Source organism: Chlorogloeopsis sp. ULAP01 (assembly GCF_030381805.1).
In the GTDB taxonomy this organism is placed as follows: Bacteria; Cyanobacteriota; Cyanobacteriia; order Cyanobacteriales; family Nostocaceae; genus Chlorogloeopsis.
This window is the reverse complement of record NZ_JAUDRH010000016.1, coordinates 57,672-115,342: the sequence shown is the minus strand read 5'-3', so window position 1 is coordinate 115,342 and position 57,671 is coordinate 57,672. Positions and strand designations below refer to the sequence as shown.

Below are 57,671 nucleotides of genomic sequence, written 5' to 3'. Positions count from 1 at the left end.
GATGCTGTTTTTACAGTAGCTTTGTTTTTAGTATTAATACCTACCCTTCTCTTCAAGTTTCTCTGGTAGTGACAAATTTCAGCAACTAGCCGCAATATTTAAAACTTTTTTGTTAAGAAATCTTTACACATTACCCTATATGTACCAAATTTATATACAACTTCAATAGGTTGTTATATATGCCTTTTGGCAAAAGTTAAAAAAATCTAAACAAAGAAACATTGCGCTTCATTTCGATTATTTACAAAGTTTTGTTACGCAAAACAACTGCTTATTCTCAGTTACAGCCCTTGTATGTAAAGCTTTTGAGGCTTTTCTTATTGGTCTATCTCATTTATTCATAATTTGTAACAGATAATGCCCCTATAGCATTGTATAAACATAAGCTGGAGGGGTTAAACAGCAGGCAAAAGTTAAAGATGGCAATCAATTCGTAAAGTTTGCCAGTTTCTCATAAAAACACTCCAGTTTCTCATTTTTCTCGTTTAACTTGAAAAATGGGAAATGACTCAGAAGAAAAAGAGAAACACTCTCATTCATGGTCTGTGATTAACCAATCCACACTGATAAAACATTGCCAGTTTTAATCAAGACAGCACTCAACTAAGGAATTAGGAGAATATTCCATGTTAGACGCATTTGCCAAGGTGGTTTCTCAAGCCGACTCCAGAGGTGAGTTCCTGAGCAACGATCAACTAGATGCTCTAAGCAATCTGGTTAAAGACGGTAACAAGCGCTTGGATGCCGTTAACCGCATCACCAGCAATGCTTCCACCATCGTAACCAACGCTGCTCGTGCTTTGTTTGAAGAGCAGCCCCAGCTGATTGCTCCTGGTGGTAATGCTTACACAAACCGTCGCATGGCTGCTTGCCTCCGCGACATGGAAATCATCTTGCGCTATGTCACCTACGCTGCATTGGCTGGTGACGCTAGTGTATTGGATGACCGTTGCTTGAACGGCTTGCGCGAAACCTACCAAGCTTTGGGTACTCCCGGTTCTTCCGTAGCAGCTGGTGTTCAAAAGATGAAAGAAGCTGCAATCAACATTGCTAACGACCCGAACGGTATCACCAAAGGTGATTGCAATTCTTTGATGTCTGAATTGGCTAGCTACTTTGATCGCGCTGCTGCTGCAGTTGCCTAATTAACATCACAACAAAAAAGCCCAGAAACCCAAAGTATAGGTATCTCGGCTATAAGTTACAAAACTTTAAGGAGATTCTAGATCATGAAGACACCAATTACCGAAGCAATTGCAGCTGCTGATACCCAAGGACGTTTTTTGAGCAACACTGAATTACAAGCTGTTAACGGTCGTTTTCAGCGTGCTACTGCCAGCATGGAAGCTGCTCGCGCTTTGACTTCCAACGCACAACGCTTGATTGATGGTGCTGCTCAAGCTGTATATCAAAAGTTTCCTTACACCACCCAAATGAGCGGCCCTCAGTTCGCTGCTGATTCTCGTGGTAAGTCCAAGTGTGCTCGTGATATCGGTCACTACCTGCGGATCATCACCTATTCCTTGGTTGCTGGTGGCACCGGCCCTCTGGACGAGTTCTTGATTGCTGGTTTGGCTGAAATCAACAGCGCTTTCGATTTGTCTCCCAGCTGGTACGTAGAAGCTTTGAAATACATCAAAGGTAACCACGGTTTATCTGGTCAAGCTGCTAACGAAGCCAACACCTACATTGATTACGCAATCAACGCTCTCAGCTAGATAGCAACCCGGCCCGGAGAGGGATGCAGCTGTTTGGAATTACCTGGCAGTTGGATCAAGCTCCGGGCATAGTTGTATCTGGGGATTGATAAAAAATATTTATCAAACACGCAAAGAGTGTCAGCGTGGAAATAAATAAGGGGACAGAGAAATATGGCAATTACAGCAGCAGCATCTAGGCTGGGAACAGAGGCATTTAGCGACACGGCTAAAGTTGAGCTGCGTCCCTACGCAAGCAGAGAAGATGTGGAAACAGTTATCCGTGCCGTATATCGGCAAGTTTTGGGTAATGACTACATCATGGCATCCGAACGCCTTGTAAGTGCAGAATCACTCCTGCGGGATGGCAATCTGACAGTGCGGGAGTTTGTGCGTAGTGTTGCCAAGTCAGAACTCTACAAAAAGAAATTCTTCTACAACAATTTCCAAACTCGGTTTATCGAACTCAACTACAAGCATTTGTTGGGTCGTGCTCCCTACGATGAGTCTGAGGTGATTTATCACTTAGACTTATATCACAGCGAAGGATTTGATGCCGAAATAGACTCCTACATTGATTCAGTCGAATATCTGAACAACTTCGGCGACAATGTTGTCCCATATTATCGCGGTTTTGAGACCCAACCCGGACAAAAAACCGTTGGCTTTAACCGGATGTTCCGCTTATACCGAGGTTATGCCAATAGCGATCGCGCTCAAGTAGAAGGCAGCAAAACTCGTCTGGCAAGGGAATTAGGAACTAACAGCGCATCCTCAATTGTTGGGCCTTCTGGCAGCAATTCTAACTGGGGTTACCGTGCGAGTACGGATGTAACACCTAGAAAGAATATGGGAAATGCTGTCGGAGAAGGCGATCGCGTTTATCGCATCGAAGTCACCGGACAGCGCAATCCTGGTTTTCCCAGCGTGCGTCGTAGCAGCTACGCAATTGTCGTACCCTACGAGCGGCTTTCGGACAAAATTCAGCAAATTGTACGCCAAGGTGGCAAAATCGTCAGCGTTACACCAGCGTAATAAAGTCGAGAGTTAGGAGTAGGTGTTATGAGTTAAGAGTTATGAGTCATGAGTTATGAGTTATGAGTTGAAGAAAATATAAATTCTAAACTCCTAATTCTTAACTCCTAACTCTTAACTTCTAGCTCCTAACTCCTAGCAATTGCCTAAAAGCTAATTTTACAGGAGAGGTAAACAAGGATGTTCGGTCAAACCACAGTTGGTGCTAATGGCATTTCTAGTGCAAACAGCCGGATGTTTCGTTATGAAGTCGTAGGCTTGCGCCAAAACGAAGAAAATGACAAAAATAGCTACGACATCCGTCGTAGTGGCAGCGTATTTATGACCGTGCCATACAACCGCATGAACGAAGAAATGCAGCGGATTACCCGCATGGGCGGTAGAATTATCAAAATTGAACCTTTGACCTCAGAAACAGACAACTAAGTTCTGGTAATGATAGAACCAATGGCGGAAGAATATTCCGCAGAAAATGCGCCGCCACTGACAAAAGAGCAAGCGATCGCCAATCTATCATCACCAGATTTAAGTCTCCGCTATTATGCTGCTTGGTGGTTGGGTAAATTTCGCGTTAGTGAGCCAATTGCTGTAGATGCTCTAATTGTGGCGTTAGAAGATGAAGCCGACAGAACCGAAATGGGAGGCTATCCTTTACGACGCAATGCGGCTAGAGCACTCGGTAAAATAGGCGATTTAAGAGCTTTACCAGGACTAATTAAGTGTTTGGAATGCTCTGACTTTTATGTGCGCGAGGCAGCAGCTCAATCTCTAGAAATGCTAGAAAATATTGCTGCTGCACCAGCACTGATGCGGCTGCTAGACGGGGGTGTAGCAGCCGCTATTCAAGTACCAGGACGTCCTCACCTCACCCAACCTTACGAAGCAGTATTAGAAGCCTTAGGAGCTATTGGTGCGACTGAGGCTGTTCCTCTCATTGAACCCTTCTTTGAGCATCCTGTACCGCGAGTGCAATGTGCAGCAGCAAGAGCAATGTACCAACTAACACAAGATGTCTCCTATGGAGAATATCTGGTAAAAATGTTGGACAATAGCAATTTGCAATTACGCCGCGTAGCCTTGGGTGATTTGGGTGCGATTGGATATCTACCAGCATTAGATGCGATCGCCAATGCCAAGGTAGAAAATAGTTTTAAACTCATAGCCCTCAAAAGCTTGTTAGAGCATCAACTTCAACAGGAGTCAGATGCTTCCTCTCTTGGAGTGGATGCCATTCGAGTCATGAACTTGATGGATTCACTTTTATAGTCATTTGTTGTTAGTCCTTTGTCCTTTATTCAAAGCTAATGACAAATGACAAATGACTAGTGACTAATGACAAATGACTGATACCCAACAATTAATTCGCGCCGTAGCAGAAGCAGACTCACCAGCGCGGATGATAGCAGCAGTACAGAAATTGGCAGCTGCAAAAGATGAAGCGGCAATTCCTACTTTAATTGCCGTGTTTGGCTATAACAACCCAGCAGCAGCAGTCGCAGCAGTTACTGGACTGACAGAGTTAGGAGAAGTATCAGTGCCGCAATTGCTAGCACAAATAGATGATTATAACTATGGCGCACGAGCTTATTCAATCAGAGCTTTAGCGGCGATCGCCGATCCACGTGCCTTAAATGTATTGCTAGCATCAGCAGCCACCGATTTTGCCCCTAGTGTCCGTCGTGCTGCAGCCAAAGGATTGGGAAATTTGCGCTTTGCAAAGCTACCAGTCTCAGAACGCCAAACAGCACAAACTAAAGCACTGGAAACTCTGCTGTTCATCTCTCAAGATGCAGATTGGTCAATTCGTTATGCTGCTGTTGTTGGTTTAGAAGCCCTAGCAAAAAACCCTGATTTACAACAGCCAATTCAAGCAAGACTTGCGGAAATTTTGGCAAATGATACAGAGAAAGCTATCCGCGCTCGCGTGCAGCTAGCTCAAAAATAGGGACTAGGGATTAGGTATCGGGGATTGGGAAAAAGACACGGAGAATCGTAAATCACGTTCTATTCCCTGTCCCCAGTCCCCTATCCCCAGTCCCCTATCCCTCATCCCCATCAAACAAGGTAAAAGTAGAGATGCCAATACCATTACTTTCTGTTACTCCTTCCACACAAAATCAGCGTGTCGAAGGCTACGAAGTACCCAGCGAAGACACGCCAACAATTTATCGATTAACAGACGCGATTTCAGATTCAGATATTGATGCCATCATCTGGGCAGCCTATCGGCAAATCTTTAGCGAACACCTAATTTTAGAAAATTATCGCCAATCTTTCCTAGAATCGCAGTTGCGCAATCGGGCAATTAACATTCGCGATTTTATCCGAGGATTAGGTAAATCTGAAGTATACCGCGAAGAAGTAGCAAAAACCAACTCTAACTACCGTTTAGTAGACATTAGCTTCAAACGGTTTTTAGGACGTGCTACCTATAACAAAGATGAGCAAATAGCTTGGTCGATTGTAATTGCCACTAAAGGTTTGCACGGTTTTATCGATGCCTTAGTAGATAGTGAAGAATACCGTCAAAACTTTGGCGACGATATTGTACCTTTCCAACGCCGTCGTTTTAAAGACCGCCCCTTTAATTTGGTCAATCCTCGTTACGCCGATTACTGGCGTAATCAAGAGATTACACGTTCTTTAGAAGGTCAAACTTTCTATCAAGTTGTACGTACAGGAGAATCAGTACAACGCGGCGTTCGTCAAGCAATTCCTTTTACCTTCCTGTCAATGGCTGCGAGTATCGCACCAGGTGGGATGAATTACCAGCGTACAGCCGATAGAGCTAGAAATTTTGCTTCTGTCGCTCAGATTCCCGACACAACTCGTGAATCTGCCACTCCTCCTCCAACTGTAAAACCCACAAAAGTTGCTCTACCTTATCGTTACATTCCTGGTAACAAAACAACTTAAATAGTCATTAGTCATTAGTCATTGGTCATTGGTTTTTCAGACAAAAACAAAACAAATGACAAAGGGAAAATGACAAATAACAAAGGACAAATATTTACAATGTCAATACCTTTACTAGAATACAAACCCAGTTCCCAAAATCAGCGTGTTGCTGGTTACGAAGTACCTAACGAAGATTCTCCAAGAATATATCGTTTAGAAGACTCTCCGACTGAAAGCGAAATCAAAGAATTAATTTGGGCTGGATATCGACAAATATTCAGTGAACACGAAAATCTCAAATTTTATCGCCAAACAAATTTAGAATCTCAGTTGAAAAACCGAGCCATTACTGTGCGTGACTTCATCCGAGGTTTGGCAAAATCAGAAGGTTTTCGTCGCTTAGTGGTAGAGACAAACTCTAATTACCGAATTGTAGAAATCTGCCTCAAACGTATTTTGGGTCGTGCATCTTACAACAAAGACGAAGAAATCGCTTGGTCAATTAAAATTGCTACTCAAGGCTTTGGCGGCTTTATTGATGCTTTGGTAGACAGTGAAGAATATCAAACTAACTTTGGTGATAATACAGTTCCTTACCAACGTCGCCGCTTTAAAGATAGACCCTTTAATTTGGTTACACCTCGCTATGGTAACTACTGGCGAGACAAATTGGAAAATGAGCGTTATAAGTCGGGTGATATTAAGAACTTCTTGGATCTAGCCAAGTCAATTGAGATTAGGACAGTTAATTACAATCCTGTTAGTACTGCCAACATCAAAATTCCTGATACCACCCGGAATACTCAGCCACAAGGTATTCCAGTCTCCGTTAGTCCAAGCGCCAGTTTCCCGTTAAGCTAAACTGAAATGGATAGTGGTTAGTAGGTAGAGATGCGATGAACCGAAGCGTCTGTACATTAAGTTGTTAGTAGAAAATTCAACTAATAACCAAAAACTAACAAACAATCCAAAAGTGGGTCTGGGTAAATCCAAAATTAGTTCACACAATTTTTAGAAGGTTGGTAGGTTTACTTAAAGAATTACTAAGGTGTGAATCGCACAACCTTCTAAAGTGCCAAATCATGCAATGAGGTGAATAAAAATATGGCAGTACCTGTACTCGAATATAAACCCACTACTCAAAATCAGAGAGTTACTAGCTTTGGAACGACAGATATTAATGAAGATACTCCTTATATCTATCGTCTTGAAGAGATTAACTCTAGTGGCGAAATTGAAGAATTAATTTGGGCAGCCTATCGTCAAGTTTTTAATGAACAAGAAATTCTTCAATTTAACCGTCAAATAGCTCTGGAAACTCAACTAAAAAACAAATCGCTCACGGTACGCGATTTTATCCGTGGATTGGCAAAATCAGATCGATTTTATCAGTTGGTAGTTGCAGCTAATAATAACTATCGGCTAGTAGAAATTTGTCTGAAGCGTTTGTTAGGTCGTGCTCCATACAATCGAGAAGAAGAAATTGCTTGGTCTATTCAAATCGCCACTCGCGGTTGGGCAAGATTTGTAGATGCATTGATTGACTCTCAAGAGTATGAGCAAGCCTTTGGTGACAATACGGTACCCTATCAGCGCAAGCGGATGTCAATAGACAGACCGTTTAGCTTTACCCCGCGCTATGGTGCAGACTATCGCGACAAAGCAGGCATTGTTAAAACCAGTTGGGTACATGACACCGAATGGTATAAGTTTTTGACTGTGTCAGCCTATCCTCAAAAAGTCGATTGGAGAATGTTATCAGCTGTACTAGTTGGATGTTCTGCGATCGCCACTTTCTTGCTCGTACTAAATTGGTTTGTAAACAGTTCTATCTTCTAAACAGAATGCGGGAAAATAGTTAATGAAAGAAGATTGCAATCATGCAAGCCTTCTTCTATTTTCCCAAAAGCTCTGTTTAACTTTGTTGATAATTTAAGAGGGAAATTGCCAATGGCACTGCCATTACTTGAATATAAACCCAGCAGTCAAAATCATCGGGTTACAAGCTTTGGCCCGTCCGATCTAGATGAAGATACACCCTATATCTATCGCTTAGAAGATATCAGCTCTTACAGCGACCGGCAAGATATCATTTGGGCAGCTTATCGCCAAGTTTTCAGTGAGCATGAAATTCTGAAGTTCAATCGTCAGCAGCATTTGGAATCTCAGCTGAAAAATGGCTCTTTAACAGTACGCGATTTTATTCGTGGTTTAGCCAAGTCTGAAGCTTTCTATCGCTTGGTTGTCTCGGTTAATAACAACTATCGTCTTGTAGATATTTGCCTCAAGCGCTTTTTAGGTCGTTCATCTTATAACAAAGAAGAAGAAATTGCTTGGTCAATTGTGATTGGCACCAAAGGATTTGGCGGCTTCGTTGATGCTCTAATTGACAGTGACGAATACACCGAAGCATTTGGTGAAAATACCGTTCCCTACCAACGCAAGCGTTTGGTGGATCGTCCCCACAACTTGGTAACTCCTCGCTACGGCGAAGACTTCCAAGAAAGTGCTGGCACCGTCAAAACCGACTGGCGCTTTACATTGCAGAACTTCTACAGCCGTAAGTCTCAAGAACGCCGACTGGCAGAAGGCGATCCTCGCAAATACGCCGACATGGCATCTGCGATCGCTCCCCAAGGCAACTATGCTCAAAATATTCGCGCCGCCGAACTTGATTACATGAGCTTAGTGCCTTCCCGTAGTGGTAGCAGACGCTAACCTCGCCAGCTAAAATCGCAACTCTAATTACTTAATTAGATTGCTAATAATTTGATACTGGGTCTGATTTCCGCACTGATGTGATGATAGCCTTACAGTTTTTCTGTTAGCTAGGCATTGTGTTAGTGGAGATTAGACCCAGTAGTTTTTATTATTAAATAAATATTAGTGAATAGTGGTAAAAACTACTACCTACTAACCATGCATCTTAGTGAACTGCGTTCTCCAGGATATATGAAAATACCTCTTCACCTGTTTCCTGTTCCCTATTCCCTTTGTTCTATATATCCTCCAGCATAAATAATTACACACATCGCTCTATATCGAGTGTGACTTCCGTAGGCAACTCCTGTGACTTTAAAAGCAGAGTTAAAGATATTTTTACGATGACCGCAATCGCTAACTCCATCATCAACAATTAATTGCATGATAATATCCTGAGCGGTATTTGACCCATAGCTAATATTTTCGCCAGCAGTAACTTGCCATTTTCTGTAGCGATTGATGCGAGTAGAGGAATTGCTGCCATAGCCACCATAATGGCAATGGCCTGTTGTACCTTTGGAACCTTGGTCTTTGACAAGGTGTTAATTGTGCTACAGAAGAATTAGTTTTCAATAGTGATAAATAACAGCTAAACAATAGAATCATAGGGGCAATTTGTCTAAATTCTATACGATGCATTCTTAACCTCACGATTTTTGCTCCAGGTAACTTTAAAGAGATAAAATACACCGTCTTTAGTATCAGCTTGTTTGTAAGTTTGTTAATAGATAATTGCTAAAGCTGACTGTTAGGATAAATTATTTGTAATCTTGAACGCAAAAATTCGTAAACAGCAAGTTTACTTATTTAGTAATTAGAGCGCCCTGTAAAATCCCCGACTTCTCTGAGAAGTCGGGGATTTGTGTTTTTCGTTTGTTTATATTGACTTAGCTACTTGACAAGCATAAATTTATAAACAGGTAGTGGTTATTGCATTCTTAATTACTTAGCACTTGTCAGTATTTCCTCTATCTTAGATAGCTGAACTACACCAGAAACAGTATCACTATTCATGATAAAAAATGGTGTTCCAGAAAGACCCAAATTATCTGCTAATTGTATATCTTTCTGAATAACATTATTAGCAATCTGCCTATCTTTCTCAAACTTCTCCAAATCTAAGTTCAGCTTTTTAGCGATATCTACATATAAAGAATCGCCAATTTTCTTTTGATTATTAAATAGTGAATCATGATATTCCCAAAACTTGCCTTGTTGTTGGGCAGCCCAAGCGGCTTCTGCGGCTGGCATAGCTTCTGCGTGAATTGAGATTAACGGGAAATTTTTGTACACTAATTTGACCTTATCCTGGTGCTTCGCTATTAAATTTTTGAGAGTTTTATGAGCCTCAGCACAATAAGGACATTGAAAGTCAGAAAACTCTACCAACAAAATTTTTGGTGTATTTGCTCCAGTGGTAGGAGAGTCTCCTATTACTTTTTGGGGGTTAAATTTTAAATCCTGTAAAAATGCCTGCCGTGTTTGCTGTAATTCCTGCTGCTGTTCCTGTTGATACACTTGGACTGATTCCAGAATTGCTTCCGGATGATTGCGGATAATTTGTAAAACTTGTTCTTCTAGTTGCGGATTAATACGGCTAGCTGCTTGTACTGGAAATGACCACACCAAAACTAAACACACCGACGCTATTACTGTCAGAGTAAGTAATCGTTGCAAAAGTTGCCCAACCAAAGAAAATAATATACGCATAATCATCATGAGCGATAAAATTTCATTCTCCTAGTATTCCCTGAGAAGAGCAAAGAAGAATGCACTATATGTATGTTTTACTAGGTAGTATGGAAAATAGCACTTAGGGTACACCACCAATTCTTGTAGAGTGAGTATTGCTTAACTTTTCTTAAACCTTTATTTTTACGTTCTAGAAAATGCCTACTCTAGGTTATTAAAAAGATGAAAGATTTCAGTTTATTAAAGGCGGCAGGCACATTCTACAGGCACATTCTAGAAGAAAAAACTGCTCTCAGTACGGAGAATACGGAGAAATAGGAGTTAGAGAGATTTTACGTAAGTTCCGTAGTTAAAAATATATGCTGATTATTCTTGACTCTCCAGTTAGCTGGAGAGTTTAAGATTGAATCAAGTAGGCAAGTTTGTAATTTGCACTTTGATAGGAGGACAAATGGGATTTTACTCGCAAAGAATCCTTCCCTATCTGCTTGATTGGTCATTATCTGATTCTAGCCTCGCTAAATATCGCCAAGAGGTTTTAGCGGAAGTTAAAGGAGAAATTCTGGAAATTGGTTTTGGAACAGGATTGAATCTTTCTTATTATCCTAAACACATTCATAAAATTATCACAGTCGATGCAAACCCTGGAATTCATGGGCTAGCTCAAAAGCGGATTCAAGCATCCTCAATTACTGTAGACCATAGAGTGTTAAATGGTGAAAACCTACCAATGGCAGATAATACATTTGATAGCGTGGTGAGTACTTGGACGCTATGTAGTATTGAGAATGTTGAACAAGCTCTCAGAGAAATTTACCGCGTTTTGAAACCAGCAGGAAGATTCTTCTTTGTGGAACATGGGCTAAGTCATGAGCCTGAGGTTCAAGTTTGGCAAAACCGATTAACCCCATTGCAAAAAAGAATTGCGGGTGGTTGTCACTTTAATCGCAATATTCGACAACTTATAGAGAGTGAATTTGATATTGTTAGCCTAGAAGAGTTTTACGCTGAAAAAACTCCAAAAATTTCGGGATATTTGTATAAAGGTATTGCAACCAAGATTAACTAACTTGATTATGTTTTTTCGCTGTATGGGATGTAGGACTCATCTTTTATTTGTTAAAGATGCGTAGTGAACTGACATGACTAAAATGATGCAATAAATTGTTTTGTGGTGTAGATAGGAAACATTTTAGTAGGGTATGTTAGTAAAGCGTAACGCACCTTCAAAAGACTTATTGTTTTTCAACATCAAATCGGATTGTAGGAGCTAAATATGTTAGTTCAAGAAGAACAAAAACTTATTGGTTTAGTTGCTAAAGAAAGTGGCGTGCCAATTAAAACTATTCGCTACTATGAAGAGCTAGGTTTACTCAAAACATCAGGGAGAACTGAGGGTGGATTTAGATTATTTCGCTCTGATGTTTTAGCTCGCTTGAACTTTATCAAACGCGCCCAAAGTTTGGGATTAAGTTTATCAGAAATTAAGGAATTTTTGAATGTTCACGATGAAGGTGAATTACCGTGTGACCATATAAAAATTAAGCTGCAAGAAAAGCTAGTAGATATTGATAGACAAATTCAGCAGTTACTCATCCTAAAACAAGAGTTGGAAGGACTGCTTTCAGGTTGGGAAAGCATTCCTGAAAATCCTGAGCAAACCATTTGTCCTATTATTGAAAAAACTTAGACAATTATGCGCAAGTCAGGGATTCCCTACTTAATATTTACTTTACAAATGACCTCTTAGCTAGTATTCAATCCTTTGTCTAGCTGAGTAAGTAATTATTCACTACCATCTCATACTTACTTGTGCTACATATAGTAAGAAGTAGTAATACATTTGCCAAGCTATAGTTTGGGTTCCTTATGCCCGACTGGTGCGCCAACCTCTGGATTGAGCGTATATCGCACAGCAATGCGTCACTACTCCATTGTTTGATTAGCTCAGTGGCAGAGCATCCGAAGTCATCGGCTGGACGTAGGTTCAATTCCTACATCAAACTCCCCGAAAGTTAGCTCACTGGTAGAGCGATCGACTGTTAATCGATTGGTTGTAGGTTCGATTCCTATACTTTCTCCAACCCTATCCGGGTTAAAAGACAAATTTGCGGAATAGAGCAGTTGGGTAGCTCGTTGGGTGTATACCCAAAGGTCAGTGGTTCAAATCCATTTTCTGCGACCAAAAACCCCGTCAAAAGACACTATCCTGTCAAGGGTAGCCGAATTCAAATTTAATTAAAACTCTGCGATGTAGGTGCTTACTACTGCACATCATCCGTGATGTCGGTAGTAACAGTAAAGGAGCTAGTGCAATTGTTTTCTCCATAACTTGAGTATGTCCCTTCGTTTTCTAAATCCAATTTTCAGGATCTGGCAAACTGAACGGCGTATTTGAGCGCTGTTTTCTTTTTCTAGATTGCCCTTGGGTTAATTGAGGGAAAGTAGCAGCAATCCTAATCCAGTTTTGGAGATGCAATTGCCCGCAACTGAGCTGCAAACACCTGCATTTGCAGAGTTTAAAAATATAATGTAGTATATGTATTACATAAATTAATTCCTTCTCAGGACTTACGCAAAATACCTCTCTAACTCTTATTCCTCCGTGCCTGGAGTGGTTTTATTCTTCCGTGACTGGTGCGTAAGTTCTACTTCTCTGACTTTGGCAGGAAAGGCAACGCCGGAGTCTCTTATACACGATGCCCAGCCCTTTCCAAAAACACAGGGACAAATTCTTCACGCCAAATATATAAATGTCTTTATCAAACCTTCTGCGTCGCCTACAACTGCCTAAGTTATCTATGCAAATTTCTATGTGGAAAACTTTCTATATCAAACCTAACGAAATTGGTATTCTATATCACCGTAGTGATTTTAAAAAAATTTTGCAACCTGGGACTTACACTTATTTTGGTTGCTATTGGCAAGTCAAAACCTACGATCTCAACCAACCAGAAGCGAAAATAGAGAACTTGGAACTGTTGCTGCGAAATCACAGTTTGGAGTTACAGCAATATCTCTTGGTAGTAAGGACTGCATTCAATCAAGCCGCTTTATTGCGCCTCGGACAAAATTGGATCAGTATTGCACCAAATCAACTGCGAGCTTTTTGGCGTGGTTTTATTGAGGTAGAATCTCATCTTTTCAATTTGAATGAAAGCTTGGAATTACCTACGGAGTTTGTACAGCAACTACGTGGAATTGCCTTGAGTGGAATCAAAAAGTTTCAAATCTCGGAGTATGAGATTGGTTTGCTGTACGTGCAGAATGACTTTGTACGACCGCTAGAATCAGGTGAGTATGCTTTCTGGGTGGTTAATAGAGATGTTTCCGTCCGAACTCTCAGTCGTATTGTACCCAATCCAGACTTTCCCTTGGAGGATGTGTTAATTGAGCGGCACCCTGAGTTTGTCGTGGCTTACTGCGAGATAGTTCAATTACAGAATCAGCAAGTAGCGATCGCCCGCTATCAAGGTAAAGCGATCGCCATTCTACCGCCATGCAGTCGCAAGCTATTTTGGCAAGGTGTGGAAGTAGAGGTGATTGACATTAGCACTGATGCTAAGTTGCCCTCTCGCTTGATTGCTGAGTTAGTTACGGGTTTGCCAGAGGCTCTTGCTTTGAGCCGCTATTGTTTGCATATTTGCGAAGTACCCGCGCAGCATATTGGATTGCTGTACGTTAATCAAGAGTTTCAAACTCAACTCCAGCCAGGAAAGCACGCCTGGTGGGTGTTTAGGCGTTCTTTACAAACCGAAGTATTTGACCTTCGCCAGCAAACTATGGAAGTATCTGGTCAAGATATTCTTTCCAAAGATAAAGTGCCTTTGCGCTTAAACTTAACTGCTGGCTTCCGCATCCTCGATCCACTCACAGCCAAAAACAGTTTATCGGATATTACTAGCTACTTATACAAAGAACTACAGTTTGCTTTGCGTGGTGCTGTTGGTGAAAGAACTTTAGATGCGTTGTTGGAGGATAAAGGCGCGATTGATAGGAGTATTTTTGATTATATTCACCAGAAAACAACAGACTATGGAATTGAAGTAGATTCGGTTGGGGTTAAAGATATTATTCTCCCTGGTGAGATTAGGACAATTTTGAGCAAGGTAGTAGAAGCCGAAAAAGCAGCCCAAGCAAATGTAGTCCGTCGCCGTGAAGAAACTGCTGCTACTCGCAGTATGTTGAATACAGCTAAGGTAATGGAGGATAACCCCGTTGCCTTGCGTTTGAAAGAATTGGAAGTACTAGAGCGAATTGCAGAGAAGATTGAAAAAATTCAAGTGAATGGGAGCTTGGATAGCATTTTGACGGAATTGATTCGGATTAATCGGCAATAAAAGGAACTGTGCCTTATTGCTGATAAACAAGAGCCAGAGGTTCTAATTCTCGTTACCAGGTTGAACCTGGTAACGAGGGTGGTGGGCTGCCGCCTTCAGGCTGTTGCATAGGCGTGCAAGATATTTCAGATGAGGAGGTGAATTTTACCACTCATAGCTTATAAACGTGAAAATAGAATCATCCCCTACAAACATCTCTACGGCAAATCAATTACAGCCATGACGAGCAATCTTGTACAGCAACTAGGCAGTCTAAGTACTGGAGAACAACGCCTCATACTTAATAATGTGAGTTGGGAACAATACGAAACCTTGCGAGCAACCTTAGATGATATCCCAGGGTTGCGGATGACTTATCTTGAGGGAACCCTGGAAATTATGAGTCCATCGCCGGAACATGAGGTAAACAAAAAAGCGATCGCGCGTTTAATCGAAATCTACGCATTAGAAAAAGACATTGACTTAACTGGTTACGGTTCCACTACCTTTCGCAAACAAGCCAAAGCCAGGGGGCTAGAACCGGATGAATGTTATTGTTTTGGCGAACTCAAAGAAGTTCCTGATATTGCGATCGAAGTTGTTCTCTCCAGTGGTGGTATTCATAAATTATCTGTCTACCAGGGTTTAGGAGTACCTGAAGTTTGGTTTTGGCAGAACAATCAGTTTTCTGTTTATAGGTTGCGTCAGGAAGGATATGAACTCATTCCTCGCAGTGAATTTTTACCAGAATTAGATTTATCTATTTTGGCTCAGTATGTTAAATTACCTAGTCAAACCCAGGCAGTAAAAGCCTATAGAGATACTCTCCGGCAAAGTTAAGTTATTCCGGCAATCCCTTGACTTGCATTAAATCCAACTCCCGTGCAAATATTTCATCAATCGGCAACATTTGCCCGTCAGTTGTCATAAATTTGTGGTCTTTAGTAGCTCGAATCATCGAACCATCTTCTAAAGAATATTCAAACACCTCTTGTTCACCGCGATTATGCCACTGAGCTATAGGTTGCGTGTACACATAACCGTTACTATCAACCGTATAAATCGTACACTCAATACTTTTTTCTACAATCTCTCCAATAGTTAAAAAACCATATTCTACCGTCAAAATTGCTGTATCGTAACTCAAGCAATATTCAGCAAATTTCAACATCTGCTCGAATAAATCCTCAGCAATTTGTTGTTTAACACCGTTTTTAGCTGCACCATCGATAAACTTTTCTCGCTGTTTTTGCATCTCCGAAACTTTCTTTTTACCCATTGCTCGGCGTAGCAAATCAGCTTGCCCTAAAGAATATCCAGCCATATCTTGAGCAATTTTCATAATTTGCTCTTGATAGACCATAATTCCATAAGTCTCATCTAGTATTGGTTCTAAAACAGTGTGTTCGTAATCAATATTTTCCCGCCCGTGCTTGCGGTTAATGAATTTTGGAATTAATCCAGCATCTAAAGGCCCAGGTCGATAAAGAGCTAAAATTGAAGAAATATCTTCTATATTAGAAGGTTTTAAATCACGCACTATCTGGCGCATTCCAGAAGATTCTAACTGAAATACACCTTCTAATTCACCTGCTTCTAACAGTTCATAAGTCTTTCTCACATCATGAGGAAGTTTGGCACTTTCCCCACCTTTAGCTAATATTTTTTGAGCTTTTCTTTCTTGAGCGGTAATTACATAGGGGTCAATTTTAAATCCATGATTTTCTTCAATTAATTCAATAGTCTTCTGGATCATTGTCAAGTTCTTTAAACCCAGAAAATCCATCTTTAACAAACCCAGCAATTCTAAGTCTTCCATAAAATACTGGGTAATTACAGAACCATCATTATTTCTTTGTAGCGGTACAATTTGATCCAAAGGTTCAGCAGAAATTACCACACCTGCGGCATGAACACCAAAGGTTTTGTTAGTTCCTTCAATGCGAATTGCCATATCTAGCCAATGGCGAACTTTTGGATCGTTATCGTATTTTGCTTTAAATTCTGGTTCTGGCGTTTCATCAGAAATCATCTTTTTGAGCGGCGCTGGTTTCCCCCGTGACACGGGAATCATCTTCGCCATCTTGTCTGCTTCCCCGTAAGGAATATTTAATACTCTAGCGACATCTTTTAATACCGCCTTGGAAGTCATGCGGTTAAAAGTAATGATTTGGGCTACTCTTTCTGTGCCGTATTTTTCATTCACATAATCAATGACTTGATCCCGTTTTTCAATACAGAAATCTGTATCAATATCAGGCATAGATTTACGTTCTGGATTGAGAAATCTTTCAAAAAGTAAGCCATGATGTACCGGATCAATATTGGTGATTCCCATCGTATAGGCTACCAAAGAGCCAGCAGCCGAACCACGACCAGGCCCCACTGGTATATCATTATCTCTAGCAAATTTGATATAATCCCACACCACTAAAAAGTATGTGGAAAAACCCATTTGCTGAATCATTTTTAATTCGTATTCCAGTCTTTCTTTGTAAACTGAATCGATTTCGTTACGAGATTTACGATTCAGTCTTTCTAAAAGTCCTTGCCAAGCAATTTCTTCGACGTAAGTATCTGCTGTATGTCCTGATGGAATCGGATAATTAGGAATGCGAGGTTCACCCAGAATATTGTAAGGTTCGACTTTATCTGCTACTTCTAAAGTTGTACTTACTGCTTCTTCAATGACTTCATCTGGTAGGTGATCGCGAAATAACTGCTTCATTTCTTCAGCAGATTTCAGATATTCTGTGCCGCTATAACGCATTCGGTTATCTTCAATAATTAATTTACCAGTCTGAATACATAACAAAGCATCGTGTGCTTCTACGTCATAACAAGAAATGTAATGAGAATCATTTGTAGCGACAAATTTAATCCCTAACTCACGTGCAATTTTAATAATTTCTACATTTACAATCCGGTCTTCTGGAGAGCCGTGATCTTGAATTTCTAAATAATAATCTTCACCAAATACATCTTTGTACCACTGTGCTACTCTTCTTGCAATATCTGGTTTGCCAGCAAGAATTGCTTGAGGGACTTCACCACCTAAACAAGCACTAGTAACTATTAATCCTTCACGATATTCTTTGAGTAATTCTTTATTAATACAAGGACGGGAAAAAATACCTTTGCCTTGCACACCTTGGAGGTGAGAAAGCGACGTTAATTTTACTAAATTTTTATAACCTTTTGTATTTTTTGCCAAAACAACTTGATGATAACGCGGACGGCGCTCTTGTTTTGTGATATCGCCGTTAATCACATACATTTCATTGCCGATAATTGGCTTAATATTCTTGCTGCGGCAGATTTTAATTAGTTCGATCGCCCCGTACATCACCCCATGATCCGTTAGGGCGATCGCTTTCATGCCCAACTCGATCGCGCGATCCACTAAATTTGGTAATTGACTCGCACCATCCAGCAGGCTGTAATCACTGTGAATGTGCAAAGGAACAAAGGACATACGTTTTCCCTACATGAGCGAACAACACAAGTGTTTTCCATTAAACTACAGCTGTGCAGCCTCTATGTATGCTAGCAAGCAAATTTTGCTAATAGTAGGTAAGCGATCGCACTTTTATCTCAAAGTTCAAACCACCTCGCTATGACTGCCAGACAGCAGATTGAGGTGGTTGCTCATAAAGTATTGATGATAGAGTCAACAAAGAACAAGCGATAAATTGCTGTTTAGATGTATAACTTTAACATCTGCTTCACCCATTATAGGTTTCAAATTAGTAGTTTAATTATTAACTATTTTCTGATTGTGATTAATAATAATATTTAGAGATATACCTTTAATGTGTGTACTAATATACGACATTAAGGCATAAATAAAAATAACTATACCCAGCATCTCTAAAAACTCTTCAATAGTTGTGATGACAGCATAAATTATATTGTCCTGACCATACAAATTTGCCTGGTAGCCACCCAACATTTCTATCCCAATAGTACCACTTATGTAGATTGTCCCAGCTATTAAAAATAAGCGTTTTATTTTTTTGGGAAGAGCAGTGATAAATTTTAAAAACGCTAATAGGAACATGAGTACGAATATAGCACCAGGTATCACCCAAGCAAAGTAAAGAAAGCCACTAGTATTGAATAACTTTTGCGTTGGCGCAATCAGAAGTTCATGAAAGCTCATAAGTTCATCTATAGACAAACATACAAAAATAATTGTTAATGCTCTCCAGTGAGAGATATGGGCTTCACCAGCTATTTTTTTGGCAGAGGTGATTAAAAACAGAAGAATAGAACAAAATAACAAAGCAATCGCTGAATACAGGCTAGGAAAATTTCTCTCTTGATCGACATTAAATAAATATATTAATAAATCCCTCAAAGGATAGTCAGGTAGGAAGTATAAAGAAAACTGTCCAGCAAAACTAATTGTGCAAAGAAATATTATCAACAAAAGCAGCAATCGCAAGGTGTTTTTAGGAGAGAGACACAATAAAACTTTCTGCAATGTTAAACCACTATTTACTGAATCAACATATCTACTTTTAGTTTGTTCTAAAAAATTGTTATCTTGCCTATTATCTCGATTTTGAGACAACTGTTTTTCCTTGGGTATTAATAGGTTGGTAAATACCAAATTTTCCATAAAAAAATCTATAGTTTGCTGCTCAACCCAGCCACGCATTGTGAGAATTTCTTGTAACTTTCTGCCAGATGAAACTTGTTCACTAAGTGCCGTTTTTAATTGGTCTGGTGTTAACAATCCTGCCTTAACTAAACACTTTCCTAGAAATTTTTGCTTGTCTTGTCTACTCTCTATCTTAGTCATGATTGATATATTATTCTTAAATGTTGTATTTAAGCCGATTGCTAACCATTTTGTTAAAATACATAAAAATTAGGTTAACAGAAGGTTATTAAAAAGTAAATAAAAATGATATAAAGGTTAAATGTAAATTTTTTGTATAAAAACTTTATAAACTACACGTATTATTGCGTAATATTTATAATAAATATGTTAAGACGATTAAAGAAAAAATTTAAAAATTAGTTTAAATCTGCAAAATTTTATACACAGTTTATTGCGTACTCTGTATGAAGCCATGTCTGCATTATTTGTGGCTCAAAACTGGGATTGCATCTCAATCTCACTCAGCAGTTAATCTGATGGGAGATATAACTGTGAGTGCTGTGCTCTACAGCAAAAAACCTCGTTCTCTGGACGAGGTTAAATATATTGATGCCTTTGCCAACGCTACAGGTTTATAAAATTTAAAATTTTTGATTAACGCCCCACAGTTTGTACTAGGGGCATTAATGTTGTGCAACTGAAATCGTCAATTTTAAATTGCGACTATTTAGTTTTAAAAAGGCCCTTTTGCGTCACATTCCTTAGTCCAGCACCTTTTAAGAAGTTCAATCCTGTAAAGATATGCGAAGCGACGAGGATCTAATACTAATTTAGTATCACTACTAAAAAGGGGCTGGTTCAGATACTGCCAGAGAGGAAATCTGATTTTGGTGTGTTTTGGAGTCATAAGAGCATGAAAAACTATAAAACTGTCGTAGCAGTAGACGGCATCTGATATTCAAGGTGCCTGTTACTGATTCCCTAGTTAAACCGTACACAATATATATTCAATTGTCCTTAGGGCAATTGCGGAAAATTGAGCAACTCTCTTGCTCAATATTTTATATTATCTTTTTATCGGTATTTTAAGTAACTATTTAAATGTATAAAACTCGAAAAAAGCATAGAATATAACATACCAAAGAATAGAAAAATTAAATGAACTGACTGATTATTCTTGTTTAGGAAATTTAATCCGGAATTTCAAATAGTTAAATAGGATCAATCTCCAAATTATACGAAAAAGTGCTTATACTTTGTAGAGCGATCGCGATTTTAAGAGCCAGTAAAATTACTATCAAACAAAGTTCGCAAGCTTAGTTACCAAATCAGTAAAATCAACACTTGTTACTACGTAATTCATGATAAAAAAACCCACTTTTGTGGGCTTGAGGGAATATTTAACTTTTTCGATTAAGTAAAATTTTTCTCAGTCTCTACATCATACCAGCAAGGCGACATGACTTAAGGTAATAATTAATAGTGATTACCCGCTTTGCGATGATGGACAGCAGTAATGCCTTCTGGTTTGAGTAATTTTCCATTGTCAACAATCGCATATACAACCCAATGGTCACCACATTCCATACGTTTGTTGACCGAACATTCAAGATATGCTAGAGCATCGGTGAGAATTGTACAGCTGTTATCTGCAACTGCTGTGGGAAAACTTGCAAATCTATTTTCTCCTGGGGCAAAAGATTTACGGAAGTGTTTCATGTAATCTTGATAATTCTCTTCACCCAGGATATTTAGAACAAACTTACCTCCTGGATACATTAGAGACTCAACTGCCCGATCTTTAGCGATCGCAACCGTAATACCTGGAGGATTAAAAGTGGCTTGTGATACCCAAGCACCAAGCATTCCGGTACAGATATCACCAAGCTTGGCAGTGACAACGCAAACTGAACCAACTATCCTGCCGATCGCCTGCTCAACAGGAGTAGCAGCTGGTTGAGGCATTCGCTGTTTTTTAGCTTTTTTGAGTGTTTGGGCAAAGTCTGTACCCATTTCTTCACACTCTTTTAGAGTAACGTCTGTAGGTTTAAACCTTGCCTTTAAGGTTTCAAACCCAAACTTAAAACCAGCATCTTTGAGCTTTCCTTCTATTAAGTCAAATGCTTCTCCACTCCAACCATAGGAACCAAAGACACCAGCTAGTTTAGTGTTATCACCAACGGATAGAACAATACCAAGGGCTGTGTGGATGGGAGTAGGCGCATTACCACCGATCGTGGGAGAACCCATGATAAAGCCATCGCACTTTTCAATGGCAGCGCGAATTTCATCAGGTTCGGCAAATTCGCAGTTGATCGTCTCTAAAGCTACTCCTCCTTTGGTGAGTCCTAAAGCAAAAGCTTGGGCGAGAGTTGCCGTATTGCCGTAAGCTGAAGCATAAAGTAAGGCAACCCTAATCTCACGATCAGTTTGCGATCGGCTCCATATCTCATAGGCTTTAGTAAGCTCTAACAAGCCATAACGAATTAATGGCCCATGAGCAGGAGCATACATTCTCACCGGCACTTCTGATATTTTCTCCAGAGCTGCTTGTACCTGAGTTGCATGAGGAGCCATCAAGCAGTCAAAGTAGTAGCGCTGATCTTCCTTCAACAAATCCCAGTCTTCATCAAAAACTTCATCGCCACACAAATGCGCGCCAAATAATTTATTAGAGTAAAGTATTTGGGTTTGCTCGTCGTAAGTACAAAGTCCTGTCGGCCATCGTGGACTAGGAATAGGAATAAATTTTAAAACATGGCCTTGTCCCAAATCCAGAGTTTCTTTCCCCCGCATCGTGATAATTTTCAACTCACGGTTAGGAAAAGTAGCACGTAAATTGGCAGCGCAGGGAACTGAGCAAACAAAAGTGAGTTTTGGAATTAAATCTAAAAGCCCTTTGAGGGTAGCGACACGGTTAGGATTAAAATGACCTAAGATTACATAATCCAATCCTTCCCAATCATTGAGACATTGTCGCAATGCATCTAGGTAAATTTGAGTAAAAGTTTCCGGCGGCGGGTCGATAATAGCAGTTTTATCAGCTTTGATTAAGTAGCAATTCGAGGTAGTACCTCTAGCAAGTGCGTATTCAATTTCAAAGCGCAGACGTGTCCAACTACGCGCTCTGAGTACAGTCGTATTTGTGGCGATTGGTAAAACCTGCACGTCACGAGGATTGGGATTATTCATAGGCTTTGTGTGAGGAGAGGGCGAAATAGTTATAAAGAAAGACGCGGGGAGGGTAAGACGCGGTGACGCGGAGAAATTATCAAAAATATTCCCCGTGTCCCCGTGTCCCCGCGTCAACCAACACGAATGACTGGAATTAGCTTTAGTAGTAGTTACCTACCTTGCGATGGCGAACAGCTGTCAAGCCGTCGGCTTTGGCAACTCGACCATCAGTGACGTTGCAGTATAAAATCCAGTGGTCACTACATTCCATGCTGCTCTTGACTTCGCATTCCATATAAGCAAGAGCGTCTGTGAGAATTGGAGCACCGTTTTTAGCTGTTTGAGTTTTCACTCCGGCAAAGCGATCGCTTCCAGGAAGTAAACGCTTGAGGAAATGTTTCTTCAGCTCGTGGTAATTTCCTTCTTCTAAAACATTAAGGACAAACTTATCGCCGACTTGTAACAATGAGTCAATCGCACGATCTTTGGCAACGGCGATTGTAAATCCTAAAGGTTGGATGCTGGCTTGTGCTACCCATGAAGCAAGCATCGCTCCTTTGACTTCATTCTTTTTGGCGGTAATAATGTAAAGTCCACTGCTAATCCTGCCTAAGGCTTTTTCCAAATTAACGTCGATGGATTTAATTTGCTTAATGTTGCGCTCGCGGACTAGCAATTGTCCCAAATCAGTACCCGCTTCTTCACACAATTGGTATGTGGCTGGGGTGGGTGTTTCTTTGATGCGAATTGCAGGGAAGGCTTCTTTGACACCGAAGTCAACAAATCTTCTGCGTAGCGGATCGATTGGTTCATCATCGCCGCCATAACATTCAAAAAATCCAATCACTTGCTTTTCTTTGGTAACGCCCAATAGCGCACTGATTGCAGCTTGAGCCGCAACATTTGCCGTTGGAGGCATACCGATCACAATGCCAGATGATCTACTCGCTAGTTCTTGGATTTCTTGAATCTCCCCATTAGTCAAATCCATCATTTCCACACCGATACCAGTTTTCTGGATACCTTGGGAAATGGCTTGGGCGAGGCGATCGCTACATCCATAGTCAGAGACATAAAACAAGCCAACAATCGTTTCTGATTTTGCTTGCTTTTGGCTCCAACTCTGGTAACACTCTTTCAGAACATCAAGATGATGGTAAAGTAAAGGGCCGTGTCCGTTAGCAATGATTTTAATGTTTCCGAGTTCGCCCATTTTCTTCATTGCATTTAGCAACGAACGAGCATTCGGCCCCATTAAGCAATCGTAGTAAAATCTAAAGTCAGGTTCGATTGCCTCTAGGTTGACATCGAAGGTGTCATCGCTGCAATAGTGCATCCCAAAGGCATCACAGGTGAAGAGAGTTTGGGATTGATGGTCGAAACTGAAGATAGTATCCGGCCAGTGTAAATTTGGGGCGCTAACGAATTCGATTTCGTGTCCTTGTCCTAAATCGACGCGATCGCCACTTTTGACAATCCGCTTCGAGAACGGATCGTGTACCAAATTTTCCAGAAACTGGAGTGCAACTTTTGACGCTAAAACAGTAGCTCTGGGTGCTAATTGGAGAACGTCTTCCACCAAGCCGCTATGATCTGGCTCTGTGTGGCTGACAATAATGTAATCAATCGCTTTTGGATTGACCAGTTTTTTCAAAGTTTCTAAATACAAGTCGCGAAACTTCGTATGAGAAGTATCGACCAAGGCAATGCGATCGCCTTTAATTAAATATGAATTGTAGGTTGTACCATTTTGTAGCCCGAATTCTATATCGAAGCGATCGCGATCCCAATCAAGAGAACGGATTGCCGTCGTGTTGGGAGCAATTTCAACAGTTTGTATAGTAAGTCGTTTTTGGACGTTCTCTGTGAGCGCTGCCATTAGGAGTCTCCGAGCACAAATCATCAGTCTGCTTTTCACTTCTTATTTTGCTCATAATTATTTTTGTAAAGTTGTTCAAAACTCTATTTTTTTGAAAAGTCAATATGTAGCCAAAATGTCTATTTTTTGGCATACACTGTTACTGAAAATCTGTAGTTAATGCTCGTTTTTAGAGTTGAAAATTATAGCAAAAATTGGCAGCTAATTCTATAAAAAATTACAACAAAAAAGTCATAGCAATGTTATTGCTGCTAATGATTTTGTAACGAAAAGCATAAATTTTGCAACCGTTGTATATAATTTTTATGCAATCTGATTTAAATACGGAATCAGAGCATAACCTATGCATTCTGCTAAACGAGGTGGTACAGCATTACCGATTTGCCACATAGCTTTTTTCATAGAGCCTTCAAAAATAAATGAATCTGGAAATGACTGTAATCGTGCCATTTCTCGTGCTGAAATTACACGGTTAAGATAGGGATGAATATGAGTGCCACCGTGATTCTCCTTTACAGTCATGCTAGGTTTATTAGGATACTGGCGTTTAAAAGCATCTATATAAGTTTTGTATAATGAACCACCCGGTGGAACTTGAGCAATTCTTTCCATAAATTTAGGTGAATGACTAGTCCATTCATGGTTAATTTCTGGTATTGGAGTCCAAGCAGGAAGATCTGAAATTCCTGACTCAATAGGTTTATATTGCTCAGGTAATAATTGAGGTTGGGGATAAGGATTCAACATCCCAAATCTATTAGCAATAAAAATAGCTCGTGGGCGAATTTGTGGCACCCCATAAGCAGCAGATTCAAGAATCGCGATCGACATATGAGGATAACCGATATCTGCAAATTCTTCACAAATAGCTTGTTTAACTGCTCCTTTTTTGATTGTGAGAATTCCTGGCACATTTTCCATCACAATATACCAGGGACGTATTTCTGAAACTACTCTCACAAACTCATAAAATAAGCGATTTCTAGGGTCGTTAGGATCGCGTTTTCCTGCTACTGAAAATCCCTGACAAGGAGGCCCACCCACAACTAGATGAACTTCAGGTGAACCGATTTGACTGAGCCATTTTATAGAATTAAATTCTTCGATTTTTCCACAAAAATGATGACACTGAGGAAAATTTCTTTTATAAGTTGCTGAGGCGATCGGATGAACTTCAACACTTGCTAAAGGCTTAAAGCCGACCTGCCTAAAACCTTGAGTAACCCCACCCGCACCGCAAAATAAATCAACAAAAGTATAATCAATTATTGGTTTGGACTGTAATTCTACTTCAATAAATATTTTGTGTGGATCTTTGTCATTTATCTCTAACTGTCGTTGGATGCGTTCATAGCGTCCTAATTTTGCTTGCTTTTGTTTTTGAGAATGATTCTGTTTGTCCCATTCAGGAAACAAAGACAGTTGTGTTGCCTTCATTTGATGCTTACTAGTATCTTTTTTTGTTCGGGGAAAAACTTATAATTCAGTGTAGATTGAGTTGAAAGAGTGCAACTCGTCCTACTATTTATAAATCTTACTTCAATTGATTGACGCAATATTTCACTAGCGATTTTGGCTAAATCGGCTCTCTCATTTTGAAGATTTATGTCCCTGTAGTACTGGTGTAATGAATAAAACCAGATAAATCCGGTAAGGTGAAATTTTTATTAGAAGAAATTAGCTTTATTGTCTATAAAGTTTTATCTAAAAAAATTAAGATTTTATGAAGAAACCTTTGTGCAATTTATGCATGAAATGAATATATTTTTATCGTTTTTAAATATGGATATTATGCACTACCTGCATAATCAAAATATACTGTGAGTTTCCTAAGCTTGGCAACCTTTTTGTCGTAGCCACCCATGCTGCTCCTCATATTATAGATTCACAGCTTAAATCGATTTTAAAGATTGGAGCAGTAAGATTATATGAACATATAAGTTCCAGAGTTTTGAAAGAGCGCAGTGAGAAAATTAATAGTCTAATTACTCAACAAGACTTACAACAACGTTTCTTTACTTTTTGGGAAGAAACACCATTACGTTGGAAAAGGTTGAAGGATGAACTTCTAGCTGTTTTGGGAGAAAATCTTCCAAAGACACGTCTATCTCAAAGTGATAAAGACATTTGTAATTTAAAGCATGAAATTCCTCAGCAGATAGCAGAAAAAATTAAAGCCTACGAACAAACAAAATCAGAAATTGAGCAGCGACAAAAAGAACTTCAGCAATTAGAACAAGAAGAATCAAAGCGTGTATTTCAGGTAAAACAGGGAAGAGATAGAGTCCATCAAAAAATTTCTAATTTGCATAGTCAGACTAAAGACTCGTTTCGGCAAACTTACAACAATATGGTTCATCTTGCTGCTGTTGAGACTATGATACGGAATCGCTACAACAATAAGAGAGATGCAAAGGAATATGCAGCAGGTTACTTAGTAGAACAACTTCAAGGTGAGCTAAAAAATACTATTAAACAAAATTCTGAAGATTTGAAGGCAGAAATCGATAAATTCCTGGAAACTTATGAAAAGGTGTTTCTCAAATTACCTAAACTCAACGTTGGTTCTGTCTCTATTCCTTTTGACTCAAAGGGAGCATTTCTTGGTGGTTTAGCAGGTGCTGGTGGAGTTGGTGCGCTTGCTTTGTGGGCAACTTCATTAGGAAATCTTGGTGCTTATATCTTGGTTGCCAAATTTGTTAGTCTTCTTTCTGCTTTAGGAATTAGTATTAGCGGAGGCGTAGCAACTGTCGTATCTTTTGTTGCTGGCATTGGAGGCCCCATAACTTTGGGAATAGGATTAATTGCAGCTGCTACAATGATTGGATTGTCACTTTTTGGAGAATCATGGCAGCGTCGTCTAGCCAGGAAAATTGTTAGTCATTTTGAAGAACAACAAGTACTCAACAAGTTTCTTCAAGGAGTTGATGAGTACTGGCAGGACACTGGTAAAGCCTTTGATAAGGGAGCAGATGCTGTAGAAAAAAGCTTTCAAGACTACATTCAACACCTTCGCGAGCTATGCTCAAATGATGATAAAGCTTCTAGAGAATATGTTGAGTACATTTTATCCGTACTTAGGGAACTGGCAAATTTTTTCACTGCAATCCCTTGGAAGAATCATACATAGCAAGCATAGAAATTTGTAAATAACAACACTTAGACTCACAAACAATAAGTTGTGGGTCGAAAAATTTTGAGATTGCATTGATTTTATTGAATATGAAATCCGAGTATAAACCCCCTTTTGAATAGCCCGTGCAGGTGGGCTTGGTTTGTATCCCGCTCTCGTGTTATCCCGCCCAGAACTGAAGTTCTAGGCTAATAGCCTAAGTTCACTCAAGTGGACTGAAATTTTTGTTGAGTCTACTTCTAGTAGACTTTAGCTATTAGCCAGAGAATTGATTCTCTGGCGGGATAGCAACGAAGCGAGAGATTTAAAAAATGTAGGCAACGACAAGGCTTCTAGCCTATGGGTATAAAGTTTAATTTGAGTTTCCAAAACTACTGAAATTTTTTGTCGCACTTCAATTCTCTGAATACTTCAATTCTCGAAATTATCAATAAAAAACAAAATCCACCTACACATATTAGTGTCAGGTGGACTTAATTATTTTGAAGTGGATCCGAGCAGAGTCGAACTGCTGTCCAAACTGGGTATTGACCCCCCGCTCATTCACAGGTTTAGCCTTTCTTACCCTCAAGGCGGGAAACGTTCATTATCCCGAACGGTAGGATTCTCTGGTGAGGTCTTTGTCAACAAGCCTACCAGAGGAGACTTGCTAACGCATCCGTTGGGGTTTGCCCCTAGCCCTTAACGGAGTCAGACTAGAAGCGCTCGAACCGTTAGAGGTGTTTAGGCAACTGCTACAGCAGCTTCCTTACGAGCAAATTTTACGATGTTGTTCGCATTTACTTTTTTTTTGAGCCTTGGATTTACGAGAGATGACTCACTCTCGACCTGGATCACAGAGTAGCTTTCGCCAGCCTGTCGAAACCGGTGCGGACCCATGAGGTTCTTATATTCTTATTATAGTGTGCAGTTTTAAACTTAGACACTATATTGAGAAAAATTCTCGATTTTTGAGAGGGGATTGGGGATTGGGTATCGGGTATTAGGAGAGGATGCAGGGACACGGAGAATTGATCGGCACGTTCTTGCCCCTTGTCTTTTTGTCTCCCCCTCCCCCCATCCTCTTTCTCCGTGTTCCTCCGTTGTCCTAACTTAACGCTTGGGCGCCACCAACAACCTCAAGAATTTCTTGGGTAATTGAAGCTTGCCGGGCTTTGTTGTAAGACAGGGTAAGGGTGTTAATTAACTCAGCCGCGTTATCGCTGGCATTACTCATGGCTGTCATCCGCGCTGCCAGTTCACTGGCTGCTGATTCTTGCAGTGCTCGCAATAACTGGTTAGTTAAGTAAAGAGGTAGCAAAGAATCCAGAATTTGCACCGGATCTTGCTCGAAGATCATGTCATTGGGAAGAGACCGAACTTGAGCAGTCACTTTCTGTCTTTCTACTTCAAACTGACCGCCACGAGTTGTCAGACGGAAGATTTCGTCGTCTGCGGTTTCTAAACCTTGAGTGTCAAGGGGAAGCAGAGTTTGTACTACCGGACGAGAGCTAACTAGGGATACGAACCGGGTGTAAATTAACTCGATTCTGTCTACGCTTTCTGAAAGAAACAAAGAAAGCAGTTCGTTAGCAATGTTGGAAGCTTCGGCTGCGGTAGGAATTTGTTCTAAGCCGGTGTATACAGCATCAATTGGTTGATCGCGACGTTGAAAGTACTGTGCGGCTTTGCGCCCCACGATCACAAATTTGTAATCTACACCTTCTGCTTTGAGTTCCTTGGCACGATTTTCGGCACGCTTGATGACGTTGGTGTTATAACCACCGCACAAACCCCGATCGCCTGAAATTACCAACAGCCCTACTGACTTAATTTCCCGCTTTCTGAGCAAGGGTAGGTTTGCTTCTTCAAACCGCAAACGGGCTTGCAAACCGTAGAGTACTTGAGCTAGGCGATCGGCAAAGGGGCGAGTGGATAATACCTGCTCTTGGGCGCGACGTACCCTCGCTGCCGCCACCAGCCGCATAGCTTCTGTAATTTTTTTGGTATTTTTAACCGATTGAATGCGATCGCGTATTGCTTTGAGGTTAGCCATAATCTTTGATTAGAGACTAGGGATTAGAGGCTAGGGACTAGAGAGATTAAGAATGAGAGGTTAGGGATTGGAAAGATGAGTATTACCAGAATTTAGGGGATTTAATCTACAACCCTAGCCCCTAGTCCCTAACCCCTATCCCTTAATTACGCCGTTGCCAAGAAGGTCTTCTTGTATTCATTAATTGCTTCTTTCAGGGCAGCTTCTTCGCTATCACCCAGTACTTTCTGTGATTGTACACCTTTAACATACTGAGGTTTGCTAGTCTTTAAGTACTCGCGGAAACCCTTAGAGAAAACAGTAATTTTATCGGCGGGAATGTCGTCCAAATAACCGTTAATACCGGCATAAAGAATTGCCACTTGCTCATACACTGCTAGAGGTGAGTTTTGCGGTTGCTTTAAGAGTTCCCGCAAGCGCTGACCCCGTGCTAACTGATCTTGGGTGGTTTTATCTAAGTCAGAAGCAAATTGCGCGAAGGCTTGCAGTTCATCAAACTGCGCCAACTCCAACTTCAACTTACCGGCAACTTTTTTCATTGCCTTGGTTTGAGCGGCAGAACCTACCCGCGATACGGAAATACCGGGGTTAATTGCAGGACGAATACCAGCGTTAAATAAGTCAGCAGAAAGGAAGATCTGACCGTCGGTAATCGAAATTACGTTGGTGGGAATGTAAGCGGATACGTCACCTGCTTGAGTTTCGATGATTGGCAGGGCAGTCATGCTACCTTTACCTAATTCGTCACTCAGTTTAGCTGCTCGCTCTAACAAGCGAGAGTGGATGTAGAAGACGTCTCCAGGATAAGCTTCCCGTCCGGGAGGACGACGCAGCAGCAAGGACATTTGTCGATAGGCTGCGGCTTGCTTGGAAAGGTCATCGTAAATAATTAGGGTAGCTTTGCCTTTGTACATGAAGTACTCAGCGAGTGTCGCACCTGTATAAGGAGCTAGGTATTGCAGGGTGGCAGGGTCACTGGCGTTGGCAGCAACGACGATGGTGTAGTCCATAGCGCCTCTGTCTTGCAGTGTTTGCACGACGTTTGCCACGGTGGAAGCTTTTTGACCGATCGCTACGTAGACACAAATTACATCTTCTTCTTTTTGGTTGAGGATGGTGTCAATTGCGATCGCTGTCTTACCAGTTTGACGGTCACCAATAATCAACTCTCGTTGACCGCGGCCGATGGGAATCATCGCGTCAATAGCGGTGATTCCGGTTTGCATGGGTTCGTGTACGGAGCGACGCGCTACAATACCAGGTGCTGGAGATTCTATCAAACGGCTTTCATTGGTCTTAAGGTCTCCCTTGCCATCAATGGGACGACCCAAAGCATCAACAACGCGTCCAATAAGGGCTTCTCCTACCGGCACCTGAGCAATTTTGCCAGTAGCGGTGACGGTGCTACCTTCTTGAATTTCATGGCCTTCACCCATCAACACCGCACCGACGTTGTCTTCTTCTAGGTTGAGGGCAAGACCAATGGTGCCATCTTCAAATTCTAATAGCTCACCCGCCATCGCTTTTTCTAAGCCATAAACACGGGCGATACCATCACCTACTTGCAAAACCGTACCAACGTTAGCTACTTTGACTTGTTGGTCGTATTGCTCGATTTGTTGCTGGATAATGCTGCTGATTTCGTCAGGTCTGATGCTAATTGCCATTTGTCTATCTTCTTGCTGTCGAGACGGAAAGATTCAAAAGTTAGGAGTTTAGAGTTAGGAGTTAAGAATTAAATTTTAGTAGTTGAGAGTTACGAGCTTAAGAATCAAATCTGTTACTCATAACCCAGAATTCATAACTCATCACTCATAACTTTCTAGGCACTGGTTAAGCGCAAAGAAAGGCGACGCAATTGACCTCGCAAGCTTGCGTCAACTACCTGAGAACCCACTTTTATAATGACACCACCGATGATGTCACGATCAATTTTGGTGTCTAGTTCTACTTCGCGAGCGTTGGTCATAGCTATGACCTTTTCTTTGACTGCTGAGGACTGCGCTTCGGTCAGAGGAACGGCAGATATTACTTCTGCTAACACTGTTTGTTTGAGTTGCCGCAACAGCGCCAAATACTGCTGGCAAATATCTTCCAGTAAAAGAATGCGCCGTCTATCTACCAGCAGCATCAAAAAGTTACGGAGATAAGTGTTAGCACCTTCACCGAAGATGCGATTGATGACTGCCTTTTTATCCTCTGGTGGAATAAAAGGATTGCCAAAAAAGTTCCGCAGTTGCTCGCTCTGGGACAACAAGTTTAGTAAAGAGCGTACATCCTCACCGAACTCTTCTGTCTGGTTTTTTGATTGCGCTACCGACATTAAAGCCTCTGCGTAAGGCTGGGCTATTTCGGCTGTTGCGATATTAGTTTTCATCCCTTGCCTCCCAGTAGTGCGATGCTGCGATCAATTAATGTTTGTTGGGCATTGTCAGAAATTCCACTTTTTAGTTCTGACTCAGCTTTTTGCAATGCCATCGCAACTACCTGCTGCCGCAGTTGAGCGATCGCTCGCTCTGTTTCTGTACTTAAATCACGGGCAGCTGTTTCTTTCAAACGTTGCACATCTTCTGCTGCTCGTGCCAAAATTGCTTCACGAGTTGCCTGAGCGTTTTCTTCAGCAGATTTACGAATTTGTTGTGCCTCTGCTTGTGCCTTGGTCAACTTCTGCTGTGCGTCAGAAAGCTGTGCAGCCGCTTCCTTTAAGCGCTCTTCTGCTTCCCGAATTGCTGTTTCAATATTTGAGCGCCGCTCGCTCAAAGTGTTGCCTACAACTTTACGCCCAAAGTAAAATAATACGCCAACCAGAATCGCTAAGTTAATGATGTTGGTTTCTAAAATGTCTAGGTTGAGACCGAAACCGCCTTCTGCTGATTCTGCTTCTGCCAATGCTTCTGTGGCTAGTAATAAGACAGTTCCTATGATACCCATCTACAACTGCGCTGCTCCCTTACTAGTAAGTTTAGAACTTTCCCCAAAGGAAAAAAGGGAAAAAAGTGTCAATGCGTGACACTTAATTCAGCGCTTACAGAGACTACGCCCCGCTGCGCGTATGCCTTTTTTGGAACCGATTTTGCGAGCTTGATCAAAATAGCTCTACTTCCCAACTAAACTTGGTTCCAATAGTTTTTCTAGAATTTGCCTACTAAAAGCATCTACTTGTTGTTCTAAAGAACGTAAAGCTTCCTGCTTTTGCTGTTCTATTTCCTGAGCCACCTGTTCTCGTTGAGCTTGAGCTTCTCTTTGTGCTTCGGCGATTTTCTCAGCAGTAATTTTCTGAGCATCTTCCTGAGCTTGAGTCACGACTGCTTGAGCTTGCTTGCGAGCATCAGCAAGTTGCTGCTCATATTCTTTGGTCAATCGCTCAGTTTTAGCCAAGCGTTCGCGAGCTTCCAGGTTATTCGTTCGGATGTAATTATCGCGATCGTCCAATGCCTTGGTCAGTGGCTTATAGAAAATCACATTCAATACAGCTGCCAACAGCAGGAACTGCAATGCCATCAAGGGCAAGGTAGCATCGAAATCAAACATTTCTCTCCTCTTTGGCTGGGACAGCAGTTTTCATGGCAATATTTTCAGTCAACCCTTGATTGTGTGTCTAGAGACCCAATAACTATAAAGGGTCACCCTAGACTACAGACGTGAACTTTCACGTCTGTTAATTACATAAAGAGTTTTAAGTCTTAGGAAAATGGGTTAGCAAACAGCAACACCAGCGCAATCACCAGACCATAAATTGTCAGTGATTCCATGAAAGCTAGAGTTAACAGCAGAGTACCGCGAATTTTTCCTTCTGCTTCTGGCTGACGAGCAATACCTTCTACTGCTTGACCAGCAGCATTTCCTTGACCAATACCAGGGCCAATTGCAGCTAAACCAATTGCCAAAGCGGCAGCAAGAACTGAAGCAGCAGAAATTAATGGATCCATTTTGATTTTCCTTACTTCGACTACAAAACGAACGGTTTTTGGTTTGAGATTTTAGATTTTGAATCAAACTCAAAATTCGAGCTGCCAAAATCTAAAATTACATCAACTGAGGACTTCAACAGTTAACAGTTATTAGTTATCAGTTTTTCTTTACTGTTCACTGTTCACTGTTCACTGTATCTAATGTTCCTCATGCTCTTCACCACCATGTCCCTCCATCGCCTCATGAATATACGCGCCTGCTAGTGTGGCAAAAACCAGGGCTTGAATGGCACTAGTAAATAACCCCAAAGCCATTACCGGCAGAGGTATGAATAGAGGAACTAAAAGAACCAGCACTGCCACCACTAGTTCATCCGCCAAGATGTTACCAAAAAGTCGGAAGCTTAGGGATAGAGGCTTGGTGAAATCTTCTAGAATCGCGATCGGTAGCAGGATCGGTGTCGGCTCGATATACTTTTTAAAGTATCCCAGACCGCGCTTGCTAAAACCGGCGTAAAAGTAAGCCAAAGATGTCAGCAACGCCAGTGCTACTGTCGTATTGATGTCATTGGTCGGAGCCGCTAATTCACCCGAAGGCAGCTTGATGATCTTCCACGGCACCAAAGCACCCGACCAATTTGAGATGAAGATAAACAAAAACAGTGTGCCAATAAATGGCACCCAAGGACGGTACTCTTTCTCACCAAGCTGGTTTTTCGTCAGATCGCGAATAAATTCCAAGGCATATTCCATCAAATTTTGTATGCCACTAGGAATTCTCTGGATGTTCCGAGTCGCGGTAAGTGAAGCCACTACTAGAATGGCAATCACAAACCAAGAGGTGAGAAAAACTTGTCCGTGTATTTTCAGATTGCCCAATTGCCAGTAGAAATGTTGACCGACTTCTAATTCGGCAAGGGGAACAGAATTGAAGAAGTTCAGAAAATTCAGCATTTCCTTCCCATATCAATTATTTCTCCAATCTTAGCTGGAGAACAGGAACAGAGCCTGGTGTGGATTTTTTCCCAAAAACCCCACATTGAGCCATTTTAAGGTTGTCGAGGATTCGGTAAAGCAGAGATAAACGCCTCCCGAATGACGTAGAAGATGAGCGTTGCTTTATAAGTGAGAAAACCCAAAAATATGGGCAATATTTGTAGCTGATTCCACCGAGATGCCACTAGAATTATGATTACTAGTAAAGCAAACCGATTTTTACTCAACTGCCGTTTTTCTTGGCCCAGTCGCTCAACATCTTTTGCCAACATCCTCACATAAACCATGCCAGTAGCTGCCCCAAGAAGATAATTTAGGGCAATGTTTAGGGAATAGAAAATCCACACAGAGATAAAAATAATCCCCGTCAAGACAAGTGTAATTACCAAGAACTCCTGATAGAGTTGATAAAACTCCTGCATGGAGTCTACTGGTTCTGTGTCCTCAAAACCAGATTGAGTATCTTGTCGTTGTGTTGGTGTGGGATCAGTTGATTCATCAGACAAGCTCACGGGACTCGAAACCAGTACAGCTAATTATGTTGACTGCACATTCAGCCAGCTAAATCATATCACGATTGAGTAACAATACTTTAGAAAAAAACAATTCACTTAACTGTTAACCAATGGAAACGGAGTGTGGAGAGTGCAAGATAGCAAGCCCAGATGAGCGAGGAAGAGAACGATTTCTCATCTTGTGCCTCTACTATACTATCTCATGCTTCTTGGGACTGTGCGTTTTTCTGAAAGTCATAGCAGCACCATTTTCGATTGAGAGAGCATTAGTTCTCGTTACCAGGGAACGGGGAAAAGGGGAAAAGGGGACAAGGGGACACGGGGAGGAATAGACTAGCAACCTATTAACTACTAACCACTAACAAATGATTATTGACCACTGACTAATGACCAATGATTATTTAATGATTAAGCAGGTGTTAATAAAATTAGCTGTTGCTTGAGGAATTTTCTGAGTTCATCTAAACCAAGCTGCACATTTGCCAAAATCTCGGCTACTGTTGATTGACTATTACAATTTTGGAGAAACTCCAACTCTGCTGGTGACAAGTTGACTATTTGGTAATCGTAATTAAATATACAATGGCTGGGAAAGCCATCTATACAGGGATTAAGTTCGGGAATAGCTGCCAAAAGGATTTTATCCTCTGACCAGTCAGCTTTAGCTAGGGGAGGGCGACCGAGGAAAAATTCGTAATGGGTAACTTCTGGATCTAGTAATTCTATGAGGCGATAACGTTGGCGATCGCTTAAATTTTGCGCCCGTTCAATCAATTCTGGTGCTTTGCTCAAAAGTCTTTCTAAATCCCAAAAACCAGGATTAGAAAAACCAATAAATTCCAATCCCGATGCATCAATTAATTCAAATAAAGTTTCAATATTGTAGTCTATTTCCTGGGGATGGACGTACATATCGGCAAAGCACTCGTCACGCTGATTTTCCAGTGACCAACGTTCTTTTTCTCTCTTGACAAGTCGATTATGTTCTGGAAGCGAGGTAAATATCTTTCGTCCTACCTGAACACCATCGCGGTAGTCGCCCTGTTTTTCGCCTTGGAGGAGAGCGATCGCTTTTTGCATCAGTTGAATTTCCCAGCGTCCCAACTCTCCATACACAAAGATGTGCATTAAGCCGCCTGGGGCTAACTTCTTTGCTAAGGCTTGCATACCGCGAATCGGATCGGGTAAGTGGTGCAGCACTCCTACACAATTAATAAAGTCAAACTCACCCGGAATTTGTTCCACATCGTACAAGCTGAGGTGATGAAACTCCACGCGGTTTGCTTTTGAACGCTGGCAACGCTCTTTTGCTACTTCTAGAGCACCAACACTGAGGTCAATGCCTACAACACTAGCTTCAGGATTAAGGTGAACTAAGTACTCTGTTCCTACTCCCGTACCACAGCCAGCATCTAAAATGTGGATGTTTTGCTTTTGAGGTTTTCGTCCAGTACAGAAGTTGTAGGCAGCTAGCCAATTCCAACGCCAGTTATAACCTGGGGGCGGTTTATCTAGTAGCGGTTCTGGAGGAAAGGGGTAGGTGTTGTATAAATTGGCAACAGCAGCGCTAATGGTTTGTGAGTCGGACATATCTGGAGCTGTAATCGCAGTATTTTTGAGTTTATCGCTTGTGGTTGCTATTTAGGCGATCGCGTTTGAGTAGAAGGCAGAAGGCAGATGGAAGGACACGGGGACAATGAGACGCGGGGACACGGGGAATATGATTTTTAATCAATCAGAATACGATTTGCGTTGTGAGTGGGGTCAACAAGGAATTGTCCAACTTGCTTCTATCAGTGATGTAGTTGTAATCATTGATGTACTTTCTTTTTCAACCTGTGTGGAACTCGCCACTAATAATGGCGCGATGATTTTTCCGTATCCAATTAAAGACGAATCAGCAGTAGATTATGCTAAGTCGGTACAGGCAGAGTTGGCAAGTCATAGACAGAGTTTGTCTACAAGTGGATATTCTCTCTCCCCAGCATCGCTAACTCAGATTCCGGCGGGAACTCGACTAGTTTTGCCCTCACCTAATGGTTCTACTCTCTCCTTGCTGACTGGGACTACACCCACCTTGGCTGGTTGCTTGCGCAACTGTGAAGTTGTGGCTCAGTTTGCCCAAAGGTATGGCAGTAAAATTGCCGTGATTCCTGCTGGTGAGAGGTGGCAAGAGGATAGTAGCCTGCGATTAGCGTTTGAGGATTTGATTGGTGCAGGGGCAATTCTCAGCTATTTAGATGGCAGTTTATCGCCAGAAGCAGAAATTGCTGTGGCGGCATTTCATGCTTTTAAAAAAGATTTATTGGCGTATTTACAAAAATGTAGTTCTGGCAAAGAATTAATTGCACGTGGGTTTGAGTCAGATGTTGAACTGGCAGCAGCTTTTAATGTGAGCAATTGTGTACCTTTGTTTACTCAAAACGCTTACGTTAAACAAACTGGTGTGGCTTAGGGAACGCATCGCCAAAAAAACTTGAATACATTGGAGCGCATGGATTTTATTGCGATCGGATAAAATCAAGCTAGCTAATACCCTTTTGGCAAACTCTCTGCATGAGGCTTGGTTATCTACAGATACAAATACAAAACTTAGGTTTTTTCTCAGGAAACTGGAGTTGGCATCTTAAATAACCTATACATTAACGCTACAGTTTCTACACACTTCTTAATAAAGCCCCAGATAAATCGCAAAACGTTCTAATCTAAAAGCTGATTGGGTTAATTTTTTTCTGGCAGATTAGAAGGCGACACGGGAGTGCATAAAAATATCCATGTGTCAAGCCTAAAACTGGCTCAGACTTAACACATAAACGCATATGATGGGAGTTTTACAAATCCGATGAGTGTTAAGGCAAGTGGTGGAAGCTCAGTTGCGCGTCCGCAACTATACCAAACCCTAGCAGTATCAACCATTTCTCAGGCAGAGCAGCAAGATCGCTTTCTGGGAACTGGTGAACTGAGTGAACTGGCTAATTATTTTGCATCTGGCGCAAGACGTTTAGAAATTGCCCAGATACTAACGGACAATTCCGAGATAATTGTTTCTCGTGCTGCCAACAGAATTTTTGTTGGCGGTTCACCAATGGCTTTCTTGGAAAAGCCCAGGCAACCAGAAGTGGCGATGGCAGTAGCAGCAGCTGCATCTTCCTCGGATGTCAGAGATGCAATGAAATTGGGAACTGTCACCTATGTGGAAACTCGTGGTGGCTTCCTAGAAAATTTACGTTCCATCTTTAATTCTTCACCGAGCGGCCCGACTCCTCCAGGATTCCGACCAATTAACATCGCCCGTTATGGGCCTGCTAACATGGCGAAGAGCTTGCGGGATTTATCCTGGTTCCTGCGCTATGCTACTTATGCGATCGTTGCTGGCGATCCCAACATCATCGCTGTGAATACGCGCGGTTTACGGGAAATTATTGAAAACGCTTGCTCTGGTGAAGCAACAATTGTGGCTTTGCAGGAAATGAAAGCAGCGGCGCTTTCTTATTTCCGCCAAGATGCTGAGGCAGCAGACATTGTGTCTCAGTACATGGATGTTTTGATTACAGAATTCAAAGCACCTAGCCCTTCTAATAAACTGCGGCAGCGTCCTTCTGGCGACCAACAAGGTTTACAACTGCCTCAAATTTACTTTAATGCAGCTGAGAGGCGTCAAAAGTTTGTGATGAAGCCTGGGCTATCCGCATCAGAAAAAACAGAGGTTGTCAAGGCGGCATATAGGCAAATATTTGAGCGTGACATTACTCGCGCTTACAGCTTGTCTATTTCTTACTTAGAATCTCAGGTCAAGAATGGCGACATCTCGATGAAAGAGTTTGTTCGCCGTCTTGGCAAATCTCCACTTTATCGCAAACAATTTTACGAACCCTTTATTAACAGCCGTGCTCTAGAACTTGCTTTTCGTCATATTTTGGGAAGAGGGCCGAGCAGCCGGGAAGAGGTACAAAAATACTTTGATATTGTTTCCAAAGGTGGTCTAGCAGCATTAATTGATGCTTTGGTGGATTCTGAGGAATACTCTGACTACTTTGGCGAAGAAACAGTACCTTACATTCGCGGCTTGGGTCAAGAAGCTCAAGAATGTCGTAACTGGGGGCCGCAGCAAGATCTGTTTAAATACAGTGCGCCTTTCCGCAAAGTACCTCAGTTTATCACGACCTTTGCTGACTACGAACAACCTCTGCCCGATCAGCATCCCTACGGTTCCGGTAACGATCCGCTAGAAATTCAGTTTGGAGCAATATTCCCGAAAGAAACTCGCAACCCTAGCAGCCGTCCTGCTCCTTTTGGTAAGGATACAAGACGTATCCTCATTCACCAAGGGCCAGCAACTAACAACCAGACTGGCAACCCCAGTGCTCGTGGTGAGTTTCCTGGTACTTTGGGTGCAAAAGTGTTCCGCTTGGATCAAATTCCCAGAACACTGAGTAAAGGAACTGGCAAGGGCGCAAGCGTTAAATACTCCGAAAGCTCTACTCAAGCGGTAATTCGGGCAGCTTACCTGCAAGTTTTCGGTCGCGATGTCTACGAAGGACAACGACTAAAAGTGCAAGAAATTAAGCTAGAAAACGGCGAAATTTCTGTACGTGAGTTTATTCGGGCTTTGGCGAAGTCAGATCTGTTCCGCAAGCTGTACTGGACACCGCTATATGTTTGTAAGGCGATCGAGTACATCCACCGCCGTTTGTTAGGGCGTCCAACCTATGGTCGTCAAGAAAACAACAAGTACTTTGATATTTGCTCCAAGAAGGGCTTTTATGCCTTAGTGGACGCCATTATTGACTCCGAAGAGTACAGTGAGGCTTTTGGTGAAGATACAGTTCCATACGAACGGTATTTGACGCCAGGTGGTGTGGCTTTGCGGAAACTCCGTGTTGGTAGCATCCGTGAAGATGTGGGTGCAAAAGTTGAGAAGGAAGAAACGCCACGCTTTGTAGAACTGGGTACTGTCAAAGAAAGCCGGACAGAACCTGATGTTCAATTCCGCATCAACCAAGGCGTTAGCAAGAAGCGCGAACAAAGGAAAATCTTTAAGTTGGTGGCGGGTACAAACGACAAAGTCGCCGTACAAACCGCAATTAGCGCTGCCTATCGCCAGATTTTCGAGCGGGATATTGCACCTTATGTTGCTTCTTCCAGAGAATTCAAAGTATTGGAAAGTAAGCTTAGTAACGGTGAAATCACTGTTAAGGAATTCATTGAAGGTTTAGGTTGTTCTAGCTTATACTTGAAAGAATTCTATGCGCCTTATCCCAATACTAAGGTAATTGAACTTGGAACCAAGCATTTCTTAGGAAGAGCGCCATCAGATCAGACGGAAATCAGGAAGTATAATCAGATTCTTGCAACTCAGGGTATTCGCGCATTTATTCGAGCAATGCTAAATACTCCAGAATACCTGCAAGCATTTGGTGAAGACACCGTACCTTACAACCGCTTTGCAACTTTACCGGCCGCAAACTTCCCGAATACTCAGAAGCTATATAACCAGCTGACCAAGCAAAGTAAGGATATTGTCATCCCCAGCTTTGAGCCTACTAAGTCGCGGATGAATGTTGCCCAAATGCCTATTATGGCGAAGGCGATCGCAGATATGGCGGCACAAGCAAAGGCGATCGATAAGAGCAAGCCGTTGTTTGTTGAATTGGGTCGTTCCTTTAACGATGGTCGCGGACAGTCGGTAGAAGTGGGTGTAGGTACTACCCGCCGCAAACCCGCACGTATTTACCGCATGACTGTAGGGGCAAACCAAGCAGAAATGCAACAGGTGATGAACGCCATTTACGTTCAGGTAATGGACGTATTTAGCGGTCAAATTCCTCAGTATTTCCGCCGTTCTGATTTAGAAAGTAAACTGCGGAACGGGGAAATTTCTGTACGCGAGTTTGTGCGCGATTTAGCTAGCTCCGAAATTTATCGCAAGCGCTTCTACACCCCCTATCCCAACACCAAGGTGATCGAATTCCTCTTCCGTCACCTGTTGGGACGCGCACCAGCTACTCAGGCAGAAATTCGCCAGTACAACAAACTACTGGCTGATGGTGGCTTGAAAGCAGCTGTAGAGGCGATGGTGAACAGCCCAGAGTATGCCCGTTACTTTGGTGAGGATGTAGTGCCTTACCAGCGCTATCCGTCCCTACCTGCGGGTAACTACCTCGGCAGTGTCAAGGCAGCAGCAGACTTAGTCAAGCAGTCTTGGTCTAGCTTGTCTCCATCTGTATTAACTGGGCGCTATAGCCAAGGTTAAAAACTTTTCATTTTCTTTGGCTATCTTTTGGTAGTTTTACAGCAGAGGAAACCAGGGGAGTTGTACGGTCCCTCGGCTCCTCTAGCTTGTTCTGGCTCTTGTTGCAACTTTTCGTAACATGGCTTTCAGAATAGTGGTGCGACCTTAAACATGAAAAGTAATGTTACAAACTGTTAAAAGCAGTCATAAATGCTCAACATAATGCCCGAAAATAATTCCGGAAGGTAGCTGAATTTATAAAGCTTGTTTACTCGTAATTACTCAAGCAGGCTCGGAATGTAATATTTCCAGCATCTTATATAACTGCTGAGTCTAAAAAAGCGGAGACAAGCAAAATCAGCCACTTAGAAGTCGCACCAGTTTAATCAAATTCTGGTTTTATTCGTATTGGAGGAATCCATTAATGAGTATCGTCACGAAGTCCATCGTGAATGCAGATGCAGAAGCCCGCTATCTCAGCCCTGGCGAACTGGATCGGATTAAGAGCTTTGTTTCTGGTGGTGAAAAGCGCCTACGGATTGCTCAGGTTTTGACAGACAACCGTGAGCGGATTGTTAAGCAAGCTGGCGATCAGCTCTTCCAAAAGCGCCCTGATGTTGTTTCTCCTGGTGGCAACGCTTACGGTCAAGAAATGACCGCTACCTGCTTACGCGACCTAGATTACTACCTCCGCCTTGTTACCTACGGTGTTGTAGCTGGTGATGTTACCCCAATCGAAGAAATTGGTATTGTGGGTGTTCGTGAAATGTACAAGTCTCTCGGTACTCCCATCGATGCCGTTGCTGCTGGTGTAAGCGCAATGAAGAATGTTGCTGCTTCCCTGTTGTCTGCTGATGATGCTTCTGAAGCAGGCGCTTACTTCGATTACGTCGCTGGTGCTTTGGCGTAGGTAAAGCTGTTTCTGTGCTGAAACAGAAGTATTGCAATAAAGTTGGAAATAAGGAAATAACAACATGCAAGACGCAATTACCGCTGTTATTAATTCTTCAGACGTTCAAGGTAAGTACTTGGACACTGCTGCTCTAGAGAAGCTCAAGGGCTACTTCTCGACTGGAGAACTACGTGTACGTGCTGCTACCACCATCGCTGCTAATGCTGCTGCGATCGTGAAAGAAGCTGTGGCTAAGTCCCTCCTGTACTCTGATATCACCCGTCCCGGCGGTAACATGTATACCACTCGCCGCTATGCTGCTTGCATCCGCGACTTGGATTACTACCTCCGCTACGCTACCTATGCTATGTTGGCTGGCGATCCCTCCATTTTGGACGAGCGCGTACTCAATGGCTTGAAGGAAACCTACAACTCCCTGGGTGTACCCATCGGCGCTACCGTACAAGCTATCCAATCAATGAAGGAAGTAACCGCTAGCTTGGTAGGCCCTGACGCTGGTAAAGAAATGGGTGTTTACTTCGACTATATCAGCTCTGGTTTGAGCTAGGAGATAGTTTGCGCTTAAGAGTTTAGGTGCGACTTTAGATTAAGGTCTGGAAATCAGTCGTGAGTGCTAGGGTGTTATGTCGCTTATCAAGCTAAATAAATGAATGATGAGTGATAACTGTCTAGTATTGACGCTTGATTTCCAGCCTTGGAATGAATAAAGGCAAAAAAGACAAGATTTTGAAATAAAAAAGTTTTCACTTTCGCTACAGGAGATTTACGACAATGTCGCGCTTATTTAAAATTACTGCTTGCGTTCCCAGCCAAACTAGAATTCGCACTCAACGGGAATTGCAAAATACTTACTTCACTAAGTTAGTTCCTTATGAAAACTGGTTCCGCGAACAGCAACGTATTCAAAAAATGGGCGGCAAAATCGTTAAAGTAGAATTAGCTACTGGTAAGCAAGGAACAAATACTGGTTTAGCTTAATGTAATTGCTATAGACCAAATTATTGTAGGGAGTTGCAAGAGGTCTGTTTGACCTCTTTTTCGTATTATTATCTCAATGTAAGATCCTCGACTTTTTGTAAAAGTCGGGGATCTGTGTTTTTAGTCTATTTATAGTGTTCTTGTAAAAATCGGCTTGTTTGAAAATCGAACGAGTGCAAAAGGTTTAATCAAACATTTTTAGGAGACGATATCCACGCGTATAGAGTGGAACTGGGCTTCCTACTTTCTGCCTTGCCTTTGTCTGTTCAACAGTTTCATCAAATATAATTAATGTTTCCTTACCTACCTTCAACCACTCTTGGTAAGGTATGCTCATATCTTGTTCTATACCACCAATACTCGGTGGTACCATTGCCCGGTATGCTTCGTTGAATTTTCTGCGAAATCTAAAATCTACTGAAATTCTTAGTCCTTCTGTTTTACGTCTAACTGTTTGGTGCAAACCGCGAGCATCGTTGAAATACATCGTACCGTGTTGTAGTTGTGCTTCTGGGTAGGAGACAACCATCGGAATATCCCTACCTTCATCAAAGTCGGACATTACCCGCATTGCTTGTAGTTCCATTTCGCGGGGCATTTCACCAGCTTCGATAGTTATATTGTCTATGTCACCAAACAACGGCAAAATTACTACTGTTGCATCTGCTGGAACTCCTGCCCAAACATCGCTATGACATTTTGAGCTAGCAAAGGGTAAACGAGATTTTTCTGGCTCGGTTTTGCCGTATACCATGCGGAGATTTACTGGCAAATCTACTGCATCGATTAAGTCATTTGCTCCTAATTGGTAAAAAGCTTCAGCAACACTTTTTTGAAAAAGGTTAAAAGCTAGAGTGTGTTCTCGCTTTGGCATCAAAAGTCCAGTTCCGGTATAGTTAGACAGAGTATTTTTTGCTTCTAGCAATCTCTGAAGCATTTGTGGTTCTGAGAGAATGATAGGGCTATTTAAACAAGCTGAAATGTAAGTTGCCGCTGCAATTTTGATTTGCTGGAAGAGTTCAGGCTTGAGTTTGTGTTCAAAAAGTAGTCGGTACAGTCGTTTGGTAGCAATGCGATCGCTAAGTTCATCAAATAGTTGATCGCCTAGTTGAGAGAATGCGATCGCGCGCTCATATTCTGAATGCTTGTTTAGTTCTGCTTTAGCTAATAATCCTTTCATGATTATCCTTACTTAATTTTAGTGATTGAATAATTTGGGTTTATAAATAGAGGAATATTATTTCTGAATGAAAAATTCTACTAGTTTTCTAGATTACTAATAGAGTGCTTACTAATCAAATCTAATGAAAACCAATAACCTTATATTGAATGAATACAAATGAAGTTAAAAGAGTAGTAACCCGGAAAAACTCTATAAATTAGAAATAAAGACATAAGGAAAAGTATTTATTTTTTTTAAAGTATATTTAATTATGAAGCTTAATCTAAAAAACATGAAATTTTATTGAGGTATTATCTAGCTTTGTATGAATTTTCTAGTAAATAAATAGAAGATAGTGTAAACAATATAGTTTTGGCTTACTTTAGTAACTTCTTAATATCAAAGTCAGAAAAATCAGTAAAATCAACATTATCAACAAAATATACAATTGCTAAAACTATAGGTAGCTGATAAAAACTTATTTTTCTTAGAAAAGGGCAGATTGATTGACCAGAAGTTGAGTTTGAGTCATTTTAATAAGTTTTTCAGGCTTGATGCTCAAAAATGTTCGTTTTAAATACTTTGTATTTGGTGGATTGTATATTGCTAATGACAATTGAATGCTAGTTAGTGAAGTATACAATTTAGTGAAGTATACAATCTAGGAATCAGAATCAGGTAGAAAGGCTGTTTTACTTCTGAAATAGGCTGTAAATATTTTGAAAATAATTTAAAAGTATTTACCAGCTATTTATGCAAACTTCAGGAGTTTAACTAAATAAATTAATTAGAAGACATAAAAAACAGATAAATGACAAGTTCCAATAATCATAATTCCACTAAAAACCTTTATGACAGAACAGCATCACAGTGGGTTAGAGGAGAACCTGCTTCACTGTCTGACTTTACAGCACGCCCCTTTGTGCTAGAACTTTGCGAGCCTGTTAGGGGTTTGCGAGTACTCGATCTTGGTTGTGGCGAAGGTTATTGCAGCCGAGAATTACGTAAAAGAGGTGCGGCACAAGTATTTGGTATGGATATTTCCGAAGGTATGATTGCCGCAGCCAGCTTGCAGGAAGCAGAAGTTTCCTTAGGTATTCACTATCAAGTAGGGTGTGCTACCGAGCTCAAACAATTTGGCGATCGTACATTTGACTTAGTAGTTGCAGTTTTCCTTTTTAATTACTTAACAACTGCTCAAACTCAGCAATGCATAGCTGAAGTCGCACGCATACTTTGCCCTGGGGGTAAATTTGTTTTCAGCGTTCCCCATCCATCCTTTCCTTATATGCGAGAAGCTGCTTATCCCTTCTATTTTGAAGTTAAAGGTAGAGGCTATTTCAGTAAACGAGATTGGCAATTTCCAGGGCGGATATGGAAAAGAGACGGTTCTTGGCTAAATGTGCAATTAGTTCATAAAACCTTAGAAGACTATTTTGATGCTCTCAAAAAAGCTGGCTTCAATACGATGCCAAACCTAAAAGAATTACGAGTTACTCCAGAACATATAGCACTTGATGAATTATTCTTCCGTCCTTTGATTGATTTACCACTTCATCTCGCTATACAGGTATCACGATGAAAAACTTATCTTCTTTTAATAAAGTTCAGGAATCTTTACGTGGAATTACGGCTAATCATCCCCTTTGGAATCATGAATTTTTAAGCCGTTGTCGTGCTAGGCAATTGTCTTTGCAAGAGGTACAAATACTAGCTGTTCAAATGTACAAATTCTCTAAAGAATTTAATCGTATCTTGGCTAGCATTTTATCTTGCTGTAAAGATGAAAGTGCTCAGTTAGTCATCCTAGAAAATCTATTTGACGAAATGGGACAAGGAGATTTAAATCAGTCTCATCCAGAATTATTTCGTCGCTTCACACGTGTACTTGGTATTGATGATGAGATTCTTGCCATACAGGCTCCAACTCTTGAAACTCAAGCCTTAGTTAATACCTACCTACAAATACCACACAAGTATGGTTTTTTAGGTGCTCTTGGTGCAGTGTGTTACGCTTCCGAAGGTATTGTGAGTACACTATATACTCAACTTTATCAAGGCATCATTGGCGCTGCACCTTTACCGAAAGAGTCTTTGATATTTTTTGAAGTACATATTGATGTGGATGATAGTCATGCAGCAAAGTTAGCAGCACTGATTGAACCTCGGCTAACCACAAATGATGAGTTAGACAAGATAAAACTTGCTATTTTAGAGGCAATGAATGCTCGTGTGCAATTCTTTAATGGAGTTCAGCGTCAAATAAATGAGTCTAGCTTGATTACTAATTCATTGATGCTTATGAACGTATAACAAGAAAAAGTAAAAATACTGTTGTAAGTGTGCTGGATTTAGCAACTAAAATAGCATCCAGCCTACTTTATTTTTCTCTTTTCTCCAACTATAGAGTAAAAGCAAAGTTTGGCTATGAAAAAAGCTTTCAAAACAGTGTGTAAAATTTATTCTTGAGTTGGATTCCAAGTAAAAAAATTGAAATTAAATATAAACATTAGGAGGCTGAATGTACGGGTTAGTCAATAAAGCAATTCAAGATATGGTATGTAGTCAGTTTGACGAAAAGATTTGGGAAGAAATTAAGCAAAAAGCAGAGATAGAAGTAGATGTTTTTATCAGAATGGAAGCTTATCCTGATGACATAACTCATAGGCTAGTAAAAGCTGCTAGTGCTGTACTTAATCTGTCACCTCAAGCAATTATGCAAGCTTTCGGAGAATATTGGGTGCAGTATACAGCACAGGAGGGTTACGGTGAACTGATGGATATGAGTGGGGATAACTTAGTTGAATTTCTAGAAAATCTCGATAACCTTCATGCTCGCGTAGGAATTAGTTTTCCTAAACTTCAACCTCCATCTTTTGAGTGTACAGATACAGAAGAAGATACTTTGAGCTTACACTATCGTTCAAATAGAGAAGGACTAGCTCCAATGGTGATTGGTTTAGTTAAGGGATTGGGAACAAGATTTGATACCGAAGTTGATATTACCCAAACCCAAAGTCGGGAAGAAGGGGCTGAACATGATGAATTTTTGGTGAAATATAAACCACAATGAGAACAACATGATTCTTACTCAGTTGAGTCTTTCGTTTGATTCATTTGCAAAAGTATTTCCATTTCATTTTGTAATTAACCGCAAATTGGAAATTATACAAGTTGGTTCTGTTCTAGAACGGATTTGTCCTAAAGAAATAATTGGCAACTATTTTGAACAGTATTTTCAAATTAATCGTCCAAATATTTCAATTAATTTTGATGCCGTTATTAAACAGTCTCGCGCTCTTTTCATCTTAGAATTTCTCCACAATGGAATGCAGCTTAAGGGACAAATGATTTATCAATTAGAGCAGGACTTAGTATTTTTTATTGGTTCTCCCTGGATAACTGATACTAATAGTCTTGCTCCTTTTGGTCTTAAACTCAAGGATTTTGCCATTCACGATCCGATTGTTGATTTTATTTTTTTACTACAAGCTAAGAATATAGCTTTAGCTGATAATGAAAAGTTAACAGCGGAACTAACTCAGCAACAAATGGAATTAAAGAGTGCGCTGCAAATCAAGGAAAACTTAGCTAAAATTGCTAAATCGCAGGCGGAAAGATTAAAAAAATCTTTAGTAGAGTTGCAAGATGCCCAAGCTCAATTAGTTCAAGCGGAAAAAATGTCTAGTCTTGGACAAATGGTGGCAGGTATAGCTCATGAAATTAATAATCCTATTAATTTTATTTATGGCAATATAAATTATGTTGAAGAATACGCACAAGACTTATTAAACTTAGTGAAAATTTATCAAAGGTATAATTGTAATCAAATATCAGAAATTCAAGATTATCTTAAAAAGATTGATTTAGAATACTTAACTGATGATTTACCACAAATCATCAATTCTATAAAAATAGGTGCAGAACGTATTACTGAGATAGTATTATCTCTTCGCAACTTCTCCCGCTTGGATGAAGCCGAGATGAAAAGGGTTGATATTCATGAAGGAATAGATAGTACTTTACTCATTTTGCAACATCGGCTCAAAACTCAATCAAATCGTTCTGGTATAGAAATTATGAAAAAATATGAAAATTTGCCTTTAGTAGAGTGCTACCCTGGTCAACTTAATCAAGTATTTATGAATGTAATTAGTAATGCGATTGATGCGCTAGATGGCCACAAAAGTACAAACTCTATGGCAGACAACCAAGCTCCTCAAAGTAAAATTACAATTGCTACAGAACTATTAGAAAATCACTCTGTTTTAATTAGAATTGCTGATAATGGTTCAGGTATACCTGATGCTATTAAATCACAAATTTTTGATCCGTTTTTCACAACTAAACCTGTTGGAAAAGGCACAGGGCTAGGTTTGTCAATCAGTTATAAAATAGTAGTGGAAAAACACAAGGGACAACTTAGTTGTGTTTCACAACCTGATCAGGGAACTGAGTTCCAGATCACAATACCTTTATCAGTTGATAGCCAAACAGTGAAGAATGTTGAATCACTGAATTATGTGATGCAAGAGAGTTAGTATACTGAGCATACTTAAATTTTGTTTATGTTTTATCTTCCCCCTTCTGTTTGGGAAGCAGTATAAAAAAGCTGCTTCCTTTTTGCTTTTATGAAACGTTTTTTATTTCTTACAGAAAGATTTATACCAGACTTAGGGGGTTAGCCAGTAGTGCGGCGCGATTGGTGACTACACTTAGTCAGTTAAATATCGATGTAGATGTTGTTACTTGGAGTCGTTACCTCCAACCAGGTGAGGTTTTGCCACCTGAACCACAAAATCAATTTCGTGTTTATCGTATTGGTTTATATCGTAACTGGGACATGACGATGCCGCACACACTAAATGTCCTAGACTGGTTGTACTCCTGTTGTGCTTATGATGCTGTTTAGGGACACTATCTGTTTCCAAGTGGTTTTCTCGCTGCTTGGTTTGCTGCACTTAAAGGTATGCCCAGCACTGTTAGTGCTCGTGGTAATGATATTGACAGAGAAATATTCCCACCAGGAGATTTTGCTCGCCTGCAATGGACGCTGCAAAATGCCAGTATGATTACAGCTGTGAGTGCTGATATGGCTGGCAAAGTTAATTTACTGAGTGGGCGCAATGATGTGGTAGTGTTGAAAAATACGGTTAATATAGAAATATTTTGTCCCTCTTTGCTTACAAAAAAGGGAGAAGTTACTAGAGAGTCTTTAGGAGTTGCTCCACAGGAAGTAGTATTGGGGTTCTGTGGAGAATTACGGGAAAAAAAAGGACAGCAGTTTCTACTCAATGCCTTGACAAGAATTCGCACGCAGCGCCCCGCTTGTCTATTAATTATTGGAGAAATCAGGGCAGTTGAAGAATCTGTGTTGCAATCATATAAAACTCAGTATCCAGAAAATGCACTGCGCATAATTATTACTGGGCATTTATCTAACCCAAAGGTGATCGCTCAACATTTACAGTTATGCGATGTTTACCTTCAGCCATCCTTGTGGGAGGGAATGCCGAATGCACTCTTAGAGGCAATGGCTTGTGGGTGTTGCTGCATTGCTAGCGATGCGGGTGGAATTGCGGAGGTGATTTCGCATGGAGAAAATGGCTTTTTGATTTCTCGTTCTCATTTACACAAGTTGGGTGAGGCAGTACTAGATTATTTGGCAATGACACCAGAAGCAAAAAATAGAATTAGCCAAGCAGCACGCGATCGCATCCTCAAACAACATTCCATACTTCAAGAAAAACAGCAACTTCAAACCATTATCGAGCGTTTAATTCCCAATTCTGTATAAGCTGCAATTAAAGCTTTACCAGCAGATTCCCATGTATAAGTTTCCTCTATTCGTTTACGGGCATTTGTTGTTAGTTGTTTTGTCAATTGTGGCTCTTGACGCAATCGCAAAGCAGCATCTTTAATTGCCTTTGCTGAACCTGGCTTAACTAATAGAAAATGTACTCCATCGACTCCCAATTCTCTTACTACTGGCAAATCGCTAGCAATTACTGGTATTCCCGTTGCCATTGCTTCTAAAATTTTGAGGGGACAACAACCTTGAACTAAATTGCGATCGCTAGGTGTAAGTGGCGCCAAAACTAAATTTGAAGCGTGGATGTATTTTACCAATAGGCTTTGCGACATTGGTTCTAGAATAATTAGCTTGTCTGCCACTCCCAGTTTGAAGGCTAATTTTTGTAAAGCTTTAATTTGATAGTTTCTTGCTTGCCCAATCACTGTTAGGTAAGCAGGAAAATTTTGGTTTATTAGTTGTAATGCTTCTATTGCTAGATTTACACCTTGCCAAGGTGAAAGGGTACCAAAGTAAAGCATTTGTAAAGGTGTATTACCAGTATCCCAACCAGGCAAAAACTTATCTTGTAAACTAGACAAGAAGCCCAAACTACAAGATATAGCACCTGAAAAATAGGTAAAAACTTTCAAATCTACACCATTGGGAATTACACGAATTTTTTGGGATGAAATTCCCCTACTTTGCAAATACTGACTAGTGATAGTACTGGGTGTAACTATTAAATCGGCTACTTCCAGACAAATTTGTTCTTGAGAACGTAGTTTATGTAGTAATTCTTTATCATCAGCTATGGCTGGATAGCGATACTTCAGCTCAATTGAAGGCAAACCATTAACTTCAAAAATTAAGCGATCACAATATTGTTTTTTATTGAGTGCGATCGGCAAACCTTCATAAATCGAACGAATCTGCACCACCTCAAACCTCTTTCCTTGAAACCACATTTGTAAGGAACGACGGAAAGATAAAACTCGATGAATTAACGTCTTACCGATAGCAGGCAACATCGTTTGTCTAACCTGTGGGTAAATTTCATTTTCCTTTAATATTTCGACTGTAGGAGAAACCGTTACTAGCTGAACATCACCAAAGGTTGCTGCTAAAGCTTGAGAAAAAGCAGCAATATGAATTGCCGCACCCTTGGAACCGGGAAAATTATCAAAAGAAACGTAAGCTAACCTTGATTTAGACATAAATACTTAAATGTATTTATTGACGCTATTTTTTGGGTTTGTTATACTTGCGGCTGCGATATCTTCATTGATAATTTTTATTTTTTAGAAGTAATTATAAATTCATATTTATAAATAAAAATCAATCTAGTCATTTTCGCAAACTCAAAAATCAATACATATTAACTTATTTTCATAATCAAAAAATGATATGACTATTCAGTCGCATCAATTTCGCGAAAAACTCACCTATGATCAGACAGATAGTGTTACTATTATCTTGACTGATTTACAGAAAATATCCGAAACAATAATAGCAGCTAAGGCAAAACAAGATAATTATAATCAAAAGGGAACTTACTATATATTAGGTTTTATTGTTGCAATTACTTTAGCTATGTTATTACCTAATATGTTTAATATTTCTGCTGTAAATATTATTATTAATTTATTAATTATAAGTAGTATATATTTGTTATGTACTAGTATTTATGTGTTTTTTAAAGCAAATGAATATAAAAAATTATCTAAGAATAACTATAGAATTCAATTAACTCAGCAAGGATTGCAAATGTTTGCTAGAGATATGGATATTATGACTAAAGTAGAGGTGTATTTAAATTTAAAAAATCTTGAAGAAAAAGAAAATAAATTTAGTACTGTTTCCCATCCTTATAAGCCAAATTGGAAAATAGATAATTATCAGTTAAGATGGTTAAAAATTAAAGGAGAATTTTTAGATAAAACTCATTTTGACTTAACAGCAACTCAGTTATCTAAAACTCAATATGGTTGGAAGAGATCGCGTAGTGGCAAGTCTAAATATAAATCAAAGACAAAGCCTTTAGGATTAGATATTGGTGTTACTTTAATTTATCCTCAGTATCGTTATGGCGCAGTTAAAATTTTAAAAGAAGAAATTAACGGTGCGTTAAAATTACCCTATTTTGCTCAATTAAAAGCACTTAAACTGACTGATAAAGCAATACGGCTGGTTGTCAGAGTTTCGCCGGAAATGGTAGATAAACCAGGGGAATTATATAAAACCATTACAATGATTTTTTTAAGTCTTTATCAAGTCTTAAATTTGGCAAAAATATTGTCTAAACCTATTAGTACTTAAAGAAATTATTATGAAAAAAGTCATACTTACTTTCATCTCGTTTGTTTTCATCAGTTCTAGCTTTGGTTGTGATAATGTTGCTAACTCATCTTCTGGTGTGGCTACATCTACTCAACAAGCAACATCCCTGAAGCAGCAATCTTCTAATCCTAATGTTGTTGCTAATACAGAAAAAATTAAATTTAAAACAGAGGGTGGATCAGATTTATTCGCTCTTAAGCAAAAAGAAGATAGTGCAAAGCTAGTTGATGCCAATGATAAAGAGATAGCACGAATTAAGATTGAAGAAAATAATCAGGTGAAGCTAAAAAGTGTTTCAGATAAAACTCTAGGATATATAGTCTCTGAAAAAGAACATTGGAAGCTTGCAAATTCAGAGAATAAGGAACTATATACTCTCCAAAAAATAAATAATAATTATAAATTAAAAGATTGGTCAAATAGAGAAATTTATCAAATTAAAAAGCGTGATTATGGTTTTGATATTGAAAAAGCAAACAACAAGTTAATGTACAAAGTCAAAGTAAAAGAAGGTAAAACTTCTTTGAGAGATAAAGATGATAAAACTATTTTCTCAACTAAATTGGAGTTGACACCAATTGCATTTGCTTGCTTTGGCTTAGATACCCTGACTCGCGAACAACAGGCGGCTTTGGCTTATACTGTAAATTTAACACAAGGAAGATAAACTTTGCATGCTTGAGTTATCTTGGATAGATCCAAATACAGAAGAACGCCGACAACCTAGCTTAGAAACTCCAGTAGCAATAGGAAAAGAATTTACTCAGATGCCACAAGAAAGCAATGGTAAACGGATTTCGCGTATTGTCATCAAAGATGACTTAATAGCAGACTACCATGCTCTGATTAACTGGCAAGATGATGAATTAATTATTACTGATCAGAATACAAAAAACGGGATAAAAATTAATGGTATTCAACTAACTTATGCCAAATTGCAGAATGGCGATCGCATCCAAATAGGTACTTGTGAAATAGTAGTGAATTTTGTAAAGCCAGCTGTAGTAGAATGCGATCGCATGATTGGATTTCTCTTCAAACGTCGTTGCGGACGTACTGACAGAACAGACTGTCTTTATTGCACTCAAGAATATGAAAATAATCACCCTTACTATTACGATTACACTTATTACGATGGATACGGTGTTTATCGCTCTGGCTATTGGGGCAGTGATTATTATTCGGAACTCGATCGCTATTGCTATAGCCCAGAAACAGGCAATGTAGACTTTACAGAAGCTGATTGTGTGAGTTTAGAAGAAGAAAGAGATGGTGATTTTGAAATTAATATGGGTGCAAGTTAGTAAATGGTTAGTGGTTAGTGGTGAGTAGAGAAAACTATTGACTAATGACAAATTGGTTAATTTACGCTTTGGGTGGTGGTTGGGGGCATCTCACTCGCGCTTTGTCTTTGGGAAGAATTGCTGCAACCCAAACAAAAGTGACGATTATTACAAATAGTCCTTATGCAAAAATACTAAGAAATGAAGGTTGCTTATTACATCAGATATCCCACGAGCTTGATTTTAATGCAACTTGCGAACAAGTACGCCAGATTTTACTTAATACTCATTATGACTGCTTGATTGTTGATACTTTTCCTAGAGGCTTGGGAGGAGAATTAGCAGATATTTTGCCGCAATTACATAAAATACCTCGAATTCTCATTCATCGAGATATCAATCCAATTTATGTTACGACAAAAAATTTACACTCTTTTGTTGCCGCCAACTTTGATTTGACGCTCGTACCAGGAGAAGGCAAAAATTTACCCTTCTGTGACTTACCGAACATACAGCATACAGCACCTTGGTTAATTCGCAACCGCTTTGAGTTACCAAACACAACAATAGCGCGATCGCATCTTCTCAAAGTCAATCACTCTGCCAAAATTATCCTCGTGTGTGCAGCAGGCTTGAATTCAGAGTTACCTTTCTATAGCAATCTCGCACTTGAGCTACATGAGATTTTTGATAATTGTGCAGTCAGAATTTTAGCAGCTAGTTGCCCTCCAGAGTGTCCGCAAGATTTATGGATATCTCACCATCCGGGAATTGAATGTTTAGCCGCGGCAGACGTAGTAGTGGGAGGTGGTGGTTACAACACGGTTTACGAATGTGCAGCAGTAGGTGTACCTTTGGTAGCATTCGCTTTTAAACGATTGTACGATCGCCAACATAAAAGGGTTTCTGTGGTATACCCTGCACGGAATATCGCAGATGCTGTTGAGACACTCAGGAAGGTTTTAGACAGGATAAATACTAAGATGATTCTGTCTGTACCTGATTATATTAACGGTGCTGTACAAGCAGTGCGGTTAATAGAAGGAGTTCTGAATGTCGATTAAATTTGAGGAGCGCGATACAGGCGAGAGCGTACTATCATTAAACGTCAATTGAGAACATTACACTTAAATCGTACAGCTTGTGAATCTACGCCGCCTGATTCCATTATTTGATAATACCGTGTCTAGCTGGGCATTAGAGGCACGCCTATTACGCTGGTTAACATTAGTTTGGTTATTCTTTGGCTTAGTGATACTATTTTCGGCATCCTATCCTGTTGCTGATGCTCGTCATGATGATGGGCTGTATTACTTTAAACGCCAACTAATTTGGGTTTTCGTCGCCCTAATATTATTCAACATCACAGTTAACTTACCCCTGCGTAAAATTTTGGGGATATCCCATTGGTTTGTCTTTTTGCTATTGGGGTTTATTTTTCTTACCCTAGTACCAGGGCTAGGTAAAAAAGCTTTTGATGCCTCTCGTTGGATTGCTCTTGGGCCAATTCCAATTCAGCCTTCTGAATTGATTAAACCATTTTTGGTGCTACAAAGCGCACGACTTTTTGGTCAATGGGATAGACTAAGTTGGCGTGTTCGCTTCACTTGGTTGGGTATTTTTTTTCTTGTCATTTTGGGGATTTTGGCACAACCTAACTTGAGTACTACCGCACTTTGCGGTATGACTATTTGGCTAATTGCCTTAGCAGCTGGATTGCCCTACAAATACTTGGGAGGAACAGCAATTGGGGGAGTTGCCTTAGCAGTACTTAGTATCAGCATCAAAGAGTACCAGCGCAAACGGGTAATGTCATTCCTCAATCCTTGGGCTGATGCTACGGGAGATGGCTATCAGCTAGTGCAAAGTTTGCTAGCAGTAGCTTCTGGTGGCACTTGGGGTGCTGGATTTGGGCTTTCTCAACAAAAGCTATTTTACTTACCAATTCAAGACACCGATTTTATTTTTGCGGTGTTTGCTGAAGAATTTGGCTTTGTTGGCAGTATGGTGTTGCTGTTTATTTTAGCGATGTTTGCCACCTTAGGACTAATTGTTGCTCTCAAAACAACTCATCCCATCAATCGACTTGTGGCGATCGGCATAACTATTTTGATTGTAGGACAATCATTACTCCACATTGGTGTTGCTACAGGTGCCTTACCAACTACTGGTTTGCCATTACCGATGTTTAGTTATGGTGGTAATTCTATGATGGCTAGTCTAGTAGCAGCTGGGTTATTGATTCGGGTAGCACGGGAGAGTAGTGAAGCTGAGATATTACCCTTGCGAAGATTACCCAAGAACAGACCAGAACGCCGACAATATAATAAAACAAAACTTTAATTCTATTCTTTAGCAATTTGATCAGACGTGATTGAGTGATAACCTCCTTGGGCTAATGCTAAGGAGGTTATTGATTTTATTTATAAACTGATACCAATTTCCTCTAAAGGTGAAACATATCTTTTTGTAGAGACGTGCCATGAGATGCCTCTACATGATTTATATGTATCGTGATTAACGTGAAATGGTATGAGATGAGCGTGCGATCGCCAATTAAAAAAATCAAGCTTCATTTCTGGAATGCCATCCATCCAGAAACATGGCAGTACCAAATACAGCAAATGCCGTGAATGCTAAAGCACCCCATTTCAGGTATGGATTCATATCCAACCAATCTAGGAAAGTTGGAATTGCAAGATTACTAAAATCTCCCTCAACTCTGTCATAGCCTGAGATGGGAGCAAAAACATTGTCTGGTGCATCCTCTGACTTTGGTTCACTTGTACGCTGCCCGGCAAAACCCACAAGTAGCAACAGTGAATCTACTAAAGAAGGCGAAACTTTTTGTAGCAAATCTAAAATTTTACCCACATCCCCAACAACAAAATCACGTGTGGGATGTTCGGCTGCATAAAGAATGGCGTCAACAACAATATCAGGCTGGTAGTACGGCGGAATTCCTGTAGGTTTAACCCCTAGTTTGGTACGAACCTTATTGTAGTAAGGTGTATTGATGACTGAAGGCAGTATAGAAGTAACGCTGATGGATAATTTTTCATGTTCCAACTCGACGCGTAAAGCTTCTAAAAATCCTTCCAAACCATGCTTGGCGGTGGAATACGGGCTTTGTAATGGCAGACTCCGCCTACCCTCCATAGAAGATATATGAATTAATGCCCCACGTCCCTCACGCTTCAAATAAGGTAACGCAACCATTGCGCCGTATACTTGTCCCATTAAGGTGACATCAACAACTCGTGCAAATTCCTGTGGTGTAATTTTCTCAAAAGGTGCTAGTATACCTGTCGCTGCTGCATGTACCCAAGTATCTAACCGCCCGTATTCTGTCACGGCTTTATTGGCAACTGCTTTTACTTGCTCAAACTCACTTACATCTGCAACTACAGATATCGCCTCACCACCAGAGCTTCTAATCTCGTCTACTAAGGACTTTAATCCAGGTTCGCTGCGAGCCGCAACCACTACTTTTGCTCCGCGCTGGGCAAACTTTAAAGCTGCCAAACGCCCAATACCACTAGAAGCCCCCATGATCGCCACTACCTGTTGATTAATTGGTTTTAATTGCATTGTTTGTTATTTCCACTCTACCCTTCTATGTATTAAGTTTTATTAAGATTAAATCCATCTTTCATAAGACTGGCAAACATAAGATTCTATCCACCTATAGCCTCGTCCTTAAAATAGATGATGTAATAAAATTTCATGTTAATCACAATACATCTAAATCATGTAGAGACGTGCCATGGCACGTCTCTACATTTAATTCCAGGTATTTTTGATGTAGAGAATATTTATTTGTAAAAAATATGACTTGTATAATTGCGAGGTTAAACGTATTAAATAATCAAACACAAGCATGAAGCGGTAAATCAATGTCACAGTGCAATCAGGAAGATAAACACAGCTTTTTCTATCCTCGCAGTCGCTACTACGGTAAAGCTCAACCTGAAAACCTGGCTTTTAATGCCAAACTCCAAGAATTCGCTCATCAAGTCGGCTATATTACTAATTTTGCAACTTCAGGAAAACTCTCGCCTGAAGAAGCTTATACTCAGATGAAAACTCTTTGGAGAGATTTAAAACTAAGCAAAAAAAATCTGGGAATTTGAACACAGTCGATAGAAAAATCCTAAAGATCCTTTTCCCACTGAGATATTACCTGGAAATCATTTGGGGTAAGCGACACCACAATATTTTCGGAATTAACTTGGATCAGCCAGCGATCGCTTGGTTGATTATCTGAGAGTACTTCTCGCCCACAGACTACTCCAACTTTTCCAGCGACATACGCG

53 protein-coding genes, 3 tRNA genes, 1 other RNA gene and 1 pseudogene (1 of these 58 only partly in view) are annotated in these 57,671 nt (G+C 40.5%); 36 read left to right on the top strand and 22 right to left on the bottom strand.

The window, feature by feature from the left end:
* The first annotated feature begins 626 nt into the window (after window positions 1-626).
* The 10 genes from cpcB to cpcG4 all read left to right on the top strand — a co-directional run bounded on the left by cpcB (window position 627) and on the right by cpcG4 (window position 8,348).
* Complete coding sequence (gene cpcB / locus QUB80_RS27595) at window positions 627-1,145, top strand: C-phycocyanin subunit beta (RefSeq protein ID WP_289792665.1); 519 nt, start codon at window positions 627-629, stop codon at window positions 1,143-1,145.
* 81 nt (window positions 1,146-1,226) lie between these two features.
* Window positions 1,227-1,718, top strand: coding sequence for a C-phycocyanin subunit alpha (gene cpcA / locus QUB80_RS27590; RefSeq protein WP_289792780.1), 492 nt, complete (start codon window positions 1,227-1,229; stop codon window positions 1,716-1,718).
* A 153-nt stretch (window positions 1,719-1,871) separates the two neighbouring features.
* Window positions 1,872-2,732 carry a phycobilisome linker polypeptide gene (locus tag QUB80_RS27585; RefSeq protein ID WP_289792664.1) on the top strand — a complete coding sequence of 287 codons (861 nt, stop codon included), beginning with the start codon at window positions 1,872-1,874 and terminating at the stop codon, window positions 2,730-2,732.
* A 180-nt stretch (window positions 2,733-2,912) separates the two neighbouring features.
* Window positions 2,913-3,158, top strand: a complete 246-nt coding sequence (gene cpcD, locus QUB80_RS27580; protein WP_289792663.1) for a rod-capping linker protein CpcD — start codon at window positions 2,913-2,915, stop codon at window positions 3,156-3,158.
* 9 nt (window positions 3,159-3,167) lie between these two features.
* Window positions 3,168-3,998 carry a C-phycocyanin alpha-cysteine-84 phycocyanobilin lyase subunit CpcE gene (cpcE, locus tag QUB80_RS27575; RefSeq protein ID WP_289792662.1) on the top strand — a complete coding sequence of 277 codons (831 nt, stop codon included), beginning with the start codon at window positions 3,168-3,170 and terminating at the stop codon, window positions 3,996-3,998.
* A gap of 73 nt (window positions 3,999-4,071) precedes the next feature.
* A complete protein-coding gene (gene cpcF / locus QUB80_RS27570) occupies window positions 4,072-4,677 on the top strand; it encodes a C-phycocyanin alpha-cysteine-84 phycocyanobilin lyase subunit CpcF (RefSeq protein ID WP_289792661.1) in 606 nt (201 codons plus the stop codon).
* Between the two features lie 131 nt (window positions 4,678-4,808).
* Window positions 4,809-5,648: a phycobilisome rod-core linker protein CpcG1 gene (gene cpcG1, locus QUB80_RS27565; RefSeq protein WP_289792659.1), complete on the top strand. Its 840-nt coding sequence runs from the start codon at window positions 4,809-4,811 to the stop codon at window positions 5,646-5,648.
* Window positions 5,649-5,747: 99 nt separating this feature from the next.
* Window positions 5,748-6,491, top strand: coding sequence for a phycobilisome rod-core linker protein CpcG2 (gene cpcG2 / locus QUB80_RS27560; protein WP_289792779.1), 744 nt, complete (start codon window positions 5,748-5,750; stop codon window positions 6,489-6,491).
* A gap of 243 nt (window positions 6,492-6,734) precedes the next feature.
* Window positions 6,735-7,469, top strand: coding sequence for a phycobilisome rod-core linker protein CpcG3 (gene cpcG3, locus QUB80_RS27555; protein WP_289792658.1), 735 nt, complete (start codon window positions 6,735-6,737; stop codon window positions 7,467-7,469).
* A gap of 111 nt (window positions 7,470-7,580) precedes the next feature.
* A complete protein-coding gene (gene cpcG4, locus QUB80_RS27550) occupies window positions 7,581-8,348 on the top strand; it encodes a phycobilisome rod-core linker protein CpcG4 (protein ID WP_289792657.1) in 768 nt (255 codons plus the stop codon).
* A 266-nt stretch (window positions 8,349-8,614) separates the two neighbouring features.
* Here the strand turns inward: cpcG4 and QUB80_RS27545 are convergent.
* Together QUB80_RS27545 and QUB80_RS27540 are read right to left on the bottom strand one after the other, a co-directional pair.
* A pseudogene (locus QUB80_RS27545) lies at window positions 8,615-8,929 on the bottom strand (CAP domain-containing protein); the annotation flags it as partial.
* Window positions 8,930-9,335: 406 nt separating this feature from the next.
* Complete coding sequence (locus QUB80_RS27540; protein WP_289792656.1) at window positions 9,336-10,103, bottom strand: DsbA family protein; 768 nt, start codon at window positions 10,101-10,103, stop codon at window positions 9,336-9,338.
* A 433-nt stretch (window positions 10,104-10,536) separates the two neighbouring features.
* On the opposite strand from QUB80_RS27540, the gene QUB80_RS27535 reads away from it, so the two are divergent.
* From QUB80_RS27535 to QUB80_RS27505, 7 genes are all read left to right on the top strand, one after another.
* Window positions 10,537-11,154, top strand: a complete 618-nt coding sequence (locus QUB80_RS27535; protein WP_289792655.1) for a class I SAM-dependent methyltransferase — start codon at window positions 10,537-10,539, stop codon at window positions 11,152-11,154.
* A gap of 207 nt (window positions 11,155-11,361) precedes the next feature.
* A complete protein-coding gene (locus tag QUB80_RS27530; RefSeq protein ID WP_289792654.1) occupies window positions 11,362-11,775 on the top strand; it encodes a heavy metal-responsive transcriptional regulator in 414 nt (137 codons plus the stop codon).
* A 246-nt stretch (window positions 11,776-12,021) separates the two neighbouring features.
* Window positions 12,022-12,091 (top strand) — tRNA-Asp (locus tag QUB80_RS27525).
* A 3-nt stretch (window positions 12,092-12,094) separates the two neighbouring features.
* Window positions 12,095-12,166: transfer RNA gene (locus QUB80_RS27520), tRNA-Asn, on the top strand.
* 28 nt (window positions 12,167-12,194) lie between these two features.
* Window positions 12,195-12,270: transfer RNA gene (locus QUB80_RS27515), tRNA-OTHER, on the top strand.
* Window positions 12,271-12,898: 628 nt separating this feature from the next.
* Window positions 12,899-14,425 carry a slipin family protein gene (locus tag QUB80_RS27510; protein ID WP_289792778.1) on the top strand — a complete coding sequence of 509 codons (1,527 nt, stop codon included), beginning with the start codon at window positions 12,899-12,901 and terminating at the stop codon, window positions 14,423-14,425.
* 219 nt (window positions 14,426-14,644) lie between these two features.
* Window positions 14,645-15,244, top strand: coding sequence for a Uma2 family endonuclease (locus tag QUB80_RS27505; protein WP_289792653.1), 600 nt, complete (start codon window positions 14,645-14,647; stop codon window positions 15,242-15,244).
* A gap of 1 nt (window position 15,245) precedes the next feature.
* Here the strand turns inward: QUB80_RS27505 and QUB80_RS27500 are convergent, their stop codons facing one another.
* The gene (locus tag QUB80_RS27500; protein WP_289792652.1) at window positions 15,246-17,879 is read right to left on the bottom strand and encodes a DNA polymerase III subunit alpha; all 2,634 of its coding nucleotides are present in this window, start codon (window positions 17,877-17,879) and stop codon (window positions 15,246-15,248) included.
* A 279-nt stretch (window positions 17,880-18,158) separates the two neighbouring features.
* Window positions 18,159-19,211, bottom strand: coding sequence for a DUF8692 domain-containing protein (locus QUB80_RS27495; RefSeq protein ID WP_289792651.1), 1,053 nt, complete (start codon window positions 19,209-19,211; stop codon window positions 18,159-18,161).
* A 266-nt stretch (window positions 19,212-19,477) separates the two neighbouring features.
* Here QUB80_RS27495 and QUB80_RS27490 point away from each other — a divergent pair, with 266 nt between their 5' ends.
* Window positions 19,478-19,651 (top strand): hypothetical protein, encoded by a 174-nt coding sequence (locus tag QUB80_RS27490; RefSeq protein WP_289792650.1) that lies wholly within the window; start codon window positions 19,478-19,480, stop codon window positions 19,649-19,651.
* Window positions 19,652-20,489: 838 nt separating this feature from the next.
* Here the strand turns inward: QUB80_RS27490 and QUB80_RS27485 are convergent.
* The 3 genes from QUB80_RS27485 to QUB80_RS27475 form a co-directional block, all read right to left on the bottom strand.
* Window positions 20,490-22,205, bottom strand: a complete 1,716-nt coding sequence (locus tag QUB80_RS27485; RefSeq protein ID WP_289792649.1) for a diflavin flavoprotein — start codon at window positions 22,203-22,205, stop codon at window positions 20,490-20,492.
* Window positions 22,206-22,347: 142 nt separating this feature from the next.
* Window positions 22,348-24,066: a diflavin flavoprotein gene (locus tag QUB80_RS27480; RefSeq protein WP_289792648.1), complete on the bottom strand. Its 1,719-nt coding sequence runs from the start codon at window positions 24,064-24,066 to the stop codon at window positions 22,348-22,350.
* 303 nt (window positions 24,067-24,369) lie between these two features.
* Entirely contained in the window at window positions 24,370-25,503 is a 1,134-nt protein-coding gene (locus QUB80_RS27475; RefSeq protein WP_289792647.1) for a DNA cytosine methyltransferase, read from the bottom strand.
* A 514-nt stretch (window positions 25,504-26,017) separates the two neighbouring features.
* On the opposite strand from QUB80_RS27475, the gene QUB80_RS27470 reads away from it, so the two are divergent.
* The gene (locus QUB80_RS27470; RefSeq protein ID WP_289792646.1) at window positions 26,018-27,196 is read left to right on the top strand and encodes a TrbL/VirB6 family protein; all 1,179 of its coding nucleotides are present in this window, start codon (window positions 26,018-26,020) and stop codon (window positions 27,194-27,196) included.
* 488 nt (window positions 27,197-27,684) lie between these two features.
* Here the strand turns inward: QUB80_RS27470 and ssrA are convergent.
* The 10 genes from ssrA to QUB80_RS27420 form a co-directional block, all read right to left on the bottom strand.
* Window positions 27,685-28,076: a transfer-messenger RNA gene (gene ssrA, locus QUB80_RS27465) on the bottom strand.
* A gap of 210 nt (window positions 28,077-28,286) precedes the next feature.
* Window positions 28,287-29,234, bottom strand: coding sequence for a F0F1 ATP synthase subunit gamma (locus QUB80_RS27460; RefSeq protein WP_289792645.1), 948 nt, complete (start codon window positions 29,232-29,234; stop codon window positions 28,287-28,289).
* Window positions 29,235-29,380: 146 nt separating this feature from the next.
* Window positions 29,381-30,901 (bottom strand): F0F1 ATP synthase subunit alpha, encoded by a 1,521-nt coding sequence (gene atpA, locus QUB80_RS27455; RefSeq protein WP_289792644.1) that lies wholly within the window; start codon window positions 30,899-30,901, stop codon window positions 29,381-29,383.
* A gap of 155 nt (window positions 30,902-31,056) precedes the next feature.
* Entirely contained in the window at window positions 31,057-31,611 is a 555-nt protein-coding gene (gene atpH / locus QUB80_RS27450) for an ATP synthase F1 subunit delta (protein WP_289792643.1), read from the bottom strand.
* Window positions 31,608-32,165 carry a F0F1 ATP synthase subunit B gene (locus QUB80_RS27445; RefSeq protein WP_289792642.1) on the bottom strand — a complete coding sequence of 186 codons (558 nt, stop codon included), beginning with the start codon at window positions 32,163-32,165 and terminating at the stop codon, window positions 31,608-31,610. Before QUB80_RS27445 ends, atpH begins: the two co-directional genes overlap by 4 nt.
* Window positions 32,166-32,330: 165 nt before the next feature.
* The gene (locus QUB80_RS27440; protein ID WP_289792641.1) at window positions 32,331-32,765 is read right to left on the bottom strand and encodes a F0F1 ATP synthase subunit B'; all 435 of its coding nucleotides are present in this window, start codon (window positions 32,763-32,765) and stop codon (window positions 32,331-32,333) included.
* A 152-nt stretch (window positions 32,766-32,917) separates the two neighbouring features.
* Window positions 32,918-33,163 carry an ATP synthase F0 subunit C gene (atpE, locus tag QUB80_RS27435; protein WP_016874655.1) on the bottom strand — a complete coding sequence of 82 codons (246 nt, stop codon included), beginning with the start codon at window positions 33,161-33,163 and terminating at the stop codon, window positions 32,918-32,920.
* A 180-nt stretch (window positions 33,164-33,343) separates the two neighbouring features.
* Window positions 33,344-34,099: a F0F1 ATP synthase subunit A gene (gene atpB / locus QUB80_RS27430; RefSeq protein ID WP_289792640.1), complete on the bottom strand. Its 756-nt coding sequence runs from the start codon at window positions 34,097-34,099 to the stop codon at window positions 33,344-33,346.
* Window positions 34,100-34,194: 95 nt separating this feature from the next.
* Window positions 34,195-34,653: an ATP synthase subunit I gene (locus QUB80_RS27425; protein WP_289792639.1), complete on the bottom strand. Its 459-nt coding sequence runs from the start codon at window positions 34,651-34,653 to the stop codon at window positions 34,195-34,197.
* Window positions 34,654-35,064: 411 nt separating this feature from the next.
* A complete protein-coding gene (locus QUB80_RS27420; RefSeq protein ID WP_289792638.1) occupies window positions 35,065-36,246 on the bottom strand; it encodes a class I SAM-dependent methyltransferase in 1,182 nt (393 codons plus the stop codon).
* A 130-nt stretch (window positions 36,247-36,376) separates the two neighbouring features.
* On the opposite strand from QUB80_RS27420, the gene QUB80_RS27415 reads away from it, so the two are divergent.
* The 5 genes from QUB80_RS27415 to QUB80_RS27395 all read left to right on the top strand — a co-directional run bounded on the left by QUB80_RS27415 (window position 36,377) and on the right by QUB80_RS27395 (window position 42,779).
* Complete coding sequence (locus QUB80_RS27415) at window positions 36,377-37,111, top strand: 2-phosphosulfolactate phosphatase (protein ID WP_289792637.1); 735 nt, start codon at window positions 36,377-36,379, stop codon at window positions 37,109-37,111.
* 387 nt (window positions 37,112-37,498) lie between these two features.
* Window positions 37,499-40,909: a phycobilisome rod-core linker polypeptide gene (locus QUB80_RS27410; RefSeq protein WP_289792636.1), complete on the top strand. Its 3,411-nt coding sequence runs from the start codon at window positions 37,499-37,501 to the stop codon at window positions 40,907-40,909.
* A 403-nt stretch (window positions 40,910-41,312) separates the two neighbouring features.
* Window positions 41,313-41,798, top strand: coding sequence for an allophycocyanin subunit alpha (gene apcA / locus QUB80_RS27405; RefSeq protein WP_026087462.1), 486 nt, complete (start codon window positions 41,313-41,315; stop codon window positions 41,796-41,798).
* A gap of 64 nt (window positions 41,799-41,862) precedes the next feature.
* Window positions 41,863-42,348 carry an allophycocyanin subunit beta gene (gene apcB, locus QUB80_RS27400; RefSeq protein WP_289792635.1) on the top strand — a complete coding sequence of 162 codons (486 nt, stop codon included), beginning with the start codon at window positions 41,863-41,865 and terminating at the stop codon, window positions 42,346-42,348.
* A gap of 224 nt (window positions 42,349-42,572) precedes the next feature.
* Complete coding sequence (locus QUB80_RS27395; protein WP_016874647.1) at window positions 42,573-42,779, top strand: phycobilisome linker polypeptide; 207 nt, start codon at window positions 42,573-42,575, stop codon at window positions 42,777-42,779.
* Between the two features lie 184 nt (window positions 42,780-42,963).
* On the opposite strand, the gene QUB80_RS27390 is transcribed toward QUB80_RS27395, so the two are convergent.
* On the bottom strand, window positions 42,964-43,959 hold the full coding sequence (locus tag QUB80_RS27390) for a hypothetical protein (RefSeq protein ID WP_289792634.1): 996 nt from the start codon (window positions 43,957-43,959) through the stop codon (window positions 42,964-42,966).
* Between the two features lie 793 nt (window positions 43,960-44,752).
* On the opposite strand from QUB80_RS27390, the gene QUB80_RS27385 reads away from it, so the two are divergent.
* The 6 genes from QUB80_RS27385 (at window position 44,753) to QUB80_RS27365 (ending at window position 49,738) form a co-directional block, all read left to right on the top strand.
* Complete coding sequence (locus tag QUB80_RS27385; RefSeq protein ID WP_289792633.1) at window positions 44,753-45,523, top strand: class I SAM-dependent methyltransferase; 771 nt, start codon at window positions 44,753-44,755, stop codon at window positions 45,521-45,523.
* The gene (locus tag QUB80_RS27380) at window positions 45,520-46,254 is read left to right on the top strand and encodes an iron-containing redox enzyme family protein (protein WP_289792632.1); all 735 of its coding nucleotides are present in this window, start codon (window positions 45,520-45,522) and stop codon (window positions 46,252-46,254) included. Before QUB80_RS27385 ends, QUB80_RS27380 begins: the two co-directional genes overlap by 4 nt.
* A gap of 208 nt (window positions 46,255-46,462) precedes the next feature.
* Window positions 46,463-47,014, top strand: coding sequence for a heme NO-binding domain-containing protein (locus QUB80_RS27375; protein ID WP_289792631.1), 552 nt, complete (start codon window positions 46,463-46,465; stop codon window positions 47,012-47,014).
* Between the two features lie 7 nt (window positions 47,015-47,021).
* Entirely contained in the window at window positions 47,022-48,482 is a 1,461-nt protein-coding gene (locus QUB80_RS27370) for a sensor histidine kinase (protein WP_289792630.1), read from the top strand.
* 164 nt (window positions 48,483-48,646) lie between these two features.
* Complete coding sequence (locus QUB80_RS34975; RefSeq protein WP_336622357.1) at window positions 48,647-48,853, top strand: hypothetical protein; 207 nt, start codon at window positions 48,647-48,649, stop codon at window positions 48,851-48,853.
* Between the two features lie 57 nt (window positions 48,854-48,910).
* Window positions 48,911-49,738 (top strand): glycosyltransferase, encoded by an 828-nt coding sequence (locus QUB80_RS27365; RefSeq protein ID WP_336622356.1) that lies wholly within the window; start codon window positions 48,911-48,913, stop codon window positions 49,736-49,738.
* On the opposite strand, the gene QUB80_RS27360 is transcribed toward QUB80_RS27365, so the two are convergent.
* The gene (locus QUB80_RS27360) at window positions 49,699-50,949 is read right to left on the bottom strand and encodes a glycosyltransferase family 4 protein (RefSeq protein ID WP_289792629.1); all 1,251 of its coding nucleotides are present in this window, start codon (window positions 50,947-50,949) and stop codon (window positions 49,699-49,701) included. The genes QUB80_RS27365 and QUB80_RS27360 overlap by 40 nt on opposite strands.
* A 190-nt stretch (window positions 50,950-51,139) precedes the next feature.
* On the opposite strand from QUB80_RS27360, the gene QUB80_RS27355 reads away from it, so the two are divergent.
* From QUB80_RS27355 to QUB80_RS27335, 5 genes are all read left to right on the top strand, one after another.
* Window positions 51,140-52,051: a hypothetical protein gene (locus tag QUB80_RS27355; protein ID WP_289792628.1), complete on the top strand. Its 912-nt coding sequence runs from the start codon at window positions 51,140-51,142 to the stop codon at window positions 52,049-52,051.
* 10 nt (window positions 52,052-52,061) lie between these two features.
* Window positions 52,062-52,739, top strand: coding sequence for a hypothetical protein (locus QUB80_RS27350; RefSeq protein ID WP_289792627.1), 678 nt, complete (start codon window positions 52,062-52,064; stop codon window positions 52,737-52,739).
* Between the two features lie 7 nt (window positions 52,740-52,746).
* On the top strand, window positions 52,747-53,376 hold the full coding sequence (locus QUB80_RS27345) for an FHA domain-containing protein (protein ID WP_289792626.1): 630 nt from the start codon (window positions 52,747-52,749) through the stop codon (window positions 53,374-53,376).
* A 44-nt stretch (window positions 53,377-53,420) separates the two neighbouring features.
* The gene (locus QUB80_RS27340) at window positions 53,421-54,419 is read left to right on the top strand and encodes a UDP-N-acetylglucosamine--LPS N-acetylglucosamine transferase (protein WP_289792625.1); all 999 of its coding nucleotides are present in this window, start codon (window positions 53,421-53,423) and stop codon (window positions 54,417-54,419) included.
* Window positions 54,420-54,498: 79 nt separating this feature from the next.
* Entirely contained in the window at window positions 54,499-55,698 is a 1,200-nt protein-coding gene (locus QUB80_RS27335) for an FtsW/RodA/SpoVE family cell cycle protein (protein ID WP_289792624.1), read from the top strand.
* A gap of 80 nt (window positions 55,699-55,778) precedes the next feature.
* Here QUB80_RS27335 and QUB80_RS27330 read toward each other — a convergent pair whose 3' ends face one another.
* A complete protein-coding gene (locus QUB80_RS27330) occupies window positions 55,779-55,931 on the bottom strand; it encodes a hypothetical protein (RefSeq protein WP_289792623.1) in 153 nt (50 codons plus the stop codon).
* Window positions 55,921-56,946: an SDR family oxidoreductase gene (locus QUB80_RS27325; RefSeq protein ID WP_289792622.1), complete on the bottom strand. Its 1,026-nt coding sequence runs from the start codon at window positions 56,944-56,946 to the stop codon at window positions 55,921-55,923. Before QUB80_RS27325 ends, QUB80_RS27330 begins: the two co-directional genes overlap by 11 nt.
* A gap of 305 nt (window positions 56,947-57,251) precedes the next feature.
* Between QUB80_RS27325 and QUB80_RS27320 the strand changes: the two genes are divergently transcribed.
* Window positions 57,252-57,488 carry a DUF7219 family protein gene (locus QUB80_RS27320; RefSeq protein ID WP_289792621.1) on the top strand — a complete coding sequence of 79 codons (237 nt, stop codon included), beginning with the start codon at window positions 57,252-57,254 and terminating at the stop codon, window positions 57,486-57,488.
* A gap of 20 nt (window positions 57,489-57,508) precedes the next feature.
* Here the strand turns inward: QUB80_RS27320 and QUB80_RS27315 are convergent, their stop codons facing one another.
* Window positions 57,509-57,671: the 3' portion of a hypothetical protein gene (locus tag QUB80_RS27315; RefSeq protein ID WP_289792620.1), read on the bottom strand. Its footprint extends 53 nt past the window's final position; 163 of the gene's 216 nt are visible here — the last part of the coding sequence; its start codon lies off the right edge, out of view; its stop codon occupies window positions 57,509-57,511.

Bases quoted from the DNA above. Each gene is read 5' to 3' on its own strand.
- cpcB (WP_289792665.1), top strand. From the start codon at position 627: ATGTTAGACGCATTTGCCAAGGTGGTTTCTCAAGCCGACTCCAGAGGT.
- QUB80_RS27585 (WP_289792664.1), top strand. From the start codon at position 1,872: ATGGCAATTACAGCAGCAGCATCTAGGCTGGGAACAGAGGCATTTAGC.
- cpcD (WP_289792663.1), top strand. From the start codon at position 2,913: ATGTTCGGTCAAACCACAGTTGGTGCTAATGGCATTTCTAGTGCAAAC.
- cpcE (WP_289792662.1), top strand. From the start codon at position 3,168: ATGATAGAACCAATGGCGGAAGAATATTCCGCAGAAAATGCGCCGCCA.
- cpcF (WP_289792661.1), top strand. From the start codon at position 4,072: ATGACTGATACCCAACAATTAATTCGCGCCGTAGCAGAAGCAGACTCA.
- cpcG1 (WP_289792659.1), top strand. From the start codon at position 4,809: ATGCCAATACCATTACTTTCTGTTACTCCTTCCACACAAAATCAGCGT.
- cpcG2 (WP_289792779.1), top strand. From the start codon at position 5,748: ATGTCAATACCTTTACTAGAATACAAACCCAGTTCCCAAAATCAGCGT.
- cpcG3 (WP_289792658.1), top strand. From the start codon at position 6,735: ATGGCAGTACCTGTACTCGAATATAAACCCACTACTCAAAATCAGAGA.
- cpcG4 (WP_289792657.1), top strand. From the start codon at position 7,581: ATGGCACTGCCATTACTTGAATATAAACCCAGCAGTCAAAATCATCGG.
- QUB80_RS27540 (WP_289792656.1), bottom strand. From the start codon at position 10,103: ATGCGTATATTATTTTCTTTGGTTGGGCAACTTTTGCAACGATTACTT.
- QUB80_RS27535 (WP_289792655.1), top strand. From the start codon at position 10,537: ATGGGATTTTACTCGCAAAGAATCCTTCCCTATCTGCTTGATTGGTCA.
- QUB80_RS27530 (WP_289792654.1), top strand. From the start codon at position 11,362: ATGTTAGTTCAAGAAGAACAAAAACTTATTGGTTTAGTTGCTAAAGAA.
- QUB80_RS27510 (WP_289792778.1), top strand. From the start codon at position 12,899: ATGTGGAAAACTTTCTATATCAAACCTAACGAAATTGGTATTCTATAT.
- QUB80_RS27505 (WP_289792653.1), top strand. From the start codon at position 14,645: ATGACGAGCAATCTTGTACAGCAACTAGGCAGTCTAAGTACTGGAGAA.
- QUB80_RS27500 (WP_289792652.1), bottom strand. From the start codon at position 17,879: ATGTCCTTTGTTCCTTTGCACATTCACAGTGATTACAGCCTGCTGGAT.
- QUB80_RS27495 (WP_289792651.1), bottom strand. From the start codon at position 19,211: ATGACTAAGATAGAGAGTAGACAAGACAAGCAAAAATTTCTAGGAAAG.
- QUB80_RS27490 (WP_289792650.1), top strand. From the start codon at position 19,478: ATGAAGCCATGTCTGCATTATTTGTGGCTCAAAACTGGGATTGCATCT.
- QUB80_RS27485 (WP_289792649.1), bottom strand. From the start codon at position 22,205: ATGAATAATCCCAATCCTCGTGACGTGCAGGTTTTACCAATCGCCACA.
- QUB80_RS27480 (WP_289792648.1), bottom strand. From the start codon at position 24,066: ATGGCAGCGCTCACAGAGAACGTCCAAAAACGACTTACTATACAAACT.
- QUB80_RS27475 (WP_289792647.1), bottom strand. From the start codon at position 25,503: ATGAAGGCAACACAACTGTCTTTGTTTCCTGAATGGGACAAACAGAAT.
- QUB80_RS27460 (WP_289792645.1), bottom strand. From the start codon at position 29,234: ATGGCTAACCTCAAAGCAATACGCGATCGCATTCAATCGGTTAAAAAT.
- atpA (WP_289792644.1), bottom strand. From the start codon at position 30,901: ATGGCAATTAGCATCAGACCTGACGAAATCAGCAGCATTATCCAGCAA.
- atpH (WP_289792643.1), bottom strand. From the start codon at position 31,611: ATGAAAACTAATATCGCAACAGCCGAAATAGCCCAGCCTTACGCAGAG.
- QUB80_RS27445 (WP_289792642.1), bottom strand. From the start codon at position 32,165: ATGGGTATCATAGGAACTGTCTTATTACTAGCCACAGAAGCATTGGCA.
- QUB80_RS27440 (WP_289792641.1), bottom strand. From the start codon at position 32,765: ATGTTTGATTTCGATGCTACCTTGCCCTTGATGGCATTGCAGTTCCTG.
- atpE (WP_016874655.1), bottom strand. From the start codon at position 33,163: ATGGATCCATTAATTTCTGCTGCTTCAGTTCTTGCTGCCGCTTTGGCA.
- atpB (WP_289792640.1), bottom strand. From the start codon at position 34,099: ATGCTGAATTTTCTGAACTTCTTCAATTCTGTTCCCCTTGCCGAATTA.
- QUB80_RS27420 (WP_289792638.1), bottom strand. From the start codon at position 36,246: ATGTCCGACTCACAAACCATTAGCGCTGCTGTTGCCAATTTATACAAC.
- QUB80_RS27415 (WP_289792637.1), top strand. From the start codon at position 36,377: ATGATTTTTAATCAATCAGAATACGATTTGCGTTGTGAGTGGGGTCAA.
- QUB80_RS27410 (WP_289792636.1), top strand. From the start codon at position 37,499: ATGAGTGTTAAGGCAAGTGGTGGAAGCTCAGTTGCGCGTCCGCAACTA.
- apcA (WP_026087462.1), top strand. From the start codon at position 41,313: ATGAGTATCGTCACGAAGTCCATCGTGAATGCAGATGCAGAAGCCCGC.
- apcB (WP_289792635.1), top strand. From the start codon at position 41,863: ATGCAAGACGCAATTACCGCTGTTATTAATTCTTCAGACGTTCAAGGT.
- QUB80_RS27395 (WP_016874647.1), top strand. From the start codon at position 42,573: ATGTCGCGCTTATTTAAAATTACTGCTTGCGTTCCCAGCCAAACTAGA.
- QUB80_RS27390 (WP_289792634.1), bottom strand. From the start codon at position 43,959: ATGAAAGGATTATTAGCTAAAGCAGAACTAAACAAGCATTCAGAATAT.
- QUB80_RS27385 (WP_289792633.1), top strand. From the start codon at position 44,753: ATGACAAGTTCCAATAATCATAATTCCACTAAAAACCTTTATGACAGA.
- QUB80_RS27380 (WP_289792632.1), top strand. From the start codon at position 45,520: ATGAAAAACTTATCTTCTTTTAATAAAGTTCAGGAATCTTTACGTGGA.
- QUB80_RS27375 (WP_289792631.1), top strand. From the start codon at position 46,463: ATGTACGGGTTAGTCAATAAAGCAATTCAAGATATGGTATGTAGTCAG.
- QUB80_RS27370 (WP_289792630.1), top strand. From the start codon at position 47,022: ATGATTCTTACTCAGTTGAGTCTTTCGTTTGATTCATTTGCAAAAGTA.
- QUB80_RS27365 (WP_336622356.1), top strand. From the start codon at position 48,911: ATGCCCAGCACTGTTAGTGCTCGTGGTAATGATATTGACAGAGAAATA.
- QUB80_RS27360 (WP_289792629.1), bottom strand. From the start codon at position 50,949: ATGTCTAAATCAAGGTTAGCTTACGTTTCTTTTGATAATTTTCCCGGT.
- QUB80_RS27355 (WP_289792628.1), top strand. From the start codon at position 51,140: ATGACTATTCAGTCGCATCAATTTCGCGAAAAACTCACCTATGATCAG.
- QUB80_RS27350 (WP_289792627.1), top strand. From the start codon at position 52,062: ATGAAAAAAGTCATACTTACTTTCATCTCGTTTGTTTTCATCAGTTCT.
- QUB80_RS27345 (WP_289792626.1), top strand. From the start codon at position 52,747: ATGCTTGAGTTATCTTGGATAGATCCAAATACAGAAGAACGCCGACAA.
- QUB80_RS27340 (WP_289792625.1), top strand. From the start codon at position 53,421: ATGACAAATTGGTTAATTTACGCTTTGGGTGGTGGTTGGGGGCATCTC.
- QUB80_RS27330 (WP_289792623.1), bottom strand. From the start codon at position 55,931: ATGAAGCTTGATTTTTTTAATTGGCGATCGCACGCTCATCTCATACCA.
- QUB80_RS27325 (WP_289792622.1), bottom strand. From the start codon at position 56,946: ATGCAATTAAAACCAATTAATCAACAGGTAGTGGCGATCATGGGGGCT.
- QUB80_RS27320 (WP_289792621.1), top strand. From the start codon at position 57,252: ATGTCACAGTGCAATCAGGAAGATAAACACAGCTTTTTCTATCCTCGC.